This is a genomic window from Pseudomonas iridis (genome assembly GCF_017980685.1).
GTDB classification, from domain to species: Bacteria; Pseudomonadota; Gammaproteobacteria; order Pseudomonadales; family Pseudomonadaceae; genus Aquipseudomonas; species Aquipseudomonas iridis.
In genome coordinates, this window is the sequence record NZ_JACXXO010000001.1 from 172431 (window position 1) to 230101 (window position 57671).

Here is a 57671-nt window from a genome sequence, read left to right on the forward strand (position 1 = left end):
CAGATGCCCGACCACCTGAGTGCCCTGATCTTCAACCATCCGCCACAACAGGTCGTGAGGCGCCAACTCAGTGAACGTCGAATCGAAACCGCCGAGCGCCACAAAGGCATTACGCTGGAACGCCAGGGCGCGACCGACATAAGGATAGGTGCGCATCAAGTCGAGGTTGAAGTCGGGCTTAAATGCCGGCTCTACCGACTCACCCGCCCGCAAACTGCCTTCATCGCTGTATAGACATTGCAAATCGCTGTTGAAGGCGATTCGCTCGGCCATCATCAGCAAGGCAGGAGGCACCAGACGGTCGCCGGCACGCAGCAGATAAAACCAGTCGGCTCCCTGCAACTGTGGCAGCAATTCATTGATCTGTTGCAGGCGATCGTCCTGCAGCGGCAAATGGAACACACGTCCGTCCAGTACCGGCTCAGCGCAACTGGAAGACAACACCAGTGTCAGCTCGGGCGCATAGACCTGCGCGGCGAGACTCTCCAGCGTACGTTCCAGCGCTGCAGAACTGCCCTGATCATCAAGCACAATGGGTACGATTCGCGGCGTGGACGGCCAGCCTGCCAGCGTGTCCGGCAACAGTCTGCGCTGAACGTCAGTGAGCGCGCGGCACGCCAGCCATTGCGTATAGAGTTCGGAAAAACTCTGACTGCTACCACCAACCGCCCATATCTGAGCGCTCTGTTTGGTACCGAGCGTACGGCTCAGCGGCAGTTCTTCCCAGACCCGTGGCGACTCGTCTGCCTTGGGTATCGGCACATAACGCACCCAACCCTTGGCAGGCGCAGATTCTCCGCTGCGCGCCTTGAGCATTTGCATCAGCCATTGCCGCTCGATTTCGAGCGCGTCTTTCATGGCTTGCTGGCCGCTCAGACGATCGGGATACAGGCGTTCGACACTCAAAACATGGTTGGACATGACCACGTTGCCACGCCGCATCAGACACACAAACAGCGCAAAATCGAGGCTCGCCACAAAGCAGTGCTCCGGCTGCGTCAGCGCCGGCAACAACTCCAGAACATCGGTGCGACGAAACATGGCACTGCTGAAACCACCAAGGATGTTCGACGGGAACGCCTCGAAGATTGCCAGCAAGTCGTCACCCTTGAACAAACCACTGATTGGTGACAGCGGCGTGTTTTCCAGACGTGAAGGCAGCACCATGTCGTCGGCGTCCCAGAGCAGACGCTGGGCCAGCACCAGATTGACCTCGTCACGTTCGGCCAGCACGCGAGCCTGATACTCGATACAGCTGGCAAACAGATGATCGTCGTCACACAAGAACTTGATGAACTCGCCCTGAGCCTGATCCAGGCAGGCTTTCAGATTGCCGATCATTCCCAACGTGTGCGGATTACGCACGTAACGCACAGTGACGCCGGACTGCTCGACAACCGACTTAACGATGTCTTCGATCTCACTGCCGCGACTGTCATCGCACACAATGATCTCAAGATTGCCATAGCCCTGACTGACGGCACTGCGCAACGCCCGCTCGAAAAAACGCGAATTGAAGGCAGGAATAACAAGGCTGACAAGGGGAAGTGAATTCACGGCGGACTCGCAAGCGGCGGGACCCCGCCCGGAACAGCGAGCCCTCTGAAACCGCGAAAAAAGACATTGGAAACTAAAGAGCCGAGCTAGCGGGCGCTTGCGCGCCCGTTACCGTCAGATCTTGTTGAACAAACCCAACTGACTGATCTTGCTGAACGCCAGTTGCGCGGCCTGCAACATGGTCTGTTGCAAGGTCAGGCGGGTCATGACTTCAGCCGGATCCGAATCACGGATCGAGCCCTGGGTCGTGGTGTTCGCTGTGCTCAGGCTGTCGTTGGTGGCGGATTGCATATCCAGCGACTGGCCACGGGCACCGATGGAAGTAACAGCGGTGCCGATCTGATTGGTGGCGGCGTCGATGTTGCCGATACCTGCTTCCATGGCGCCCTGCAGTTTCTGCTTGGCCACCGGGTCGCCATCGATTGGCGTATTCAGCGCGGTAATCATCTGACCCAGGGTGTCGAGCACGTTCTGAGTCTGGTGGTTGTTTGGCTGAATCGAGAATTGATCGCCAGCTGCCGGGGCGCTACCCAAAGCGAACGTCACACCGGCTGCCGTCGCGTTGCTACCGGCCACAGTGCCCGAAGACACAGGCTTGCTGTCAGCAGTTACCGGCGCCGCGTACAGGTCGAACGCAGTGGCGCTGGTGAACTTGAGGATCGCCCCGCCCTGCGGAAATGCCGCAGTGTAGGCCGCCTGGTCGGTGATGCTGGAACCGGTGATCACCGCCGTCGAGGAGTTACCCGGGCTACGCGACGTGGTGAACGTGTCCGGTGTCACCGCCAGTTGAAAACTATGCCCGGCAATGACCGCATCCGGGTTGGTGTCACCGGCCTTCAGGTTGATGTTCAGCTTCATGTCGACACCGCGGAAACTGAAGCTCTGGTTGCTGCCGCTGGTGTTGCTGATCACGCCGTTCTTGCTGGCGTCAGCAGTTACGTCGTTACCCAGGGCGTCGGTGATCTTCATCTGCGTGCTGCTGACGAATTCGACGGTGTACGGCTGACCGCTGGCGAACTTCGAGTTATAGGTGGCAGCGGTGCCAACGGTACCGTTGGACAACACGACGCGACCGTCATCCACCGCGGGGGCAGTCAGGCTGGTGTTGGTGCGACCGGTGTTGATGGTCTGCTGGAATGCATCCCAACCGGTGGTATTGGTGCCGACCGTCAGGCCATCGCCGATGCCCAGATTGATGGTGGTCTGGTCACCGTTGTAGCTGTAGGTGCCGTCGGTGTTTTGCGAATACGGCGCGGTGTCGGTTTTCGAACCGGAGAACAGGTAGTTGCCGTCGGCATCCTTGGAGTTCATCAGGCCCAATACCTGTTTCTGGATCTCGCCCAGTTCCGAGGCGTAAGCCTGGCGATCCTTGTCGGTGATCGTGCCGTTGTTGGCGGCCAGGGACAGTTCCTTGGCGCGGCTCAACGCCGTGGTGATGGCATCCAGCGTGGATTCCTGCACGGTCAACGCACTCTTGGTGCTGCTGATATTGGTGGTGTACTGCTCCAGCATCGCGGCCTGCTGACCCAGTTGCAGCAGGCGACCGGCACCGACCGGATCATCAGCGGCGGTGTTGATGCGTTGCAGGCTGCTCGCCTCGCTGGCGCTGGCCAGCGCCTTGTTGAAGTTACGCTGATAGTCCGCAGCTTGCGTTCCGTAATACTGGGCGGTGGAAATGCGCATGAATTACGACTCCTTAAAGGCTGTTGATCAGCGTGGCGAAAGTTTCCTGCGCAGCTTTGATGATCTGCGAAGACGCTGTGTAGTACTGCTGGTATTTGACCAGGTTGCCGGTTTCTTCATCCAGGTTGACCCCGGACAGCGAGTCACGCGCACCGGCAGCCTGCGTCAGGATCGCCGTGGTGGCTTCCACGTCTGACTTGCCTTGTGCGGTCTTGGTACCGACGTTGGTCACAAGTTTGTTGTAGGCGTCGGTCAGGCTGATGCCCTTGCTCGCCGAACCGGTGTCGACGGTCTGTTTGGTTTGCAGGCCAACCAGCGCCTGGGCATTGCGGTTATCCGAAGAGGCCGCGCCGGTCATGTTCATGGTGAAGGTTTCGCCAGCCTTCGGCGTGCCGCCGACGGTGGTCTGCACGGTGAACGTCTTCTGCACGTTAGGCGTGACCGAGGTGTCCATGATCTTGGCGCCGTTGGCATCGACCATGCCCACTTTCAGGTCCAGGGTGTTCGCCTGCCCCGGAACGATCGTACCGGAGCTGATGAGCCCGCCCTTGGCGTCGACCATGGTGTACGGCTGGCTGCCGCCGCTCGCCTCGCCGAACACCAGTTTGACCGGCGTCGAATATTTCAGCGCAGTCTGCATTTCGGCCTGGGCGGCCGGGTTGTAGATGTTGATCTTGTCGGTGAGCGTCGGCTGGGTAAAAGTGCCCAGACCGTTGGCGCTGGCCACACCAGTCAACGGGCCCGCTGCAGCAATTTTCTTCGGATCGGTCAGTACGGTCTGGATGCTCGCTGCCGCATTGCGCGTCGGCGTCACTTTGAAGCTGTCGCCCGCGCTCAACGCGCCGCCCTTGAGGGCCAGACTGAAGCCGTCGATCACCGGCGGTGGCGTCGTGTTGGTGCTGAACGTCCCCATGTCGGTGCCGTCGGAGCGCTTGACGCTGTAATCGGTGGCGCTGGTGAACGTCACCTGGTAATCGCTGGTGGTCAGCTTGCCGGTGTCCTTGATGGTGACATCAAGGTTGCCCGAGCCCGCGCTGTTGCCCGACTGCGCAATGCTGCGCTGGCTGATCAGCGCGGCACTGTTGATATTGTTGAAAATCGCCGCGCCGAAGTCACCGTTCTTGTCGATGCCCTGGGCTTGCTGGCTGTTGATCTGATCGGCGATGACCAGCGCTACACGCCCCAGCTCGTTGAGCGACGGGTCGAGCACTTCTTTGCGATAAGTCAGCAAACCGCCGATTTCGCCACCGTTGATCACCGAAGTGATGTCGATGGTGCTCGAACCGCGATCCATCTGGATGCCCATGCGTGTCGGGTCATCCTTGCTCGGCACGGTGCTGAGGGAGTTGGTGGTGTTGCCGATGACCAGCGGCTGGCCGCTGCCGACATACACATCGAAACTGGTGCCACGCTCGACGACTTGCGCGCCGGTCAGTTCGGACAACTGACGCACGGCCTCATTACGGCTGTCGAGCAAATCGTTCGGCGCACCGCCGCTGGTGGAGATCTCACCGATCTTCTGGTTGAGCGCGGCGATCGAGTTGGCCAGTTTGTTCACCTGGGCGGTCATGTCGCTCAGGCTGCCGTTGATCGTGGTGTTCTGGTCGTTCAATTGCTTGGCGATGGAGTTGAAGCGACCGGTCAGCGCCTGTGCGCCGGTCAGCACCGATTGACGGGAAGTGTCATCGGTGGCCGAAGTCGATACGCCCTGCATCGAGGTGAAGAATTTCTGCAACACACCGGTCAGGCCGGTGTTGACGTCGGACAGCGTGCCGTCCAGCGGTTTGGCTTGCGCCAGAAACGACGCCGATTCGCTGTTGAGCGAAGTCGCGGTGTGCAACTGGGTTTCCAGGTACGAGTTGTAGACCCGGCGCACGTCGGCCAGGGTGGTGCCTGTGCCGATGAAAACGCTGCCGTACTGCTGCGAGGATTTGGTGCCCTGCACGGTTTGCTGGCGCGAATAACCGGCGGTGTCGACGTTGGCAATGTTGTTGCCTGTCGTAGCCAAAGAGGACTGGCTAGCCGACAGCCCCGACATCCCGATATTGAGCAAACTCATGGTTCAGACCTTATACCTTGTGCCTTATAAAGGCGTGGTGGAAACGCCCGCCGCAGCGTAGTTTTCAAAACTGTTCATCTGCTTGGCTATCTGCGAAATCTTGCTCGCGTAGTTCGGATCGGTTGCGTAACCGGCCTTCTGCAACTCGCGTACAAACTGTTCTGGGTTATCGGCCGACTTCAGCACTTCTTGATAACGATTATTGGACTGCAGCAAAGTCACCAGATCGTGGAAGCTGTCCTTGTACGAGGCATAGGAACGGAACTGGGCCGTCTCCTTGACCATCGCGCCATTGCGGAACTCGCTGGTGATTGCCCGGGCCGAATCGCCCTGCCAGTTGCTGCTCGCCTTGATACCGAACAGGTTGTGGCTGCTGCTGCCATCCTGCGCGCGCATGACCGATTTGCCCCAACCGGTTTCCAGCGCGGCTTGCGCCACCAGGTAACGCGGATCGACGCCGATACGGTCGGCGGCTTCCTTGGCCATCGGCAGCATGGTGTTGACGAATTCGTCGGCAGAGCTGAAGGCTTTTTTCGCCGGTGCCAGCGGAATCTGCGCCACTGCACGGCCGTAAACCTGCATCTGGCCGCCTGAGGCTTTCTCGGCCTCGGCACGCGCCAGCCAGTCGCCGTTGTACAGCGGGCCTGTGCCCGTGATGGCAGCAGTCGTGGCGCGTTGCGGCAATTGAGTTGTCGCGGCAGGCGTTGCCGACGGCACCAGCCCTGCGAGCAAACGATCAGCCAGTTTCGGCGGCAAGGCCAGACGGCGCTGGTTGATCAGTGCCATATCATTGCTGTGCGCGAGCTGGGTGTTCGGCGCATGCACCGCACGCGAGGCCCACAGCGGACGCTCGCCATTGAGGCGTGACAACGGGCCAGTACCGACGGTGCCGGCCGCAATCGGCGTGGCGACATTAGCGGCAGCGGCTTTCGCGGCTTCCTGCTTGGCAGCGGAGGCAGCTTCAGCTTCGCCCGGCGCCATCGGTTTGTTCTTCGACATCTGGCGCATCAGCACGTCGGCCAGGCCAATACCACCGCCCTCGCGGGACATGGAAACGGCCAGTTGCTGGTCGTACATTTCCTGATACTGCTTGGCCGCCGGCGTGTTCAGCGGATTGTCTTCGCCCAACGCATTAGTGGCAGAGCGCATCGACTTGAGCATTTCACCGAGGAACAGCGATTCGAATTCCTGCGCAACTTTGCGCATGTTCGCATCGCTGTCCTTGTCGCCGACCTTGAGCTGATTCAGACGATTGAGATCGGAGTAGGAACCCGAATCGCTGCTGCCGACCAGACCGCTTTTGCGCATATCCATAGTGGCCGTCCTCAGATCACGATCAGGTCGGCTTGCAACGCGCCGGCCTGTTTCAGTGCTTCAAGAATCGCCATCAGGTCGCCCGGCGCCGCGCCGACTTGGTTCACCGCACGAACGATCTCGTCGAGGGTGGTGCCCGGGCCGAATTTGAACATCGGTTTGGCTTCCTGTTCGGCATTCACTCGCGAACGCGGCACAACAGCGGTCTGGCCGTTGGACAACGGACCTGGCTGGCTGACGATCGGGTCTTCGGTAATGGTCACGGTCAGGCTGCCGTGAGTCACGGCGGCCGGCGAAACCTTCACGTTCTGGCCGATGACGATGGTGCCGGTGCGCGAGTTGATGATGACTTTGGCGACGGCCTGCCCCGGATCGACTTCGAGGTTTTCCAGGATCGACAGATAGTCGACACGCTGGCTCGGATCGAGCGGCGCGGTCACGCGAATCGAACCGCCGTCGATGGCTTGTGCGACGCCAGGGCCGAGCATGTCGTTGATCTTGTCGACGATGCGTTTGGCGGTGGTGAAGTCGGAACGGTTGAGGTTCAGCGTCAGGCTGTTGCCCTGGTTGAAACCGCTCGGCACCGAACGCTCAACCGACGCACCGCCAGGGATGCGACCGGCCGACGGAACGTTGACGGTAATCTTCGAACCGTCACGACCTTCAGCATCGAAACCACCGACAACAAGGTTGCCCTGAGCAATGGCGTAGACGTTGCCGTCGATACCCTTGAGCGGGGTCAGCAACAGTGTGCCGCCGCGCAGGCTCTTGGAGTTACCGATCGACGAAACGGTGATGTCGACCTGCTGGCCCGGCTTGGCGAACGCTGGCAGATCGGCACTGATCGACACCGCCGCGACGTTCTTCAACTGCACGTTGCCCGATCCCGGCGGTACCTTGATACCGAACTGCGAGAGCATGTTGTTGAAGGTCTGCAGGGTGAACGGCGTCTGCGTTGTCTGGTCACCGGTGCCGTTAAGCCCGACCACCAGGCCATAGCCGATCAACTGGTTGGAACGCACGCCTGAAATACTGGCGATGTCTTTCAACCGTTCGGCTTGTGCATTGAACGCCACCGGCAACAACAGCGCGGCCAGCATAAGGCTTTTCAAATTCAACGTAGCCACCTAGAAAGGGAACAGCGGGCTGAGGAAGAAACGGTCGAACCAGCCTGGCTGACTCGCATCGGCAAACGCGCCGGTACCCGAATAGGTGATGCGTGCATCGGCGACGCGAGTCGACGACACGGTGTTGTCGGTGGCGATGTCATCGGCGCGAACCATGCCGGCGATGCGCACCAGCTCGTCGCCGGTATTCAGCGTCAGCCACTTCTCGCCGCGCACGGCAATGATGCCGTTAGGCAAGACGTCGGCGACGGTTACGGTGATCGAACCGGTCAGGCTGTTGCTCTGTCCCGACTTGGCATCACCCTTGGTCGAGCGGTCGGCGCTGTAACCGGCGTTCAGGCTCAGGTCGCCGCCACCAATCGGGTTGTTGGTGGTCAGGCTGGAACCGAACAACGAGGTCAAACCGATCGAGTTGTCGCTGTTCTTGTCCATCTGCGAGTTGGCGTTCTTGCTCGCCTGGGTGCGCTCGTTCAGGGTGATGGTGATGATGTCACCGACCCGGAACGCCTTGCGGTCGCTGTACAGGTTCTGCTCGAAACCGGCCTGATAGATCGAGCCATTGTTGGCAGCCGCCGGCAACGGCGTGCGCGGCAACACCGGAGCGTAATAAGGGTCATTGGGCCTGGGCGTCGGAGCGACGCAGCCCGCGAGCGAGACGACCCCACTCAATGCCAGAACAGATACAAAGCGATTCATGACCCTACCTCACGGTGTTGCAGGCGACCTCATGGCCGCCTCATAGACTTGATTACAGATTCTGCGTTACGAACGAGAGCATCTGGTCGGCGGTGGAGATCACCTTGGAGTTCATCTCGTAAGCGCGCTGAGTGGTGATCATGTTGACCATCTCTTCAACGGTGCTGACGTTGGATGTTTCCAGGGTGTTCTGCAGCGTGGTGCCGAAACCGGCCAGGCCCGGAGTACCGACTTGCGGCGCACCGGAAGCGGCGGTTTCCAGGAACAGGTTGTTGCCCACGGCTTGCAGACCGGCCGGGTTGATGAAGTCAGCGGTCTGCAGGTTGCCGATCACTTGCGAGGCAGCGTTGCCCGGCAGCGTGACGGAAACGGTGCCGTCATTGCCGACGGTGAAGGTTTGCGCGTCGTTCGGGATAACGATTGCAGGCTCCAGAGCGAAACCACTGGCGTTGACGATCTGGCCATTGGAGTCGAGGTGGAACGTACCGTCACGGGTGTAGGACGTGGTGCCGTCCGGCTGCAGAATCTGGAAGAAACCGCGACCGTTGATGGCCATATCCAGCGGCTGCTCGGTGGTTTGCAGGCTGCCGGCGGTGAAGTTTTTCTGGGTGCCGACGATGCGCACACCGGTACCCACTTGCAGACCCGATGGCAGCTCGCTGTCCTGAGTCGACTGGGCGCCTGGCTGGCGTTTGATCTGGTACAGCAAGTCCTGGAACTCGGCGCGGTCACGTTTGAAACCCGTGGTCGAGACGTTCGCCAGGTTGTTGGAAATGGTGGTCAGGTTGGTGTCCTGAGCGGACAGACCCGTTTTGGCAACCCATAGAGCCGGAAGCATTCGATTCTCCTCGTGCGCCTGTTTTACGGCGCGACGTTCTGATAATTAGCTGATCTGCAAGACCCGAGCCATGGCCTGGTCGTCGTCTTTGGCGGTGTTCATCATCTTGATGTGCAACTCGAACTGCTTGGCCAGGGCCAGCACCGAGGTCATCTCTTCGACGGCATTGACGTTGCTCGACTCAAGGAAACCCGACACCAGTTTGACGTTGGCATCGGCCTGCGCCGGCTGGCCGTCCTTGGTGTAGATCGAGCCGTCGAGGCCTTTATTCATGTTCTTGATGTCCGGGTTGACCAGTTTGATCCGGTCGACTTCGGCCATCACACGCGGGCCTTCGCCCATCGCACGAATACTGATGGTGCCGTCTTCACCGACTTCGATCTGCTGCTCGGGTGGAACGGCGATCGGACCGCCATTGCCCATCACCGGCATGCCGTTGCCGGCGCGCAATACACCGAGGGCATCGACATTGAGGCTGCCGGTGCGCACGTAGCTTTCGCCGCCGCTCGGGTTCTGCACGGCGATCCAGCCGTTGCCGGTCACGGCGACGTCCAGGTCACGTCCGGTCTGCACCAGCGACCCAGGAGTGAAGTCGGTGGCGGGCCGCTCGCTCATGGCAAACGCACGCGCCGGAAAGCTGTCACCGAACACCGGCATCGAACGCGCCTGCTCCAGGTCGCGCTGAAAACCGTTGGTGGAAATGTTCGCCAGGTTGTTGGCATGAGCCCTTTGCGCCAGCGCGTTTTGGCTCGCGCCGGTCATTGCTACATAAAGGTACTTGTCCACGCTCTTTCCTCTGCATGCCGGACGTTTGCCGCCCACTGCTGTACTGCTGAGCCATAAGCAATTTGCAGACCAACTTTTTTCTGGCAGCGCGAAGCCCGGCAAACAAAGGACTTGAGGGGGGGTGCGGGGAAAGGGGAAATGTACCGAAGTCGAAAAACCGGCGGTGTTGTGCCGGTAGGTGGCAAAGGCTGACGCCGAAGTTGTCAGTACTGCTCGCGAAGAGGCCATCAAAGCCAATGGAGTTTTTGACTATGACTCAGACTTGCCAACCTCATACTCTCGCAATTTATTGGCAATGGTCGTGTGCGAAACGCCCAGTCGCTTGCCCAACTGCCGACTGCTCGGGTGCTCCGAATACAATCGCTCCAACACGGCTTTCTCGAAGCGCCCGACGATCTCGTCCAGCCCGCCCTCCAGCGAAAAATCGCCAAGCGGCTGACGCACGCCGTAATCCGGCAGACGAATATGTTCGGCTTTAACCATACCGCCGTCACACAGCGAAACGGCCTGGAACAACACGTTTTCCAACTGCCGCACGTTGCCCGGCCAGTGGTAATGGCTGAGCCGATCCATCGCCGCCGGCGCCAGTTTCGGCAGCGAACAGCCAATCTGCCGACTGGCCTGATCGAGGAAGTGCTCCACCAGCGGCGTCAAACCGTCGAGGCATTCGCGTAGCGGTGGAATGTGCAACGACAGCACGTTCAAGCGGTGATACAGATCCTGGCGAAACTCGCCCCCCGCGCACAACTCGGACAGGTCCACCTGCGTCGCGCAAATCACCCGTACATCCAGATAAACCTCTTCATCACTGCCAACGCGACGGAAGCAGCCGTCCTGCAGAAAGCGCAGCAGTTTGACCTGCAAGCGCGGACTCATTTCACCCACGCCATCGAGAAACAACGTCCCCCCCGCCGTCAATTCCAGCAGACCAAGCTTGCCTTCGGCCCGCGCACCTTCGAAAGCGCCGGGGCCATAACCGAACAGCTCGGTCTCGGCCATCGACTCCGGCAGACCCGCGCAGTTGAGCGCCATCAGCGGCGACTGCCCGCGCGGACTGGCGAGGTGACAGGCGCGCGCCAGCAACTCCTTGCCCGTGCCGGTTTCGCCTTCTATCAATAGAGGTGCATCGAGTGGCGCCATCCGCCGTGCTTCACGCACCACTGCGGCCATGACTTTGGAGCTCTGAAAAATGCTGTCGAACCCGCGCAGCTCCTGCTTGCGCACGTTGTAGATGCGCTCGCCGACGCGGTCGGCGCGGTGCAGGGTCAACACCGCACCGGCCATGGCTTCGCTGTCGTCGTGTTCCGATTGCAGCGGGGCGATATCGGCCAGAAACACATCGCCCTTGACCTTGACCCGCATGCCGTTGATTCGCGATTTATTCGCCCGCACCAGTTCCGGCAAATCGAAATCTTCGGCATAGCGCGACAGTGGAATCCCCGGTACTTCATCGACCCGCACGCCGAGCAACTGTGCCGCCGCGCGGTTGGCGGCGACGATCGAGCCTCCCATGTCGATCGACAGCACCGGAAACTCCAGCGCACCGAGCAATGCGTTCAATTCCATGTGCCGGCGCTCGCTCGGCATCAGCCCTACCCGCTTGACGCCGAACACCCCGGCAATCGCTTCGAATTTCGGCCGCAGCGCCTGGAACTGGATATTGATCAGGTTCGGGCAATGCAGATAGATCGCGTTGCCATGCTCACCGCCGACCTCGCCGCGCGCGACGTTGATCCCGTACGCCACCAGCAAATTGAGGATGTCGCGCAGGATGCCGATGCGGTTCTGGCAGTGGACTTTGATACGCATATAAATGACCCGACAGACCAGTAAAAAGGTTGAACACAGACCCTGTGGGAGCGAGCCTGCTAGCGAAGGCGGCGTCACATTCAGCAGTGATGTGTCAGACAAACCGTATTCGCGAGCAGGCTCGCTCCCACAGGGGATACTTTCTGCCGAGGCACGCAGATAGTTGTCAAGATTATGTGACAGCTACCGACCTTTTCAAACCCGTGAATCACTGTAAACGCGAGATATTCGTCAAAGCGTAACGATTACTTTACGAATTAAAGAGAAATTTCCTACGCACAGGTGATTCAACCTGCTGCATATCAACGCGCTCTCAGGTAATTCTGAGTCCATCGCTGGACATAACAAGAACGAATTCCCCTAGCAGGAGAGCAGTATGAAGCAGACGCAATACGTGGCCCGCGAGCCCGATGCGCAAGGTTTTATCGACTACCCCGCCGAAGAACACGCGGTGTGGAACACGCTGATCACTCGCCAACTGAAAGTGCTCGAGGGTCGTGCGTGCCAGGAGTACCTGGACGGTATCGAAAAACTCGGTCTGCCCCACGACCGCATCCCGCAACTGGGCGAGATCAACAAAGTGCTCGGCGAGACCACCGGCTGGCAGGTCGCCCGTGTCCCGGCGCTGATCCCCTTCCAGACCTTCTTCGAATTGCTCGCCAGCAAACAATTTCCGGTGGCCACGTTCATTCGCACCCGCGAAGAGCTGGACTACCTGCAAGAGCCGGATATTTTCCACGAGATTTTTGGTCACTGCCCGTTGCTGACCAACCCGTGGTTCGCCGAATTCACTCACACCTACGGCAAACTAGGCCTGCAAGCCACCAAGGAAGAGCGCGTTTACCTCGCGCGTCTGTACTGGATGACCATCGAGTTCGGCCTGGTCGACACCCCGCAAGGCAAACGCATCTACGGCGGCGGCATCCTGTCTTCGCCCAAAGAAACTGTTTATTCGTTGTCGGACGAGCCCGAGCATCAGGTATTCGATCCGCTGGAAGCGATGCGCACGCCGTATCGCATCGACATCCTGCAACCGCTGTACTTTGTCCTGCCGAACCTCAAGCGCCTGTTCGATGTGGCTCATGAAGACATCATGGCCATGGTCAGACAAGGTATGCAGCTAGGTCTGCACGCGCCGAAATTTCCGCCAAAACCAAAAGCGGCGTGACCCGCCACTTTTGCTGACAAGTGAGTCTGTCAGTTGCCGCCACTTTGCTTTAGCGTGGCGGCATTGACGGCCAATATAAAAAAACACCTCCAGATTTCAGGAAGCCCACCATGTCTACTTTGAACCAAGCCCACTGCGAAGCCTGCCGCGCCGATGCGCCACAAGTCAGCGACGAAGAACTGCCGATCCTGATCAAGCAGATCCCTGACTGGAACATCGAAGTTCGCGATGGCGTGATGCAACTGGAAAAACTGTTCCTGTTCAAAAACTTCAAGCACGCGCTGGCCTTCACCAACGCCGTCGGCGAGATCTCCGAGGCCGAAGGTCACCACCCGGGCCTGCTGACCGAATGGGGCAAAGTCACCGTGACCTGGTGGAGCCACTCGATCAAAGGCCTGCACCGTAACGACTTCATCATGGCCGCGCGCACGGATGAAGTAGCCATGACCGCTGAAGGACGCAAGTAATGCACTTTGACGCCATCGGCCGGGTACCCGGCGACCCTATCCTCGGTTTGATGGAGGCGTATGCGCAGGACCCTAACCCGCGCAAATTCGACCTGGGCGTTGGCGTCTACAAGGACGCCCAGGGCCTGACGCCGATCCCTGAAGCGGTGAAAATCGCCGAGGCGCGGCTGGTCGAAAGCCAGGACACCAAGACCTACATCGGTGGCCACGGCAATCCGTTGTTCGGCAAGGTCATCAACGAGCTGGTGCTTGGCGCCGGTTCGAAACTGCTCGCCGAGCAGCGTGCAGGCGCCACTCAGACGCCGGGCGGCACTGGCGCCCTGCGTCTGGCTGCCGACTTCATCGCCCAATGCCTGCCGGGCAAAGGTGTATGGCTGAGCAATCCGACCTGGCCGATCCACGAAACCATTTTTGCGGCGGCCGGGGTCAAGGCCAGTCACTACCCTTATGTGGGCAGCGACAACCGTCTCGACGTCGAAGCGATGCTCGCGGTGCTCAATGAAGTGCCGAAGGGCGACGTGGTGTTGCTGCATGCGTGCTGCCACAACCCGACCGGTTTCGACCTCAGCCATGACGACTGGCAGCGTGTGCTGGACGTCGTGCGCAGCCGTGATTTGCTGCCGCTGATCGACTTCGCCTATCAGGGCTTTGGCGATGGCCTGGAGCAGGATGCGTGGTCAACCCGGTTATTCGCCGCTGAACTGCCTGAGCTGTTGATCACCAGTTCCTGCTCGAAAAACTTCGGCCTGTATCGCGACCGTACCGGTGCGCTGATCGTCTGCGCGAAAAGCGCCGACAAGCTCATCGATATCCGCAGCCAACTGGCCAACATCGCCCGTAATCTGTGGTCGACGCCGCCGGATCACGGTGCATCTGTGGTCGCGACGATCCTCGCTGATCCAGAGCTCAAAGCCCGTTGGGCTGACGAAGTGGAAGCCATGCGCTTGCGTATTGCGCAATTGCGCAGCGGCCTGGTCGAAGCGCTGGAGCCGCACGGGTTGCGCGAGCGTTTTGCACACATTGGCGTGCAGCGCGGGATGTTCTCCTACACCGGCCTGTCGCCGGAGCAAGTGAAACAACTGCGCGAGCATCACAGTGTGTACATGGTGAGTTCGGGTCGGGCCAACGTTGCCGGCATCGATGCGACGCGCCTGGCGCTGCTGGCCGACGCAATCGCCGACGTCTGCAAGTAACACCGCAATACCCTGTAGGAGCTGCCGCAGGCTGCGATCTTTTGATCTTTTTTAAAGCAAGATCAAAAGATCGCAGCCTGCGGTAGCTCCTGCATTTGTTTTTGCAGCAATCTTTTGCTTCCCGCCCTCCCCCTGCGGCCATTTGTCGCAATAAATTGAATTAAAAGTCTGATTGTCATTTTTCCTGCTGTATCCTGCGCAAGCTTTCTGAAAGCGCGGATCTACCAGATCTATCAACAGACTTAGCGAGGAGCGCAACCATGCACGAGATTCCTAATCTCCCCTTCCCAAGCCTGCACGAGCCTGAGCAGACGACCATGCAACAAGCCGGCGCCGCACAGGCCGAGCCTGAAGAAGCTGCTGAGAGCCGTCCGGCCGACAGCGACGAGTAAGCAACACCCGCCGTACAGACCGTGTGGAAAGCGCTAAGATGCGCTTTCCACACTGCCTGAACCGAGCCCGCCATGACCGACGAATTCTCCGAAAGCCAAGCTGCCGTCCTGATCGGCGCCACCGAGAAAATGATCGAGATCTGGAGCCGCCTCTCTCCCGAGAAACAAGCCGCCCTGCTCGCCCGTTTCGGCAGCGAAGAAAATGCCCTCGCTGCACTGGTCACCACGCAACTGGTTGCTCCCGCCAAACCCTGAAGTCGCCGCCAGGCAAATAGTTTTACTTTTCCCGCCCCAGATTTTTTCTCGCCGGTATCATGAGCAGCCTATCTATTGTGCTGCTCCCGTGGATCTTTACCCATGTCGTCCTCTATGTCCGAGCCCCAGCGCCCTATGAAGGTTACGCTGCAGGTTGTTTCCATCGTCCTCTTCACCTTTATCGGTTATCTGAACATCGGCATTCCGCTAGCAGTGCTGCCGGGCTATGTCCACAGTGATCTGGGTTTTGGCGCGGTCGTCGCCGGGCTGGTGATCAGTGTGCAATACCTCGCTACCCTGCTCAGCCGCCCATACGCCGGCAAGATCATCGACAACAAGGGCAGCAAACTGGCCGTCATGTATGGCCTGGCCGGTTGTGGCCTTAGCGGCGTGTTCATGCTGATTTCCGCGTGGACGCCGAACCTGCCGATGCTGAGCCTGATCAGCCTGTTGATCGGGCGTCTGGTATTGGGCAGCGCGGAAAGCCTGGTCGGCTCCGGCTCGATTGGCTGGGGCATCGGCCGCGTCGGCGCAGCGAACACCGCCAAAGTCATCTCGTGGAATGGCATCGCCAGTTACGGCGCACTGGCGATCGGCGCGCCGTTCGGGGTGTGGCTGGTCAGTCGACTGGGCTTGTGGAGCATGGGCGTGAGCATCATCTTGCTGGCCGTGCTGGGCCTGCTGCTGGCGTGGCCGAAAACCGCCGCCCCGGTGGTCGCCGGTGAGCGCTTGCCGTTCATGCATGTGCTTGGCCGGGTTTTCCCGCACGGCTGCGGACTGGCGCTGGGCTCGATTGGTTTCGGCACCATCGCCACCTTCATCACCCTGTATTACGCCACGCAGCATTGGGACAACGCGGTGTTGTGCCTGAGCCTGTTCGGCGCCAGTTTCATCGGCGCGCGGCTCTTGTTCGGCAACCTGATCAACCGCCTCGGCGGCTTTCGCGTGGCGATTGCCTGTTTGTCGGTAGAGACACTGGGGCTGTTGCTGCTGTGGCTGGCGCCGGATGCGCATTGGGCCTTGGCGGGCGCGGCACTGAGCGGTTTCGGCTTCTCGCTGGTGTTCCCGGCGCTGGGCGTAGAAGCGGTGAATCTGGTGCCTGCGTCCAGCCGGGGCGCGGCAGTCGGCGCCTACTCGCTGTTCATCGACCTGTCGCTGGGGATCACCGGGCCGTTGGCCGGGGCCATTGCTGCCGGATTCGGTTTCGCCTCGATCTTCCTGTTCGCCGCCCTCGCCGCGCTGAGTGGCCTGGCGCTGAGCGTGTACCTGTACAAGCACACGGCGAAATACCGCGAAGACTAGAAATCCACCTTGCCGCGCCCGGCCTTGATGCTGCCGCGCTTGGTTTTCGATTCGAGCCGACGCTTCTTTGAACCGAGGGTCGGCTTGGTCGGGCGACGTTTCTTCTCAACTTTGGTGGCGCTGACGATCAACTCCACCAGACGTTCCAGCGCATCGGCCCGGTTGGCTTCCTGCGTGCGGTATTGCTGGGCCTTGATGATCAACACGCCGTCGCTGGTGATGCGACTGTCGCGCAGCGCCAGCAACCGTTCCTTGTAGAACTGGGGCAAGGACGAGGCCGCAATGTCGAAGCGCAGGTGCATGGCACTGGAGACCTTGTTGACGTTCTGTCCACCGGCACCCTGGGCGCGAATGGCCGTCAATTCGATCTCGGCATCCGGCAGATGCACATTGTTGGAAATCACCAGCATGGAAAAGCGTCCGTATTCAGTACGCGCAGGATACCGCGAAAACCCTCTCGAACCTGACGAAGATCCACTGTGGGAGCGAGCCTGCTCGCGAATACGCAGTGTCAGTCGAAAATCGTTCAACTGACGCACCGCCTTCGCGAGCAGGCTCGCTCCCACAGGGAATTCGCAAAAGGCTCAGAAACAACAAACCCGGCACATTGGCCGGGTTTGTTGTTTGTGCAGCTTGCTTACTTGGCGGCAGAACTCGCCGCGTGCAGCGCCTGCTGCGCGCCACGCTTGTTCTTGATCACGTAGCAGACCCACATGAACACGACCCACACCGGAATCGCGTACACCGAGATCTGAATGCCCGGGATCAACAGCATCACGCCGAGAATGAACGCGACGAACGCCAGGCAAACGTAGTTGCCGTACGGATACCACAGAGCCTTGAACAACGGCGTCTGCTTGGTTTTGTTCATGTGCTGACGGAACTTGAAGTGCGAGAAGCTGATCATTGCCCAGTTGATCACCAGGGTCGCCACAACCAGCGACATCAACAGTTCCAGCGCATGCTGCGGGATCAGGTAATTGAGCAGCACCGCCACCAGCGTTACCGCCGCGGAGGCCAGAATCGAACGCACCGGCACGCCGCGCTTGTCGATTTTCGCCAGCGCTTTCGGCGCATCACCCTGCTCGGCCATGCCCAGGAGCATGCGGCTGTTGCAGTAGGTGCCGCTGTTGTATACCGACAGCGCAGCGGTCAGCACCACGAAGTTGAGAATGTGCGCGGCAGTGTTGCTGCCGAGCATCGAGAACACCTGCACGAACGGGCTGCCGCTGTAGGAATCGCCAGACGCGTTGAGGGTTGCCAGCAGGCTGTCCCATGGGGTCAGCGACAGCAGGATCACCAGGGCGCCGATGTAGAAAATCAGGATCCGGTAGATCACCTGATTGATCGCTTTCGGGATCACGGTTTTTGGCTTGTCGGCCTCGGCTGCGGTGAAACCGAGCATTTCCAGGCCACCGAACGAGAACATGATGATCGCCATGGCCATCACCAGACCGCTGACGCCGTTGGGGAAGAAACCACCGTGGGACCACAGGTTGCTGACCGAGGCTTGCGGGCCACCGTTGCCGCTGACCAGCAGGTAGCTGCCGAGGGCAATCATGCCGACAATCGCCACGACCTTGATGATCGCGAACCAGAATTCGGCTTCACCGAAGACTTTGACGTTGGCCAGGTTGATCAGGTTGATCAGCACGAAGAACCCGGCAGCAGACACCCAGGTCGGGATCTCCGGTGCCCAGTAGTGGATGTACTTGCCGACCGCAGTCAGCTCCGACATGCCCACCAGAATGTACAGAATCCAGCAGTTCCAGCCCGACAGGAAACCGGCAAAGCCGCCCCAGTACTTGTGCGCGAAATGGCTGAAGGAACCGGCCACCGGCTCTTCGACGATCATCTCGCCCAACTGGCGCATGATCATGAAGGCGATGAAGCCGCAGATGGCGTAGCCGAGGATCATCGACGGGCCGGCGGATTTCAGGACCCCGGCCGAGCCGAGGAACAATCCTGTACCGATCGCGCCACCGAGGGCGATCAGTTGAATATGTCGATTTTTCAGGCCGCGTTTCAGCTCGCCTGATTGCGAGGGTTGTCCACTCATGAAAAAGGTCTCACGCAAGGTTTGATGATGTTCAGTAGACGTTGCTGCAAGGTTGCGATTTCAAGCAGCCCCGATCAAACCCCAGCGCAGGCACCAGGAGTTCAGCTTTTTTACAACGGTCATGCGTCACCTGTTTGTTTTTATCTGTGACGAAATCGAACCCGATACGCTTGTGGCGCGGCGGAGTGAACAAGGCGTATAGCCTTGAGATTCATGCGATTACGCAGAGGGTCACAGTTAAAACGCGGCGCATTGTACACCGCTAACCCCCTGCCGCCAGACCCCGCTGGATCAGCGTGTCGGTTGCCGGGATTGCGTGTGTCCGCCTCGAGACGCTCGAGCGGCTGCAAAAATTGAGTCAAGCCTTTGCGGGCCATCGACGGGAACGGCAGGAAAACCGTCCCACGGTGAGAAGTGGAAATCAGTCACGGCGTTCATTGCGCCTCCTTCTTGTTATGCACCTGCACGGCAGGTATGAGGCGCATCTCACCCTTCAAACGCCTCTGAAACAAGCGCGCCAGAGCCTTGCGCAGCTCCAGGCCGATGGGGCTTCGGCAGGTTTTCCTTACAGCGTTGACATCAGGCTCCTTTCACTGGGGTTTACCGCAGATTTCGTAAACATTTATTTACAGACCGTAACGAAGAGTTTCCATTTCAGAAATTTCTGTCAGACGTCTGCAAATTGACGGTAGCTAGCTTGCTAACGATCCGAACGCTTAGTTTTTTGTTTTTAAATAAGAAAACCGCCGCCAAAAACAGAATAAAAAATCTATTTAAAAATTAAATGAATGATTTTTTGCATTGTAAAAATCCCTGAACTAGGTTCTTCACGTCTCGCCGGCCAACTCGACCGGCCAGTCACAACCGTGAAAGTCATCTAGGAGATCGACCATGCAAGCATTCGAAAAAGACTTGGATAGCGAACTGCAACTGGACGAATGGTTTGAAGCACCGACCCACGAGGCCGCCGTAGAAATGATGCAAGCCGACGCGGTCGTTCCGTTCGGCACGGCGATGTGGCCTCTGTAAAGACATCACCGGGCAGGCACGATCGGGCCGGTCGTGCCTGCCGCTTTCTTCACGGTCAGTCAGGGAGGACTCATGGATAAGCCCCGCGCGATCTCGCATTTCCTTTACTACCTCGAACATCATCCAGCCCTCGCCGGTCTCGACTCGGCGCAGGTATTGCTCGGCCACACCGCCGATTACGAAGCCCTGACCGGCGCAATCGCCGAACAGGCCGGCGATCATCCGCGTTTCAACTTCAGCGCCCGGCGCCTGGATCTGGAAAGCACCGCAGCGCTGACCTTGGCGATAACCGACAGCGATCTGTACATTTTCTTCTACGACTCTTCCACCCTGCCTAACCCAAGCCCCGACGGCCCGGAGTTTGTCCGCGCGCTACAAGCGGTCATGGCGCAAAACTGGAAGAAGTCACTGCTGTTCAAGGATTACGGCGATTATTTCTACGACACGTTCAGCGTCACGCCGCAGCGGATTGCCGGCCTGAACAGCCACCTGATTCAGCGCATGTCCCAGGCCACGACGCTGAGTTTCAAGGATGACATCGGCTCATGGTTTGAAACGCCGATGAGCAGCATCAAGAAGTGGACCGACATCAATGGTGTCGGCAACTTCGACCTGACCCCCGGTGAAATCGCCACCCACAGCGAAGAAATCAACGGCCACGTGAAGTTCAAGGGCACCTTCCTCAGCACCATTCCGTTTGCGCGCAAGTACGGCGTGCTGGAGTCGCCGCTGGAGTTGTGGATCGAAAACTCGACCATCAGCCGCATCGCCACGGATGTGCCGGGCCTGGAGCATGACTTCAACAAATACCTGGATGCGAATCCGTCGAACCGGCGGATCGAGGAACTGGGGATTGGCACCAACGAAGGCGTGAAAGACCTCTATGCGCGCAACGCCGGGTTCGAGGAACGCCATTGTGGCTTGCATCTGGGGCTGGGTGGCGGGGCCAAGGGCAGCCATCACCTGGATCTGATCTTCTCTGGAGGGGTGTTGGCGCTGGATGACAAGCCGGTGTTTGATGGGCGGTTTGTGTTCTGATTCTGGAAATCATGGGGCTGCATTGGCCTCATCGCTGGCAAGCCAGCTCCCACAGGGATCTGCGGTGTTCACAGGATTTATGCAACGCAACAAAAACCTGTGGGAGCTGGCTTGCCAGCGATGAGTCCCTCAAAAGCACTACCCCACTTTCACCAGACGAAAAAAAACGCCAACCCTGCGGTTGGCGTTTCTGCTTTAGCTTGAAGCTTGCCGCTAGAAGCTCACCGCTGCCTTATTCCGGTTTCTTGCGACCGAAACCCGGACGCTGGCCGGAACCTGCCGGTGCGCCGCGACGCTTGCCCGATGGCTTGTCTTCGGCCAGTTTGATCCCCGGACGCTTTGGTGCAGGTTTGGCCGGACGCTTGTTGGTGGTGTCCGCTGGACGATCCGCCACTGGCGTGCCACGACCGGCAGGTGCACCCCGCTCGCCACGCTCGGTGCGACCGTTGGCCGGACGAGGAGCGCGCTCGCCGTCACGGACAACCGGCTTGCGACCCGGTCGCTCGCCTTCGATGTGCGGCTCGCGCGATGGACGCGGGCCGGTCGGAGCACCAGCGGCAGGACGCAGCGTACGCACGCGCTCGGTCTTGCCCATCGGGCGCGACGATTTGCGCTGCAGACGCTCAAGCTTGTCTTTGCTCTTGGCGTTCAGTTGCGGCATCGCCACCGGTGTCAGACCCACTTCAGCACTCAGAATGTCGACTTCGTACTGGCTCATTTCGCGCCAGCGGCCCATCGGCAGATCCGAGTTGAGGAACACCGGGCCGAAACGCACGCGCTTCAGACGGCTGACCACCAGGCCCTGGGATTCCCACAGACGACGAACCTCACGGTTACGACCTTCCATCACCACGCAGTGATACCAGTGGTTGAAGCCTTCGCCGCCCGGTGCCTGCTTGATGTCGGTGAACCTGGCAGGACCGTCTTCCAGCACCACGCCCGCCTTCAGGCGCTCGATCATTTCGTCATCGACTTCACCGCGTACACGCACGGCGTACTCGCGGTCCATTTCGTACGACGGGTGCATCAGACGGTTGGCCAGTTCACCATCGGTGGTGAACATCAGCAGACCGGTGGTGTTGATGTCGAGACGACCGATGTTGATCCAGCGCCCTTCTTTCGGACGCGGCAGCTTGTCGAACACGGTCGGACGGCCTTCCGGGTCGTCACGGGTGCAGATCTCGCCATCGGGTTTGTTGTACATGATCACGCGGCGCACCGATTCGGCAGCCTCTTCACGCTTGATCACTTTGCCATCAATGGTGATAGCGTCGAGAATGTCGACGCGCAGACCGAGGGTGGCGTCTTTGCCATTGACCTTGATCCGGCCCTGGGTGATCCAGGCTTCCACGTCACGGCGCGAGCCGACGCCGATACGGGCGAGGACTTTCTGCAGTTTTTCGCCTGCTGGGCCGATTTCCTGGTCGTCTTTCTGATTGATGTCACTCATCTGGGCACCTCCCGGTGTGGTCTGTTCAGCCGTCCTGAGCTGGGCGTCTGAAGCATTGGAATCTGGGTTCTTCACCGAAGGGATCGGCGAAGGGTCGCGAATCATACGCGGATGTGCGGCATCGCGCATCAGAGACTAGTCGATCAGGCCAAGGTTATTTCTTTTTCCGCCGACCGGCGCCACCGAGTTTGATCAGGCGCAACGCCGCTTCGGCCAGTACAGTGCGCTTGTCGTCCTTGTCGAGTTTCTTCCAGGCCTTGATTTCGCGCTTGCTGCGCCCGCAACCGAGGCAGATGTCGTCGGTGAATTTGCAGAGGCTGATGCAGGGGTCTTTTGTAGAACTCATCAGATACTCCAGATGTACAGCGCTCCATGTGGGAGCGAGCCTGCTCGCGAAAGGGTCCTGTCAGTCGACATCATCGTTGCCTGATACACCGCATTCGCGAGCAGGCTCGCTCCCACAGGGGGCAACAGTGTTCTTGAGGAAGGATCAGTCCTCGAACTCGCGGCGTTCGGCTTCGATGGCTTCGGCCAGGGCGCGGGCTTCGGCTTCTTCTTCGCTCAACTCCGGTTCGGGTTCTGGCGCGGGTGGCTCCAGAGCCGCCACGGCAGCGAGCAGTTTTTCCCGAGCTTCGGCTACGCCCAGAATGTCCTCTTCAGGTTCGGCTTGCGGCTCTTCGTCGAGTTCAACTTCGTTCACCGGCTCGACAGTTTCGATCTCGGTCGACGGTGCTTCGGCATCGGCATCGGCGCCATCGCGCAACAAATCGTCGAAGTCGGTCTTGATCCCCTCCTCCATGGTGTCCAGTTCCAGCAACAGCGTATGGAAACTGGTTTCTTCTTTCTCTTCCTCCGGCTCGGCGCTGGCGTCGGCCAGTTCCTGCAAGCCTTGCGGCACCGGGGCGTCGTCGAAATCGAGTATCGGGTCGGCTTCCATCTCGCGCAGTTCGGCCAGCGGTGGCAGGTCTTCCAGATTCTTCAGGTTGAAGTGATCGAGAAACCCCTTGGTAGTGGCGAACATCGCCGGTTTGCCGGGCACATCGCGGTAGCCGACGACGCGGATCCACTCGCGTTCGAGCAGGGTTTTGACGATGTTGCTGTTGACCGCTACGCCCCGTACGTCTTCGATCTCGCCACGGGTGATCGGCTGGCGATAGGCGATCAGCGCGATGGTTTCCAGCAGGGCCCGGGAATAACGCTGCGGCCGCTCTTCCCACAGGCGCCCGACCCACGGCGAAAACTTCTCGCGGATCTGCAAGCGATAGCCGGACGAGACCTCTTTGAGCTCGAACGCCCGGCCCTCGCAGGACTTGCCCAGCAGGGTCAGGGCTTTCTTGAAGACTGCCGGTTCAGGCCGTTCGCCTTCTTCGAACAGTTCAAAAAGGCGCTCAAGGGATTGCGGCTTTCCCGAGGCCAACAGAAAGGCTTCAAGCAGGGGCGCCAGCTCGCGGGGTTCAGTCAGGTTCATGTTTCGACTCGTTATTCGGCTCGGGCTCGCACGTGGATCGCGGCGAACGGCTCATTCTGCACCAGCTCGACCAAGGATTCCTTGACCAGTTCAAGGATCGCCATAAAGGTCACCACTACACCCAGGCGACCTTCTTCGGCGGTAAACAGCTCGACGAACGGCACAAAACCGCCGCCCTTGAGCCGCTCCAGCACATCGCTCATGCGTTCGCGGGTGGACAGCGCTTCGCGGCTGACCTGATGGCTTTCAAACATGTCGCCACGGCGCAGCACTTCGGCCATGCACATCAAAATCTCTTCCAGCGCCACGTCGGGCAACAACTTGCGCGCCCGGGCTTCAGGGGCGTCGAGCTTGGGCACGACCACATCACGGCCAACCCGGCTCAAGCCGTCGATGCCTTCGGCAGCAGCCTTGAAACGCTCGTACTCCTGCAGGCGACGGATCAGTTCGGCGCGCGGGTCGTCCTCTTCCGCCTCGACGGTTTCGGCCCGTGGCAGAAGCATGCGCGATTTGATCTCGGCGAGCATCGCAGCCATCACCAGATACTCGGCGGCCAGCTCCAGACGCACCGACTGCATCAACTCGACGTAGCCCATGTACTGGCGAGTGATTTCCGCCACAGGGATGTCGAGGATGTTGATGTTCTGTTTGCGGATCAGGTACAGCAGCAGGTCGAGCGGGCCTTCGAAGGCCTCAAGAAAGACTTCCAGCGCATCCGGCGGAATGTACAGGTCCAGCGGCATTTCCATGACCGCCTGGCCATAGACCATGGCGAACGGCAGTTCCTGCTGGGCGCCGGCCTGAGGATCGGCAACGGTTTCCACTGCGGACATTCAGGCCTCGACCATGAACGGGGTCGGATCGCCGCAACCGACGCGGACTACTTCAGGATCGTCGCCCGTCAGGTCAATCACGGTGGAGGCCTTGATGCCGCCAAAACCGCCGTCGATGATCAGGTCCACTTGATGCTCAAGCAATTGACGCATTTCGTATGGATCCGTCATTGGATCCTCATCACCGGGCATGATCAGCGTCACGCTCATCAGCGGCTCGCCAAGTTCGGCCAGCAGCGCCAGCGCAATCGGATGGCTGGGAACGCGCAAACCGATGGTGCGCTTCTTGGGGTGCAGCAACAGGCGCGGCACTTCACGGGTGGCGTTGAGAATGAAGGTGTACGGCCCCGGCAAATGCGCCTTGAGAATACGGAAGGTGCCGGTATCGATCTTGGCGTAGTTGCCCAGTTGCGACAGGTCGCTGCAGATCAGCGCGAAGTTGTGCTTTTCGTCGAGCTGACGCAAGCGTCGAACGCGCTCGATAGCGGTCTTGTCGCCGATTTGGCAACCGATGGCGTAGGAAGAGTCGGTGGGATAAATCACGACCCCGCCCTTGCGGATGATCTCGACCGCCTGTTTGATCAGGCGCGCTTGCGGGTTTTCCGGATGTATCTGGAAAAATTGACTCACGTTCTCTACCTGTTCAGACGGCGGCAATAACTGTGTCATGTTTGAACCGACACCACAGGGGTGGAAGGTCCTCGGGAACCGGCCGGTACTGGCCGATCTCGGACCAACCTCCAGGGCCATGAAAATCACTGCCGGCGCTGACCAGCAGACCGAACTCACGGGCAAGGATTGCCAGGCTGCCCACCTGTTCCGCGGGCTGATGGCCATTGACCACTTCAATCGCGTGCCCGCCCGCTTGAATATAGTCGGCAATCAGCTTTCGGCGTTTGCTGCGGGTGAAATCGTAATGCCACGGATGCGCCAGGCTGACCCAGGCACCCGCAGCGCGCAACGTGCCAACGGTGTCTTCGAGCGTCGGCCAGTGTTGTTTGACGTCGCCCAGCTTGCCGGCGCCAAGCCATTTGCGGAAGGCTTCGGCGCGATCCTTTACAAAACCTTCACGGACCATCCAGTCGGCGAAATGTGGACGGGCCGGGGCGTTGCCGCTGTCGCCCAGTTCCTGCTGGATCTGCCTCGCGCCATCGAGGGCACCGGGCATGCCCTTGAGGGCGAGCTTGCGGCTTATTTCTTCCGACCGCAGCCAACGCCCATCGTGCAATCTGGCGATCGCCTCGACCAACGGTGCGGCATTGACGTCGAAACCGTAACCCAACACATGAATGGTCGCCCCTCCCCAGGTGCAGGACAACTCGACACCGTTGACCAGTTGCATCCCCAGTTCGGTCGCGGCAGTGCGCGCTTCGGCGAGGCCTTCGAGGGTGTCGTGGTCGGTCAGGGCCAGGACTCGCACGCCGTTCTCGAACGCACGCGCAACCAGAACCGCAGGCGCCAGGGCGCCATCGGAGGCCGTGCTATGGCAGTGCAAATCAACATTCACGGAGAGTTGTAACCTCAAATCAGCGAGCGCTATCGCGCGCCCATATGTTTGTTATTATGCCGCCACATCCAGCTTCTGGCTCTCACTGTGAAACAATTCATCGATTTCATCCCGCTTTTGCTGTTCTTCATCGTTTACAAACTTGATCCACGGGTCGTCGACATCGCTGGCCATGAAGTGACTGTAGGCGGTATTTACAGCGCCACCGCGATGCTGATCATCAGCTCCCTGGTGGTGTATGGCGCGCTTTTCATCCAACAGCGCAAGCTGGAAAAGAGCCAATGGCTGACCCTGATCGCCTGCCTCGTGTTCGGCAGCCTGACACTGGCGTTCCACAGCGAGACCTTCCTGAAATGGAAAGCCCCGGTGGTCAACTGGCTGTTCGCCGTCGCCTTCATCGGCAGCCACTTCATCGGTGACCGCCTGCTGATCAAACGCATCATGGGCCACGCGCTGACCCTGCCGGATCCGGTGTGGACCCGTCTGAACATCGCCTGGATCGCCTTTTTCCTGTTCTGCGGGGCCGCCAACCTGTTCGTCGCCTTCACCTTCCAGAGCATCTGGGTGGACTTCAAGGTGTTCGGCAGTCTGGGCATGACCGTGCTATTCCTGGTCGCGCAAGGCGTTTACCTGTCCCGTCACCTGCATGACGCCGATACCACAACACCAAAAACCGAGGACTGACATGCTCTACGCAATCATTGCCACCGACGTCGCCAATTCACTGGAAGCTCGCCTGGCTGCGCGCCCTGCGCATCTGGAACGCCTGCAAGCGCTCAAGGGCGAAGGTCGTATCGTATTGGCCGGCCCGCACCCGGCCGTCGACAGCAATGATCCGGGCGCAGCGGGTTTCACCGGCAGCCTGATCGTTGCCGAATTCGACTCCCTGAGCGCCGCGCAAGCCTGGGCAGATGCCGATCCCTACATCGCGGCAGGCGTTTATGCCAACGTGATCGTGAAGCCGTTCAAGCAAGTCCTGCCTTAAAAAGTCCGGTAATGAGGAGATTCATCTCCTCATTACCCGCGACACGCCTGTAACACTGAACCTTGTCTGTTCATCACACTCTCAATCGCTCATTATTCTCGTTTGCCTGCCGACAACCTGCCCAATATCCATTTGGAAACAGGTGTCGCGATGCGCAAGGGTCCGTTGTGTCTGATGTTGGTCACGTTATCGATCATGGCGCCTGCCCATGGTGATGAAACCACCGAAGGCGGCAGCTCCACGCCATTGTCATTAAGTGCCGGCAGCCAGATCACCGAGTTGCAACAGCGCCTCAAAGTGAGCGAGCAGCAGCGGGAAGAACTGAGCAAACAACTGCAAAATGCCGACAACCAACGTGAAAGCGCTCAGCTCGCCCGGTTGCGCCAAGAGAACCAGCGCCTCAAGCTGCAACTCAAGGAAGCCCAGGCCAGCCCGCTGCCGCGCTTGTTGACCGATCAGCAGCAGTGGTTCGTCACGGGTGCCGGAGTAGCGCTATTGGCGCTGCTCTGCGGTATCTTTGCCAGTGGGGCAAGCCGAAAACGTCGGCAATGGTTAAATTGAGTGAGTCATGAGCGAGCTGTTAATTATTGATGATGACCAGGAGCTGTGTGAGCTCCTGAGCAGTTGGCTAAGCCAGGAAGGCTTCCAGGTACGTGCCTGCCACGATGGCCAGAGCGCCCGCAAGGCCTTGGCCGAAACCGCCCCGGCGGCGGTGGTGCTGGACGTGATGCTGCCCGATGGCAGCGGTCTGGAATTGCTCAAGCAATTGCGCAACGATCACGCCGATCTGCCGGTGTTGATGCTCTCGGCCCGTGGCGAACCACTGGACCGGATCCTCGGCCTGGAACTGGGCGCTGACGACTACCTGGCCAAACCGTGTGATCCCCGTGAGCTGACCGCGCGCCTGCGCGCCGTACTGCGCCGCAGCCACCCGGCGGCCGTGTCGACGCAGCTTGAGCTGGGCGACCTGAGTTTCAGCCCGGTGCGCGGCGTGGTCAGCATCGACGAGAGAGAACTGACCCTCACCGTTTCCGAAAGCCGTCTGCTCGAAGCCCTGCTCAAGCAGCCCGGCGAGCCGCTGGACAAACAGGAACTGGCGCAACTGGCCCTCGGCCGCAAGCTGACCCTGTACGACCGCAGCCTCGACATGCACGTGAGCAACCTGCGCAAAAAAATCGGCCCGCACCCCGACGGCCGCCCGCGCATCGTTGCCCTGCGCAGCCGCGGTTACTTCTACTGCCTGTAACCCTGCACGGCCTCCTGCATTGCGATGACGAAGGCTGCGATCTTTTGATCTTGCTTTAAAAACAAAATCAAAAGATCGCAGCCTTCGGCAGCTCCTACATGGGGTCGCGGATCGATTTGCGTGATTGTTTGTCAGGTCGATGACAAATCGTGTTTACCCAAGCTTTACATAGCGCTGACCGCCGCTGACCTTGATCTGCGTAATCTGAACTCATCCGGAACGTACCGGGAACGAGACAAGGAGATACACCATGCGCAAGACTCTTATCGCTCTGATGTTCGCTGCCGCTCTGCCAACCGTCGCCATGGCCATGCCGCAAGACGGCGGCCCGATGGGTGGCCCGCTCGACGGCCCACGCCACGGCGGTCAGATGCACGGCATGCACGGCAAAGGCCCGTACAGCCAACTCGACCTGTCACGCGAACAACGCGAGCAGATCCGCAAGATCATGGGCGAGCAGATGCACGAGCGTAAGCAAGTGGTCGACAAGTACCTGGAAAAACTCTCGCCGGCTGACCAGAAAGCCATGAAGGATGAGGTGGCAGCCAACCACAAGAAAGCCGAGGCCGATGTTCGCGCCGTGCTGAAACCGGATCAACAGAAGAAATTCGACGAGATCCAGAAGAAAAAAGCCGAGCGTCGCGCCGAATGGGCTGAGTTCAAGGCGTGGAAAGCGCAACAGCCGCAAAAAGCGCAATAATGTTTTAACCACAGGCCCGACGGCTAACACCGTCGGGCCTGTTCACATCTGCCCTCTGCAGGAGGTGCGGCACGCTGCGATCTTTTGATTCTGCTTTTGAAAAACAAGATCAAAAGATCGCAGCCTGCCTTAGCTCCTGCAGGGGTTACGCGTTTGATTGAGGATTTTCTGTGCGGTCATTGTTCTGGCGTATTCTCGCAAGCTTCTGGCTGGCCATCGCTCTGGTTGCAGGGCTGTCCATTCTCTTGGGGCACATGCTCAATCAGGACGCGTGGATCCTCAGTCGCCATCCGGGCCTCAACACCCTCGCGGCTGAGTGGACGCAGAGCTACGAAGCACAAGGCGAAGAAGCCGCTCAGCAGATCCTTCAACAACGCAAGCGCCAGTACCACATCGACGTTCAAGTGCTGAACGAAAGCGGAGACCCGGTCGTGCGCGGTACCTTCCCCCGTCGTGCCGCAGCCTTCGAAGCCCGCCAGAACAACGATGACCGACGCCTGCCGTGGCGGCGCCTGACCGATGAGTTCACCAGTGAAAAAACCGGTGACACCTACCTGTTCATCTACCGCATCCCACATCCCGAACTCGACTCCTGGCACCGCGAAAGCCTGCTCTGGCCATTGAGTGCGCTGGGCATTGCGCTGGTGGTACTGACCCTGTTCAGCTTGCTGGTGACTTTCTCCATCACCCGTCCGCTCAGCCGTTTGCGCGGTGCGGTACATGACCTGGGGCAGGCGACTTATCAGCAGAACAGCCTGGCCAAACTGGCCAACCGCCGCGATGAGTTCGGCGTGCTCGCCAACGACTTCAACCGCATGGGTGCGCGTCTGCAAAGCCTGATCGGCAGTCAGCGTCAGTTGTTGCGCGACGTATCCCATGAACTGCGTTCACCGCTGGCGCGGCTGCGAATTGCCCTGGCGCTGGCAGAGCGCGCCAACCCTGAAGAACGCGAAAAACTCTGGCCACGACTGACCCGCGAATGCGATCGCCTGGAAGCGCTGATCAGTGAAATTCTGGTGCTGGCGCGGGTCGATGCCGACAACGCCAGCGCTGAAGACGTGGATGTGAATACGCTGCTGAGCGCCCTGCAAAAAGATGCGCAGTTGGCGTCGCCGGAACAGACCGTACGATTGGATATCGAGCCGCAGCTGAGTCTGAAGGGCTGGCCGACCATGATCGAGCGCGCCGTGGACAATCTGCTACGCAATGCGCAGCGCTTCAATCCCCAGGGTCAGGCGATTGAAATGCAGGCCTCGCGGCAGGGTGAGCGGATAGTCATCAGTGTTCGCGATCATGGCCCGGGGGTTCAGGCCGAACACCTGAGTCAGTTGGGCGAGCCGTTTTATCGGGCGCCGGGGCAGACAGCGGCGGGCCATGGTCTGGGCCTGGCGATTGCCCGACGTGCGGCGGAGCGGCATGGTGGAAGTTTGATGCTGGCGAATCATCCTGACGGCGGGTTTGTTGCCAGTCTGGAATTGCCGCTGGTGCCGGGGGCAGTCGTCCAACTCTAAGAGCCACCCTCATCGGAACGCCGCCCAGCCCTCTCCCGGAGGGAGAGGGGGCCGACCGAGTTATCTGGCGCTATACATCGACCTGAAATACCGAGTCGATTATGGATTCAGCAAAGATCGCTCACGTCGGCGTATCTCGTGAGCATCCCCCAATCAGTCCCCTCTCCCTCCAGGAGAGGGTTAGGGTGAGGGGCTTTTGATCTTCAGGCCTTACCAGGCCAAGCGCTGACAAACTCCGCCAGATCGACCTTCTCCGCCACTCGCGGCTCTTTCTGCGGTGTGCCGAGGTACAGGAACGCAATCACCTCCTCGCCCTCCTCCAGCCCCAAGCCTTTCGCGACATGCTGCGAATAAGCCAGATCCCCGGTACGCCAAACCGCACCAATCCCCTGCGCATACGCCGCCAGCAAAATCCCGTGGGCGGCACACCCGGCGGCCAGCAACTGCTCGGCCTTCGGGTACTTGACGTGTTCCTGCAGTTTCGCGATCACCACAACCACCAGCGGTGCACGCAGCGGGCCATTGCGCGCCTTGTCGATCATGGCTTCAGTGATTTCGCCTTCCTGCTTCTGCGCAGCTTCAGCCAACAGTTCGCCCATCTGCTCGCGCGCAGCGCCTTCGACGGTCAAAAAACGATACGGCTGCAAGTGCCCGTGATCCGGCGCGCGCAACGCGGCGGCAAACAGGGCTTCGCGCTGCTGCGCCGTAGGGGCCGGTTCGACCAGTCGTGGAACGGAAACACGGTTGAGCAAAGCGTCGAGAGCCTGCATCGGCCACCTCCTGAAAAAAATATGCGGCTATTCTAGCGGTATCTGCCAAAAGGATGCCGGTTTACATGCCCTGCCCCACGGGTAGAATGGCGCCCTTCCCCTATCAGCCCGAGCAGACTTCATGGCGTTGCCGACCTTACGGATCATTGGTTTCATCATCGGCATCTTCCTGATCACTCTGGCAATTGCCATGGTCGTGCCGATGGCCACCCTGGTGATTTTCGACCGCACCGGCGATCTGCCGTCGTTCCTCTGGGCGAGTATGATCACCTTCGTTGCCGGCCTCGCACTGGTGATTCCGGGCCGCCCGGAACACATTCACCTGCGCCCGCGTGACATGTACCTGCTGACCGTCAGCAGTTGGCTGGTGGTGTGTATTTTCGCCGCGCTGCCGTTCCTGCTGACTCAGCACATCAGCTACACCGACTCGTTTTTTGAAAGCATGTCCGGCATTACCGCGACCGGCGCGACCGTGCTTAACGGCCTCGACAGCATGTCCCCCGGGATTCTGATGTGGCGTTCACTGCTGCACTGGATTGGCGGCATCGGCTTTATCGGCATGGCGGTGGCGATTCTGCCGCTGCTGCGAATTGGTGGCATGCGCCTGTTCCAGACCGAATCGTCGGATCGCTCGGAAAAGGTCATGCCCCGCTCACATATGGTGGCGCGGCTGATCGTGGGGGCGTATGTCGGCATCACCATCCTCGGCAGCCTGGCGTTCTGGTGGGCCGGGATGAGCCTGTTCGACGCGATCAATCATGCGATGTCGGCTATTTCCACGGGCGGATTCTCGACCTCCGACCAGTCCCTGGCCAAGTGGACGCAACCGGCGGTGCACTGGGTGGCGATCGTCATCATGATTCTCGGCAGCCTGCCGTTCACCCTGTACGTGGCGACGATGCGCGGTAATCGCCGCGCGTTGATCAAGGATCAGCAGGTGCAGGGCATGCTGGCGATGTTGCTGGTGACCTGGCTGGTGCTCGGCACCTGGTACTGGTGGACGACCCAACTGCATTGGCTGGATGCGCTGCGCCATGTGGCGCTGAACGTGACGTCAGTGCTGACCACCACCGGTTTTGCCCTAGGCGACTACAGCCTGTGGGGCAACTTCTCGTTGATGTTGTTCTTCTATCTGGGTTTTGTCGGCGGCTGCTCCGGGTCGACGGCAGGCGGGATCAAGATCTTCCGCTTCCAGGTGGCCTACATCCTGCTCAAGGCCAACCTTAATCAGCTGATTCACCCCCGTGCAGTGATCAAGCAGAAGTACAACGGTCACCGGCTCGACGAAGAGATCGTGCGTTCGATTCTGACGTTTTCGTTTTTCTTCGCCATCACCATCTGCGTGATCGCCCTGCTCCTGTCGCTGCTGGGCGTGGACTGGATGACCGCGCTGACCGGCGCCGCCAGCACCGTGTCCGGCGTCGGCCCGGGCCTTGGCGAGACCATCGGCCCAGCGGGCAACTTCGCCACCCTGCCGGATGCCGCGAAGTGGATCCTTTCGTTCGGCATGCTGCTCGGCCGACTGGAAATCATTACGGTGTTTGTACTGTGTATACCGGCCTTTTGGCGTCACTGACGGCGTTGAGCGCCTTGGCCAACCGCGCCCGGTAATCACCGGGCGTGCTGTCGAACCAGCGGCGGAAGGCACGAAAAAAGTTGCTCGGATCGGCAAAACCCAACAGATAGGCGATTTCCAGCAGGGTCATGCTCGGCTGCGCCAGGTACTGTTCGGCCAGTTCGCGGCGAGTGTCATCGAGCAACTGCTGAAAACTCGTGCCCTCCTCCTGCAGCCTGCGTTGCAACGTGCGTTGCGAGAGGTGCAGAGTCTGCGCCACCGCATCGCGCTTGGGCTCGCCCTGAGGCAATAACCGACAAAGCACCTGTCGCGCCTTGTGGGTCACACGGCTTTCGGAAAACCGCGCCAGGTACTCTCCCGCAAAGCGATCGTGCAACAGCGCCATGGCCTCGTTGGCGGTGGGCAGCGGCGCCTCCATGTCAGCGCGTTCGAAGATCAGCGCATCGTAAGGCGCGCTGAACACCAGCGGCGCATGGAAAGCGTGTTTGTAGGGTTGCAGATCAGCCGGCTCATCGCCCTGCAGCAACACTTTGACCGGATGCAGCGTGCGCCCGCTCAGCCAGCCGCACAGGGCGAGCGCACAGGCCAGCGACGCTTCGGCGCTTTGCCGGGTGGGCGGCAGGTGATCGCCGTGCACCGTCAGAATCAGCGCGTAACCTTCATCCAGCAGACGAAAACTCAGGTCAGCGCTTTCGGCAATGATTCGTTGATAGCGCACCAGCCGTTGAAAGCCTTCGACCAGGGTATTACTGGACATCAGCGCGTAACCGGCGACATGAAACGAGGCCGGGCGCACCACTTTGCCCATGTTCAGACCGATGGCCGGATTGCCGGACACCTCCACCGCCCGTTGCCAGAGCCGGGTCATGGAGTCTTGCGGGAAACGCGCATCCGGATCATCCAGAGCCGAGTAATCCAGCCCCAGTTGCTTGAACAGAACCCGGCAATCCAGGCCGTCCATCTCCAATGCTTTGACAATCCCCATCGCCCAGCTTGCAGAAGTCGTTCGTTCGCTCATGGCGTTTTTCTTTTGCATGGCGGGTCGCCTGTTGCGGCCCGATTTGCGAAGGATACTAAAGTGGCGCCAATTGTCACTGGCCCACCCCCATGATCACTCTAGACTCAAATAGGCTACCCGCAGCACAACTCGTCGCCAGAACAATAACCACAGAGATCGCAGTCGTGGAAAACATCAAGCATTTCAAAAGCTTCGCCGAGTTCTATCCGTATTACCTCAGCGAGCACAACAACAGCACCTGCCGTCGCCTGCATTTCATTGGCACGACCTTGGTTATTTTCATTCTCGCGCTGACCATCGCCAAAGGCGCCTGGCTGCTGTTATTGGCCCTGCCGCTGGCGGGCTACAGCTTCGCGTGGGCCGGACATTTCTTCTTTGAAAAGAACCGGCCGGCGACATTCCAGCATCCGCTCTACAGCCTGCTTGGCGACTTCGTCATGTACCGCGACATGATTCTGGGTCGCGTGGCGTTCTGAAAACAAGCAACTACGAGGATTGCCGATGACCGTCAGTGCCCGCTTCACTCATATGCAGAATGGCACCCAGGAAGACTGGGCGATCATCGCCGCAGACTTCAGCGCCTATGCCAAGCAGTTGCCATCACGCATCATCACCCACCTGAAATTGCTCGAAGGCGATTTCGGCGGATTCCCCGTGGATCGCCTGACCCACTCGCTGCAAACCGCCACCCGCGCCTTTCGCGATGGCCGTGACGAGGAATATGTGGTGTGCGCCCTGCTGCACGACATTGGCGATACGTTGGGCTCGTACAACCATCCGGACATTGCGGCGGCGATTCTCAAGCCGTTCGTCAGTGCCGAAAACCTGTGGATGGTCGAGAAACACGGGGTGTTTCAGGGTTACTACTTCTTTCATCATCTGGGGATGGATCGGCATCTGCGCGAGCAGTTCAAGGAGCACCCGCAGTTTCAGGCAACCGCCGAGTTTTGCGCCAGATACGATGCAGCGGCGTTTGACCCGGAGTACGACACGCTGCCGTTGAGCTTCTTTGAGCCGATGATGGAGCGCTTGTTTGCCCAGCCGAAGAATTCGATCTACAAAGCGGCGATGGAAGAACACACCCCGGCTTGAGAACACCACAACTAAAAATGTGGGAGCGAGCCTGCTCGCGAATGCGGAGTGTCAGGCAGTAAAGCTTTGCCTGATGTATTGCATTCGCGAGCTGGCTCGCTCCCACAGGGTTCTCTTTCGCTCAGGCGGGTTCGGCAACCTTGGCAGCCTTGAGTTCGGCCTCACGCGCCTGCGCATCCGCCAGGCGATACAACTCGATCGTGCCGTCCCAATGCTCGATCAGCGCCGTGCACGACTCCACCCAATCGCCGCAGTTAAGGTAATCCACGTCGCCGACCTTGCGGATTTCGGCATGGTGAATGTGCCCGCACACCACACCGTGCAATTCGCGCTTCACACATTCATGGGCGATGGCTTCTTCGAAGTCACTGATGAAGCTTACCGCCGTCTTCACCTTGTGCTTGAGGTACGCCGACAACGACCAGTAACCGTAGCCATATCGCGCGCGCCAGTGGTTGAGCCAGCGGTTGAGCGTCAGGGTAAATTCGTAGGCCGAGTCGCCGAGAAAGGCCAGCCAGCGGTGATAGCGGGTGATCACATCAAACTGGTCACCGTGTATCACCAGCAAATGGCGCCCGTCAGCCGTGACGTGCACGGCCTCGTCGACCAACTGGATATTGCCCAGAATCAGCTTCGAGTAACGCCGCAGGAATTCATCGTGGTTGCCGGTGACGTAGATCACTTCGGTGCCGCGCTTGCTCATGGTCAGCAAGCGGCGGATCACGTTGGTGTGTGCCTGCGGCCAATACATGCCACCGCGCAGTTTCCAGCCGTCGATAATGTCACCGACCAGGTAAATCCTGTCGGTGTGGTAGCCCTTGAGAAATTGCGACAAATGCTCGGCCTGGCAATCCCGCGTGCCCAAGTGCACGTCGGAAATCCACAAGGTTCGCACCCGTTGTTTGCGGCTGGGTTTGGCGAGCTCGGCGCTGGTCATGGGCAACCCTCTGGATGTTTTCGCCAGCTTGCGCGCGCCCGGTTAATCGTCCATGACAGCCGCGAGTCAGTCCTGTGACAACGCACTCGGGAGGCGCCGGTGTAGACTTTCGGTCACTTCGGAGACGACCTGCCATGCGACCGATCCTCACCCTGCGTCATTACTCTCACGACCTGATCGTCCACAGCCACGACCACGCGCAACTGGTGTTCGGCTTGTCCGGCGCGCTGGATTTCGAGGTCGAGGGCTGTGGCAGTCAGGTGCGTCAGCAGAGTTTCGTGGTCATTCCAGCCGACGCCCACCACGCCTGCGGCAGTCCGCAAGGCAGTCGTTGTCTGGTCATGGACATCCCTGACGAGCAATGGCTGCTCGATTCACTGGGCGAGCACGCCGAAGCCAGCCGCCGCCTACTCGACAAGACCGCCCGGTTGTCGCTGGATTCAGGACAAAGCCAGTTGGTCAGTTGGCTGGCGAACAGCCCGGTTGGCGATCCGCTGATTGCGCAGCAAGGCGCGGTATTGCTGCTGGCCAGCCTGAATCATGCGCAACCTGTCGAACTCACCGCCCGGCGCTTGCCTTACGCGGCGCTGGATGCGCACATCGAGCAGCATGCTGCTTATCCGCTGCAAGTCGCTGATCTGGCGCGAATCGCAGGATTATCCAGTGCACGCCTGCACGCGCGCTGCATGGCTGAATGCGGGCAGACGCCGATGGACTACATCCGCAGTCGGCGCCTGCACAAGGCTGTGACCCTGCTGCGTGAGACCGTTCTGCCGATTGGCGAAATCGCCAGTCGGGTCGGCTACAGCTCGCAAAGTGCATTTGCGGCAGCGGTGCTGCGCGAGTTTGGCGCCTCGCCGGGTCAATTGCGGCGCGAGGCTGGCGACAAAGGACAATAGTTTGCCGACAGATTTATGGGCTGCGACACGTTTCAATAGGTCTGTGAATCTGAGTTTGAATTAAGGACTGCAATGACTCCGCGTACCGCCCTCGGCGCCCTGCATATTGGCGCTCTGATGTTTGGCCTGACCGGCGTGTTCGGCAAACTCGCCGCCGCGTCCCCTGCCGTGATTGTCTTTGGACGTGCCGCTTTCGCCGTCATCGCGCTGGCATTTTTTGCCCGATTCGCCAGCCAGCACGGTTGGCAAAAACTCCAGGCCGTGGATTGGCGGCGTCTGCTGCTCAGCGGTGTATTGCTGGCCGGGCACTGGGTGAGTTTTTTCATTTCGGTGAAGGTCGCGGGTGTAGCCATCGCGACGCTTGGCTTTGCCAGTTTTCCGGCGTTCACGGTGATTCTCGAAGGGCTGATCTTTCGCGAGCGCATCCGTGCCAATGAAATTCTGCTGGTGGTGCTGGTGAGTATCGGTCTGGTGCTGGTGACCCCGGCGTTCGATCTTGGCAGCGGTGCAACCATAGGTTTGCTTTGGTCGGTGTTGTCCGGGCTGCTGTTTTCCCTGTTGTCGCTGACCAACCGCGCCAGCTCCGGGCGAATCCCGGCGGTGCAGGCAGCGCTCTGTCAAAACGTCGTGGTGGCTTTGTGTCTGTTGCCGGTGGCGGCGCCGCAACTGAGCGAAGTGCGCGCGTTGGACTGGTTGTGGATCGCCCTGCTCGGCGTGTTCTGCACCGGCGTCGCCCACAGTCTGTTCGTTGCCAGTCTGGCAGTGATCAAGGCGCGCACCGCTGCTGTGGTGTTCGCCATGGAACCGGTTTACGGCATCACGATCGCCTGGTTGCTGTTCGATGAGAACCCGACGTTACGCATGCTGCTCGGCGGTGCGCTGATCATCGTCGCCATCGTGGTGTCGGCGCGAATGTCAGGCAGTGCCGACAAAAAAACCGTCGCCGCCGAAGCCGCGTCTCACTGAGTGCGGTCGTTGTGGCCGAGGTCGCGATCAGGATCGATCTGGTCGCGTACCCGCTGCTTCAACACCTTGGCCTCCGGGAAACCGCCATCAGCCTTGCGCTCCCAGATCTGCACGCCATCACAAGTGATGTGAAACACCCCGCCCGTGCCCGGCACCAGCGCCACTTTGCCGAGGTCGTCGCCGAAGGTGCTGAGCAGTTCCTGCGCCAGCCACGCCGCGCGCAGCAGCCACTGGCATTGGGTGCAATAAGTGATGACAACTTCTGCTTTTGCGACAGTCATGTTCAATGAAACTCCGGAGACAGAGGGCGCCGCTATAATACCCGGCTTTATCGCTTGCCCCGAGACTCACAATGCGCCGTCTGCTGTTCTGCCTGCTGCTTGGTTTTCTTCCTTTGTTCGTGCTTGCCAGCGAAGCGCCGCGACCGAAAGTCGGCCTTGTGCTGTCCGGTGGGGCCGCTCGTGGTCTGGCGCACATCGGCGTACTCAAGGCGCTGGAAGAGCAAGGCGTCAAGATCGATGCGATTGCCGGCACCAGCATGGGTGCGGTGGTTGGCGGCTTGTATGCCTCGGGCTACAAGATCGACGAACTGGAAAAGCTCGCCCTGGAAATCGACTGGCAGCAGGCGCTGTCCGACGCGCCGCCCCGGGAAGACGTGCCGTTCCGGCGCAAACAGGATGACCGCGACTTTCTGGTGAAGCAAAAACTCAGCTTTCGCGACGACGGCAGTCTCGGCCTGCCACTGGGCGTGATTCAGGGGCAGAATCTGGCGCTGTTGCTCGAAAGCTTGTTGGCGCACACCAGCGACACCCGGGATTTCGACAAGTTACCGATCCCCTTCCGCGCCGTGGCCACCGACATCGCCAATGGCGAAAAAGTGGTATTCCGCAAGGGCCATCTGCCCCAGGTGATTCGCGCCAGCATGTCGATTCCGGCGGTGTTCGCGCCGGTCGAACTCGACGGCCGCCTGTTGGTGGACGGCGGCATGACCGACAACATTCCGCTGGATGTCGCGCGGCAAATGGGCGTCGACATCGCCATCGTGGTCGACATCGGTACGCCGCTGCGCGGTCGCAAGCAACTGAACACTGTGGTCGATGTGCTCAACCAGTCGATCACCCTGATGACCCGGCGCAACTCTGAAGAACAACTGGCCGCGCTGAAAGCCACTGACGTGTTGATCCAACCGTCGCTGGCAAGCTTCGGCGTGACTGATTTCGGCCGCGCCCAGGAAATGATCGATGCGGGTTATCGCGCAACCCGAATCCTTGATGCGCGCCTCGCCAGTCTCAAGCCTGCCGAGTCCCAGGACGCCGAACTCAACGCCGCCCGAGCGCCGGGTCAACGTACGCCGATCATCACCGCGATCAAGGTCGAGAACGATTCGAAAGTCGACGACGACGTGATCCGCTACTACATTCGCCAACACATCGGCGAACCGCTGGATCTGGGTCGATTGCATTCGGACATGGGCACCTTGTACGGCCTCGACTACTTCGAACAGGTGCAGTACCGCGTGGCGCACAAGGGGCAGGATCACACCCTGGTAATCAGTGCCCGCGGCAAACGCAGTGGCACCGATTACCTGAGGGTCGGCCTGAACCTGTCAGACGACATGCGCGGCAGCAGTGCTTTCAACCTCGGTGCCAGTTACCGCAAAAACGGCATCAATCGTCTCGGCGCGGAATGGTTGACGCGTGTGCAGATTGGCGACACACAAGAGCTGTACAGCGAGTTCTATCAGCCGCTGGACGTTGGCTCACGCTACTTCATCGCGCCATCGGTGGTGTTCGAGGCGCAAAACGTCGATGCGGTGCTCGACAATGATCCGGTCGCCCAGTACCGCGTCGAGCGTTACGGCATGGCCTTGAATGTCGGCCGGCAAATCGGCAACAACGGCGAAGTGCGCTTCGGCGTCGGTGAGGCCTGGGGCAAGGCCGATGTGCGCATTGGCGATCAGGACCTGCCCAGCGAGAATTTCAACGAAGGCTTCTATTCGCTGAAGTATTCCTACGACTCACTGGACAACGTCTACTACCCCCACGAGGGCAAAGACGTCAGCCTGACAATCCTGCAATTCGAACCGAGCCTGGGCTCGGATACGCGTTATCGACAGTGGGAGTTCAAATTCGACAAAGCCATGAGCCGCGGACCGGACACATTGATTCTGGGCGGGCGCTATGGCCGTACCCTCGACGACACCAGTGTGGTGACATCCAGCTTCCTGCTCGGTGGCGCGCGCCAGCTGTCGGGCTTTCGCGAGGATTCGATCTCCGGGCAGAACGTCAGTCTGATGCGGGCGGTGTATTACCGCCGGCTGACACCGCGCTCGTATCTGCCGCTGGACTTCCCGCTGTACGCCGGCGGATCGCTGGAGCGTGGGCGAGCGTGGAACAACGACAACGAATTCGACAGTGGTTACATCAATGCGGCGAGTGTGTTTATTGGCTTCGATACGCCGCTGGGGCCGTTGAATTTCAGTTATGGGCTCAATGATGCGAACGAGCAGGCGGTGTATTTGAATCTGGGGCAGACGTTCTGATCAAGGTTCAGGATTGAGGGTGCCTGGCCGGCCGCCATCGCGGGCAAGCCCGCTCCCACAGGTTGAGCGTCGTTCACTGCATTTTTGTTCGGCATCGATACTTGTGGGAGCGGGCTTGCCCGCGATGGCGTCATCAAGATCGCCGCAACAGTGACTGAAGCTCTCGAATTATCGGATCCCGGCCAAAAGGGTTCTGGCGGTTTGCTTCAAAGGCTCGTCCCCGTCCTTGAGCAACTCATTGAGCAGCGCAATCGCGCTGTCGATGTCGCCGTCATCGATGCAGGTCTGCGCCTGTTCGAGCTTCTCCGCCCCCGCCTCGTCTGGCGCTGACATCTGTAAATCCAATGGTTCCAGTGCCAGCGAGGGCAGCGGATCGGAAAACGCTTCAAGAAAGTCATCGTCCAGCGGCTGCGCCTCAGGCTCCGGGATCCATTCAAGCTCCGCGTCTTCACTGGTCGCGGTCTCTGGCAGGTCAAAGTCCTGCGGCAACACTTTCAGGCTGGAAGCGAAGCTGGAGTCGTCTGTTGCTGACTGAGCCAGTGCCGGGCGGCTGTCCTCCAGATCCCAATTGGAGTTCACCGACAACTCATCCAGATTCAACTCGAAATTGTCCTCAGGCAACGCAGGCCCGGCGACTACGACGGGAGCAATGCCAATGGCCGATGGCGTGACTGCCGCCAACGGCGCAGTGCCCAACAGCTTCGGATGCCGAGCGCGGATATCCAGCAAGGCTTGTGCAGCAACACCCTGTTCACGCAAATGACTTTCCTGCTGTTCAAACGCTGCGCTATCGCCCTGACGCCCTAGCACTTCGAGTAGCTGCAAACCAAGATCGGTGCGCTCCGGCTCTTTGTGCAGCGCGTCGCGCAACAGTCCGGCGGCTTCGCCGAGGCGCCCATAGGCCAGGTAAATCCCCACGGCTTCCAGCACATCACCCGCCGTCGGCTCTTCACGAGGATCGGCCGAGGCGTGAGCCATGACCGGTTCAGTCACCCCCTGTGAGGAACCGGCGTCATCCCCATCGGGCTCGTTGCTCAACGGTAATAACGGCAAAGGTGCATCGCCCTGCTGCTGTTGCTGGCGTCGACGGAGCACGAGCAACCCGGCCAATGTCACCAGCAACAGCAAGCCACCGAGTAATGGCCAGTTCAAACCGTCCTCTGCGGGCTCGATTGGCGCAGCGGCAGCTGTCGGTGTTGGTGTCGGTGTTGGTGCCGGTGTCACTACTGGCGCTGGCGGTGCCTTTTGCTGCTCGATCAAGCGTGCTTGCAGATCACTGACCTGTTTCCTGCCGTCGGCAATCTGCACATCCTGCGCCTGCAGTTTGGCGTTCAGCTCATCAAGGGACTTTTGCAACTGCTGGTTCTGCAACACGCTGGCTGCCAGTTGTTCGGCCAGTGCATCGTTGGCCTGCGCTGTTGTGGATGAAGGCGCGGCCGGCATGGCGCGTTTGCCCTGGGCCGCCAGTGGTGGCGCGGTCACGGGCTCGACAGTGGGAAATGCTGAGGATTGCGCGCGCGGGTCCGGCTCATCGGTAGCCGGCACGATACCCGGTGATCCCGGCGGATCGATCAGCACCGTGTATTCGCGCAGCAAGCGGCCATTGGGCTGATTGAGCTGCACCAGGAAATTCAGAAAGGGTTCGTTGACCGGTTTGCTGGAGGTCACCCGAATCATCTGGCGATTGCCATGCAGGATCGGCGTGAACTTGAGGTCGTTGAGGAAAAACACCCGCTCGACCCCGGCACGGCCGAACTCTTCTGCCGTGGCCAGGCTCACTGACAGATCGTTCTGCGTCAGTGTCCCGACATCGATCAGCGCAATATCGGCCTTGAACGGCTGATTGAGGGCTGAATGAATCGTGATCTCGCCAAGCCCCAAAGCCATCGACAAGGTCGAATAGCCGAGTGCGCCAGCGACCAATAATCCCTTGGCGTAAACGCGCAGTACCGTGTGCCAACTTGCGAGCATGAGCATCCCTTAAATAAGCAAAACCGACTTCTTATGCGTTCGCACATCCGGTACGAACACGATATTGCCTAGTAGTTCTTATAGTCTGCTCAGTGCGATCTCTCAAAAAACGGGTGCGCGGTTATGCCTCAAGATTTTTCCAGGTTGGCCAGAATGTGACCGTGAACACGCATGCACACCTTTAAATCCGCCTCGTCGACACCGTCGAACAATTCGTGGCGCAGTTGGGTAGCAATGGTTTCGATTTGTTCGATCAACGGCAGGGCCGGTGCACACAGGACAATTTTTTTCGCCCGGCGGTCTTCAACCACCGACTGGCGTTGCACCAGCCCTTGGCTTTCCAGACTATCGAGCAAGCGCGCGAGGGTGGGGCCTTCGACGCCAACGCTTTGCGCCAGCTCTCGCTGTGTCGGCGCTTCCTCGAAACGCGCCAGATGCAGCAGCACCAGCCAGCGCGCCTGGGACAGGCCAAGGCCGGCCAGACGCCGGTCCAGCTCGGCACGCCAGCCGCGGGACATCTGGGCCAGTTGCATGCCAAAGCGGTGTTGATCGGTTAACGGCATAAAACACTCATGGTTAGACGGATGTAATAGAGAAAAACTAATTATTAGTCAGCTAAGCATGAGCTGCAGCTATAGGCAAGTGTCGGCCTGTACTGAATCGTTACATCTTGAAAAGCCCCTCACCCTGACCCTCTCCCAAAGGGAGAGGGGACTGATTGGGGGATGCTGGAGAAATCCATCGATCTGAAAGGTCTTTACCGAATCCATTATCGACTCAGGCCTTCAGGTCGATGTAACCCGCAAGACACCTCGGTAGGCCCCCTCTCCCTCTGGGAGAGGGCTGGGCGGGCGGCGTTCCGATGAGGAGCTCTGAGGGACTAGGGCCCGAATTACATTTCAAACTCGGATTGCAGCGCAGCCCGCACGCAATAAAGGACGCCTTCAGGAACGCGACCTGCGAACAGTTCGGCGATTTCGGCGACCGGCGGCAATTCACCCTCGCCATCAAGAAACGCGTCCTGCACCTCGCCCATCAGCTCTTCAGGCAAGTCCAGGGCCTGCTCCAGTGAGAGTTGTTGCTTGCCGATCGCCTCGGCGAGCATGGTGTAGACGTTCTTTTCCGAGCACTGCAACTGCCCGGCAATCTGCATCGGGGTCATGCCCGCGCGGGCCAGGGTGATGAGCTCGTGACGCACATCGGCCACCACCTTCGGCGCCTCGACCTCGCCGCCGAGCACTTCGAGGAAAGCATCGCCGTAGCGCTCCAGCTTGCGCGCACCGACGCCGCTGACCCGGGCCATTTCCGCCAACGAAGTTGGCTGGCTGCGCAGCATTTCCAGAAGTGTCGAATCCGGGAAGATGACATACGGCGGCACGCCGTGTTCTTCGGCCAGTTTGCGTCGCAACGCACGCAGGGCTTCCCACTGCTCGCGCTCTTCGCCGCGCACCAATTGGCTGGCCTGGCTCTTGCTGCCGCTCTTGGCGGTGACCTGTGGTTTGAGGTCGCGGCGCAGTTCCAGTGTCACTTCGCCCTTGAGCAGTGGCCGGCAGGTATCGTTCAAACGCAAGCCGCCATAACCTTCGTGGTCGACATCGGCCAGTCCACGCGCAACCAATTGACGGAACAGCGAGCGCCATTCACTTTCGCTCAGTGCCTTGCCAACGCCGAACACCGACAGATGCTGATGACCGAAACTGCGAACCTTTTCGTTGTCCTTGCCCAGCAGCACATCGACCAGATGGCCGACGCCGTAACGCTGACCGGTGCGAAAGATTGCCGACAACCCCTGACGCGCAGGCTCGGTGGCGTCCCAGGTCTGCACACCGTCGACGCAGTTGTCGCAATGGCCGCAAGGTTCGGCCATCTGCTCATCGAAATACGCCAGCAGCGTCTGACGACGGCAACGAGTCTCTTCGCAGAGCGACAGCATCGCGTCGAGCTTGTGTTGCTCCAGACGCTTGTGACGCTCGTCGCCTTCAGAGTTTTGCAGCATCTGCTTTAGCATCACCACGTCTTGCAGACCGTAGGCCATCCACGCATCCGCCGGCAGACCGTCACGACCACCGCGTCCGGTTTCTTGGTAATACGCTTCGAGTGATTTCGGCAGATCGAGGTGGGCAACAAAACGCACGTTGGGCTTGTCGATGCCCATGCCGAACGCCACGGTGGCGACCATGATCAGGCCTTCCTCGTTGAGGAAACGCTTTTGGTTGAAGGCGCGTAGCTCGTTGGGCAGACCGGCGTGATACGGCAGCGCCGGGAAGCCTTGATCGCTCAGGAATGCCGCGACTTCTTCAACCTTCTTGCGCGACAGGCAATAGACAATGCCGGCATCGCTGCGCCGCTCGGCAAGAAACGCCAGCAACTGCTTGCGCGGCTGCTCCTTGGGCACGATGCGGTAGAAAATGTTCGGTCGGTCGAAGCTCGACAGGAAGCGCTCGGCGTTCTGCAGATGCAGGCGTTCGACGATTTCTTCGCGGGTACGCTTGTCGGCGGTGGCCGTCAGCGCGATGCGCGGCACAGTCGGGAACAACTCGGCCAGTTGCCCGAGTTGCAGATACTCGCGACGGAAGTCATGACCCCACTGCGACACACAGTGCGCTTCGTCGATGGCGAACAGCGCAATGTCGAGACTTTGCAGGAAGGACAACATGCGTGGCTGCACCAGACGCTCGGGCGCCAGATAGAGCATCTTCACTTCACCGCGCTTGATCCGCGTTGCCAGATCACGCTGCTGTTCGGCACTCAACGTGGAGTTCAGCGCGGCGGCCGCCACGCCCAGCTCTTCGAGAGTGGCAACCTGGTCATCCATCAGTGCGATCAACGGCGATACCACCACTGCCAGGCCATCGCGTAACAGCGCCGGAACCTGGAAGCACAGGGACTTGCCGCCACCGGTAGGCATCAATACCAGCGCGTCACCGCCACTGGCCACGCGCTCAATGATTGCACCCTGGCGGCCACGGAAACTGTCGTAGCCGAAGATGTCCTTGAGGACGCGTTGTGCCTGTTCGAGCATAAAAACTCCAAAAATCTACCGATACATCCCTGCTCAGGCTGGTTCAGAACAGCCAGGGCCGTTTAAACAAAACGTAAGAACGCATTGCACGACAACCGCAATGCGGGCAGGGATCGCAAAACGCGGCAGTATACCCGAGGCCTCCCCTGCACAGGGTGCCGCTGATAAGACACTGATAAACCTGCCACACATAAATCCCCTGTGGGAGCGAGCCTGCTCGCGAATACGGTGGGTCAGCCGATATAAAAGTGCCTGATACGCCGCATTCGCGAGCAGGCTCGCTCCCACAGGGTCAAGATACAGCCGGACAATCGCGGCAAATCTGCCACGCGGCTGGCTTGAGCGCGCAAGAAGGCCTAGAATTCCCGCATTATTGATTCCCCAAGGTAGCAACGTAATGTCCTTCGCTGAGCAACTGACCCGCCTGCAAGTCTTCCTCGACGCCGACGAGCTGCACGACGAGGCGCTGGATTACGTGGCCGCCCACGGTTACCTGACCGCGCTGTCGATCTGCTCCGAAGAAGTGTCAGAGCGTGAATGGATCGACGCCCTGTTCGCCGAAGAGCCGCATTACAGCGACGAAGCACAGCGTGCCGAGATCGAAGCCACCCTGATCGGCCTCAAGGCGCACATCGCCCGTCAACTGGCGTCCGATGAAGAATTCGAACTGCCGTGCGAGCTGGATCTGGGCGAAGACCCGGACGATTCGGAATTGCGCGGCTGGTGCATTGGCTTCATGGAAGGCGTGTTCCTGCGTGAAGCTGCCTGGTTCGAAACCGCCGAAGAAGAAGTCAGCGAAATGCTCCTGCCGATCATGGTCGGTTCGGGTCTGTTCGACGAACAACCCGAGTTCGAAGACATCGCTCAAGACGCCAATCTGATGGACGACATGATTGTGCAGATCCCGGAAGCCCTGACTGCGCTGTACCTGCTGTGCCAGGCGCCCGACGAAAAACCGGCGATCCTCAAGCCACGTCACCACTAAGACCCGGCCTATGGACAACCCCATAGGCAACCGCCCCCTGATGTTGCGCTACTTCCTGCTGGCCATCGGCTGGCTCAGCGTGGCATTGGGGGTGATCGGTATCTTCCTGCCCGTCCTGCCCACCACCCCTTTCCTTCTGCTCGCCGCCGCCTGCTTCGCGCGCAGTTCTCCGCGTTTCTATCAATGGCTGGTCGAGCATCCACGGCTCGGGCCATGGATCCGCGATTACCTTGATGGCAACGGCATTCCGCTCAAGGGCAAGGTCTACGCGATCGGGCTGATGTGGGCGAGCATTCTGCTCTCCTGCTATCTGGTGCCACTGCCGTGGGCGCAGGGGTTCATGTTGACCAGCGCGGTATTGGTGACGGTTTACATTTTGCGGCAGAAAACCCTGCACAAGCCTTGAGTCGTCGGTAAATGCTTGGCTAAAAACAGCGTCCCGTTGATACCGTTCATCTGAAAGCCTTGTGCACCTGTCAGATCTGACAGGTGCGCATTCTGCCGTTTAGCCGTTCAATCACTCCGTCATCTTCCTCAGCGGAGTCCTCGCCATGTCCAGCCCCATCGAACCTATGCTCCTTGAGGAACTCGGCATCCCCGGTCGCAGCAAAGACCCGGTGTCGACGGATCCCGATGTCTGGGGCATCAACATCGCCGCCGCGCTGGGCAACTTTCCGTTTCACGGCCTGCTCTGCGAGGCGGGGCCTTGGGGCAACATGGCGGAAGGCGACGAGTTGACGGTCGCTTGGGGCACCGGGCAGAACGTCTGGGTGGAAACCGTCAACAAGGAAGAAGTCAACACGCGACTGCGCATGTTCGTGCCTCCCCGGCACATGGTCGATGGCCAGTTTACGGTGTCCTATTCCGTCAAGCAGCTGGGCGCCAGCAAGCCTGAACCGTCCGAAGTCACGCAGGTGGTGGTCAAGCTGTCGCGCCCTGCCGGCCATGATGACAACGGTGACGGCGGGCATTCCAGGCTGATCATGATCATTCCCCAGGAGATTGTTGACGGCGGCATCGACAAGGAAAACGTGGCCGATGGCGTGGAGATCAGCATTGGCAAGGCCGATGGCACACCACCCTATCCCTACGCCGCAGCGGGCGATATTTGTCGCTTGAGTTGGGGCGGGATCTTCGTGCTCAGTGAGCCGTTGACCCAGGAACAGGCGGAAGGCAAGGCCCCGATCACCATCACCATCACGGAAGCGATCATTCGCGAGGCCGGCGATGCAGAGTCTCCCGGCGTGGCCGTGGTGTTCGAGGTGTACGACAAGGTCTTCAACCGTTCCGAGGACTGGAGCCCCGAGCAGCGTATAGAGGTGGCGGTGGATGCGACCCGGCTGATCGCGCCGTTGCTCAAGGAAACGCTGAACAACGTGCTGGACGTCGACAAACTGGGCGACGCCGATGGCACCGTGCAAGTTGTTGCCATGGATACGAGCAAGTTCAAAGTCGGAGACAAGGTATTCATCAGGATCAAGGGCACCCCCGTCGAAGGACCGCCGATTGATTGGGAACCGTCAGCAGGCGTGGAGTTGAAAAGTGTGCCGAGCGTTATGGAAACCAAGGCCCCCAACGCCGTGCTGCGCCAGTTGGCCAAGTCCCCGATCACCTTGTCTTTCCGCCTGGAAAAAGCCGACGGCTCCGCCGATCTGAAATCCAAAAACCAATTCATCCGCGTCATTGGCGAAGTCCAGCGGTTGGCCGCGCCGGAAGTGCTGGACGAGGACTCCGGAGCGCTGGACCCGACACTGCCCCAAATCCGTCTCGAGATCCCCTTCGACATATCCTTTGTCGAAGGCCAGGTCCTTCAGCCGGCCATGCTCGGTACCACGCCCGGCCTCAAACCGTACCTGCCTGAGCTGCCAGCGCGCCCCATCACCCACAACGACATCGTCGCGGCCAAACCACTGTTGTACAACATCGACGGCAAACACCTGGCCCCGGTCGACGGTGGCACGGCGGAGTTCTACTACCAACTACTGATTCCGAGCGCAGTGCTCACCACGCTGGACCCGTTCGAAGCCACCCGCGCCATTCGCGAGTCGATCCACACCGACATCCTGCGCATCGGCGAACCACGCCAGGAACTGCCGAAACCGGTCGTGGCCGGCGTGGTGGACGGCGTCCTGCCCGCCGACACCGCCGGCACCACCGCGACGATGATCTACAAAGAAACGGTCTCCGGCGATGATATTTTCATATCATGGTTCGGCTCGATCACCGGCGAATATTCCGACTCGATCAAGCTGAACGAATTTACCGCCGGCAAGGAAGTGCCGTTCACCATCCCGGCTGCGATGATCAAGGGCAATGAAGGCGGCACGGTCGAGGTCAAGAACGAGATCAAACGCGCGGCGGGCGGGACGAGTTATTCGGATACGTTGACGTTCAGTGTCGGCGTGGCGCTGGAAAATCCATTGCCTTTGCCGCAAATGCCACTCGCCAACGGTACGGGCGCGAGTGTGACGCTGGCACCTCTGGACGCTCAGAGCGGAGCCAAGGTCATCGTGGCCTACACGGGCATGAACGATAAACAAAACATCAAACTGACCATGACGGGCACGCCCGGCGCAGGCTCGCCGGAAATCCCCGCCAAACAAGGCGTCGCCAGTGGCAGCATCGAGTTTCTGATTCCTGCCGAAGCCATTGCGGCCAACATCGGCAATGCGACCAAAACCTTCACACTCAAATACGAAGTCAAGGCAGGCCAGACCATTCCATCCTTGCCCCTGACCGTCAACGTCACGCCATTGCCTGCGGCGCAAATGGACAAAATCAGCATCAAGCAAGCCGATGGTACGGAGCTGGATCTGTCGAAGGTGCCCACTGGCGCCACCATCGTCGCTGGCGCTTGGCCGTATATGGCCGTCAATCATCGGGTCAAACTGGAAATCAAAGGAACGAAAACCGACGGCGAAGAACTCAATCACGTGCTATGGATGTGGCCGTCATCGTTCGTCAACCAGAACTGGGCCACGACCGGTTCCTATGAACACCCACTGGCTTACAACCTCCTCAAGGACCTGGCCAATGACAGCACGCTGGAACTGCATTTTAAGGCCGCGTTGACCTTGAGCCGTGTGGAGGAAGAGGCGATTTTAGCGCCGGTGAAGGCATACACGATCAAGGCGACATTGGATTTGCAGCCACCGGCTCTTGTGGCTCCGGCCGAAGACCCGATTGATGTCTTGGCCTACCCGGAGGGTGTGGCGGTGCGCATTGAATTCCTTGATGCACGGAGCGACGACCGGGCACGGCTAGAGGAAGTCAATCCGCCAGTAGGTTCGCCGCAGTTTCCGTTGGTGGAGTTCAACAGCGATAAACAGGTGGATACGGTGTTGAGCCCCGCATTTCTCGCCGCGCGGCATGGAAAGGAGATCGAGCTGCTCTGGAATTTGCACCGCAACGGTGGGCAGGCTGGCAAGTCGCCCATCACACGAATGAGTGTGCTGAAGATTGCGGATGGGGATCCACGGTTGCCGACACCGAACATTGACGGCAATACGAGTTCAGAGCTGAATGTTCAAGGACTCGCAACGGATGCGCGGATTCTCGCGGCGAAATGGCCGGTGTTCGAGCCCGGGCAACCGATCTGGGTCAAGTGTGCAGGCTTTGACAAGAATGGTGACCCCGTCAGCATAGATGTCAGGTCGGGAGAGCCTAATGATTCAATGGATGGCTTGTCGGTGGAGGCGCCGGTTGAGTGGTTGAAAGAACTCAAACACGGGACTGAGCTGAAGATAACGTGCGCGGTTATCCTGGATGGGTCTGCTGTCAAAGCTAACGCGGTGACCTTTCCGCTACGTTCCTACGGCATAAAAGACATTTCACCTGTATATGAAAACTTTGATGGCACGCCTAATCAATGGATAAAAGTTCACCAAAGCATCGAACTCCCGACCATGACCATTACCTTTCTTTCAGGTGGCGGATATATAGGGATTTATTCCTCTATGTCCCGCCCGGAAATCCCCGGCAAACGTAGCAGGCAATTACTGCATCTTGGCTATCCCGATGGCTCATTATTAAAGTCACATAGATGCAAAATTGATCTCAAATCAGAATATTCAACAGTCAGTTTTTGGCAAAGCTGGACAAAAACCAATGACATTACGGCTTTTTTTTACAATACAGCGGGTCAACTGTTGGGAGAAAGACTATTTACTCAATCGCTTGAAGACGCCCATCTTGTAGAATTCACTTCAAACGGAATAAGCAGGATTGAAATAGAATGCAGATCAAACGATTGGATCGCGCTCGATCACTTTTCACTCATCGCCTGATCTGCGCAATGACAGGGTTTCCAGTAATTTGTAATTTGGCGACGGCTTTATCTAACCAGTGATTTAAACAGCAGGGCTTGATCGGGATTTTTCTGCTGACCGGGATGGCCCTTTCGCGAGCAAGCTCGCTCCCACAGGGAAACGCATTCCAAATGTGGGAGCGAGCTTGCTCGCGAAGGGGCCATAAAATCCGGCGCGATTCTTTGATTTAAACGAAGGTGTTTAAAAGACACTTGCAGACACGCCTTCCAGGCTACAAATTCTTGCGCCATTGCCTACAGCTAAGCCAGAATCCGCCGGCTTGTGCGCCTTGGGCCGGATCTCTATCGTGGATCGGTCGCTGACGAATCAGCGATCGGGTTTAGCGACTCGAACTCAAGTCAAAGGTGCATCAGCGTTCCAGGCTTCGTTGCGGATCTGTATGTTCGCGATTTCGTCATGGTGGCTGTATGCGGGAGACCTTCGGGTCTGCCGGGTGCCTTTGACCGGTTCGCTAACCTGCGTACAGCCGCCACCCTCCTGTTTAGCGACCGGTTGTAGCGGCTCCACTTCAAAGGAGCTTCACCATGATCAAACCAACACCCAACCCACCCGAAACCGACCCCACCTCCCCCTACGAATCCCTCAATTCAAAAAAACTCCACGACGCCGCCGACCGCGCCCTCGATCACTACCTCTGCCCACCCGGCTCCACCCCACCCCCACGCAAAACCCGCCGGATGTACGCCGTTACCGCAGACTTCAAAAATGAAGAACTGCTGGCCGACGCCAGTGAAACACTGGCCTCCGCCAGAACCATCGCCCATGACTTCGCCCACCTCATCCCCGCATCGCAGCGCAGGACGCTGCTGGGGATCGCGCAACTGATCATGCTCGGCGAACTGGCGGTGAATCGGGTGATGGATAATCTGCAGTTGCCGCAGTAGCTAGGATCTGTGACAAGCCTTGAATGAGGTGCTGTAGCTGCCGACGCCTTCGCCGGATCGCTGCCCGGAGCAAGCCCGCTCCCACAGAAATCGGTGTCGATCACAAGGCTGTGTTTACACCGGCGAACCTGTGGGAGCGAGCCTGCTCGCGAAGGCGTCTTCAAAGACTCCCCATCGCTCAAGCAAGCGATACAAACAACCGCTCGTCGGATACCCCTGCGCACCTGTCAGATCTGACAGGTGCGCAAATTCATCGACACAGGTTCAATCACTCCATCACCCAACTGGAGTGCCTTCCCGTGTTCGTCAACTACCTCAAGCCGGCATCCCCCCTGATTCCCACTGAGTGAGACTGCACCGGTCGTCATCAAAAAACGCCTGAATTCTCTTTAAGAGGACTTGCCTGATGCCTTCTCACAAGCGTTTCCGCTTCCCTCCCCTGACGGAAGGCAACAGCCCACTGGCGGTGCTGCGTCCCCTGCTGATTCCGGGGATGGTCGAGCCGGTGCAAGATGGCGATGGCGGGATCAGCATCAAGGTCGCCACCGATGACCCCGACGGCGTGCTGTGCGTCATCAATCCTTATCTGAGCCCCATGTGCGAGGGCGACAAACTCGAGATTTATTACAACGACACGAGAGTGCTCGAGCGATTCGTGGAGGCCGACGAAGTCAACCAGCGGGTGTTCTTTTATCTGCCCACGCCCGTCAAGTCGGGGTGGCTTGAAAACTGCCACTATGTGCTCACACGCAAAGGCGAGACCGAAGCCGATCCGCCCTCGGTGGCCTCGCGGATAGGGGTCAAGCTTTGCAAGCCGGGAAATCGTGACAAGGAACCGCATTTGCCCGACGGCCATTCAGAACTGAACATCGTGCAACTGCCGCCCGAGCTGGTCGATCAGGGCGTGATAGACGCCGAATGGGCCAAAAAAGGGGTACCGGCCACCATCCCTCATTATGTGTTTTGCACACCCAACGACAAGGTCCGTTTACAGCTGGGCGATTACCTGCTTCCTGCGCACCGCATCACGCCGGAGCAAGCCGAAGGCCAGCAGCCGATCGAAATCCTGATTGATCAGGACGCCATTCTCGGCGCCGGCGACGGTCTCAGACGGGAAATCAAATACGACATCAATGACGAAGTCTGGAACTGGGCCGACCGCCACTCCAAACGCACCTACATTGACGTTGACGCGGGCGGCTGGCGACTGGAGGCACCGATCATCAGGGAAGCCCTCAACGGCGTCATTACCATCAGGGATTTGAAAAAGCAGCCGGTGACGATTCAGATCCATGTCAGCAGCCAATACTTCGCTTTGGGCGACCGCGTGAAAATGACCTTCATCGGTACGCCGCCGAATAACGCGGAACCGCTCATCTGCAGCGAAACCCGCGACATCGATAACGTCCCTTCAGTGCTGGGAATCGAAGTGCCCTATGAGTTGATCAGGGCCATCGCCCAAGGGCGCGCCGATGCGTCTTTTATTCTCTACAAAAAGGACGGGGGCGACCCGATCTCTTCCAGGCGCGCTCTTGCCAGGGTAGAAGGCGACGTCAACATGCTCCCCGAGCCGAGCATCCGCGAACTGCTCGGCGACACCCTCGAACCGGACGAGCTCTACGCCACGGTCGACGTGCGCTACGCGATGAAAAATGGCGACCTGATCTGCCTGTTATGGTCTGGCATCAAGGCCAATGGCGATGCCTATCTGCATGAAGTCCCGCATATCGTCAGCGACAACGAAGCCAGGGAAGGCCTGGTCACGTTCTACGTCGATTCCCAGCACATCAGTGTGCTTGATAACGGCACGCTCGACCTTTCTTACGTGGTCGCGAACGATGCACCTGGCCTCCTCGACGTCAGAGAGTCCGAGCGGTTGCTGGCCAAGGTCGAGAAGGTCCGCGCGACATTGCCCCGTCCCGAGGTCGAGGAAGCCGATCCGCCGGGGGATGTGCTTGATCCGTCGAAGGTGTTCGACAGCGCTCATGTGCTGATCGGCGCGGAGGCGAACACTGTCAGCGGTGATGTATTGACGTATAGCTGGCGCAGCCTCAATCCCTTCGGCAGTACCAGCGACTGGGTGCCCATCACCACGGTGAGTGAAGGCAAGCCTGTGCGCTTTCGGGTGCTTGCAGAGTTCGTCACGGCGAATATCGGACAGCGTGTGAAAGTGCGGTTTTGGGTGCTGCGAGCCGCAACCGGACGGTATGAACATTCGGCCACGCTTGAATTGCTGATAGGAGAACTGATCGGTGAGCTACCGCCGCCCGAGGTGATACAGGCACCCGACAAGACGCTCAACCCAATGGATGGGTTGAACGGCGTGGACATCACCGCCAGCTACTCCAGCATGAACCCTGACCAGGACATGATCCGTTTGAAGTGGTCAGGAACGCCCGGCGCGGGCACCTCTGATGATCTGGAGCTGCCGGGCAGTCCCACTGGCACCGTTCCATTCCATTTACCACCTCCGGTGATTGGCGCCAATATTGCGAAAAGAGTGCTCGTGACATACGAAGTAACGCGCTACACCTATACAACGCCTTCGCAAACACTCGACTTGTATGTTTCAGGCTTCCAGGACCCTGAAAACGAACTGCCCCACCCGCAAGTACCTCAAGCACAGAACAAAGTCCTGGATCTGATGACATTCAGCGGCGATGCCAAAGCTGTTCTCGCTATCTGGCCATTCATTGCGCCCAAACAACGCATCTCGCTCTACCTCATCGGACAAACCACTACTGGTGCTACTTACACCATCAAAATTATTCCGGGTGCGGAAATAACCCCACCGCAAGTGACCAATGGCCTCAACGAAACCTTGCTCAGAAGCGAACTGATGAAACTGGGCCACTCCACGCCCGCCACCTTGATCTGCAAAGTCGCATTCGATGGCAGTGAAAAAGAGGACACTGCCTGCTTGTTCCCACAGCTACACCTGACCATCAGAACCCGCTACGACTACGTGCAGCCGGTCATCACCGCTGTGACGGACTCGCGGGGCGATGTCGAAGAAGGTGACAAAACCCGCGACAAAAAAGTCACCGTGACCGGCACGGCCACACGCAGCGAAACGGTCGAGCTGTTCGATGGGTCAACGACATCGATGGGCACGGCACTGGTGGCCGCCGACGGCACCTGGCGGCGTGAGATCGGCCCGTTGACCGAGAAGTCTTACAGCATCACCGCCAAGGCCCTTTATGACGCTGACCCGGTCTCAAGTCCTCCCAGAACCTTTACCGTCAAGTTCGCCCAAACGCCGGAAATTCTTTCCGTCAGCGACTCGCGATCGCCCATCCCGCCGGGCGGCACGACTTACGACAACAGTGTGCTGGTGGCCGGCAGCGCGACGCCAAACCTGCAGATCAAATTGCTGGAGAACAAACAGCCGGTCATTACCCTTGACGTCGACGATAAGGGTATCTGGAACCACCGCCTCAACGATCTGAAAGCTCGCTCCTACAGCCTCACTGCCGAGGCGTTGTACGAGATTGACCCTGCGACCAGTCCACCTCGGGATTTCGTCGTGGCGCAAGCGGTCACGCCGACGATCTCCCGTGTGAGTGACCTGCGCGGTGAGGTCGTCGCCAATGGTACGACCTACTACCGGACCGTCACCCTGACGGGCAAGGCCAGTCCAAACGAAAAGATCACCCTGCTCAATGCCGGTGCGGCCGTCCATACGGTGAATGTCAACGCCAGCGGTGATTGGCAATATGTTTTCAGCAACCTGAACCTGACCACTTACCGCCTGACCGCGCGAGGCGATTACGGCAGCAACCCGGTGTCCAGCCCTCCCCGGGTCTTTATTGTTGCAGCCTTTATTTCACCGAGGATTACCACGGTCACCGACTCGCGGGGCGATGTCGAAGAAGGTGACAAAACCCGCGACAAAAAAGTCACCGTGACCGGCACGGCCACACGCAGCGAAACGGTCGAGCTGTTCGATGGGTCAACGACATCGATGGGCACGGCACTGGTGGCCGCCGACGGCACCTGGCGGCGTGAGATCGGCCCGTTGACCGAGAAGTCTTACAGCATCACCGCCAAGGCCCTTTATGACGCTGACCCGGTCTCAAGTCCTCCCAGAACCTTTACCGTCAAGTTCGCCCAAACGCCGGAAATTCTTTCCGTCAGCGACTCGCGATCGCCCATCCCGCCGGGCGGCACGACTTACGACAACAGTGTGCTGGTGGCCGGCAGCGCGACGCCAAACCTGCAGGTCAAACTGCTGGAGAACAAACAGCCGGTCATTACCCTTGACGTCGACGATAAGGGTGTCTGGAACCACCGCCTCAACGATCTGAAAGTTCGCTCCTACAGCCTCACTGCCGAGGCGCTGTACGAGATTGACCCTGCAACCAGTCCACCGCGGAATTTCGTCGTGGCGCAAGCGGTCACGCCGACGATCTCCCGTGTGAGTGACCTGCGCGGTGAGGTCGCCGCCAATGGTACGACCTACTACCGGACCGTCACCCTGACGGGCAAGGCCAGTCCAAACGAAAAGATCACCCTGCTCAATGCCGGTGCGGCCGTCCATACGGTGAACGTCAACGCCAGCGGTGATTGGCAATATGTTTTCAGCAACCTGAACCTGACCACTTACCGCCTGACCGCGCGAGGCGATTACGGCAGCAACCCGGTGTCCAGCCCTCCCCGGGTCTTTATTGTTGCAGCCTTTATTTCACCGACGATTACCACGGTCACCGACTCGGTCAGCACGGTGGAGCAGAATGGAACGACCTATGACAGCGTCGTGACTGTCAAAGGCGAAGCCACCCCGCGCGAGCAGATCCAGATGTACGACAATGGCGCCCCCGTCGGTACGCCGGTCAGCGTCAATGCCGATAAACAATGGACAACGTCTGTCACCGGTCTGGCCATCCGCTCCCACAGTCTCACGGCCAAGGCCATGTATGACGTGGTTCCGATAGAGAGCCCGGCGAGAAACTTCAACGTCGCCGCCCACATCGCGCCGACGCTGACGTCTGTGCATGACGGCATCAGTGAAATCGGTAACGGCGGAACAACCAAAAGGACCTCGGTCACCTTGCGTGGCAACGTTACGCCCAACCGTGAAGTGCAGGTCTACGACTACAACAATCCAAAGCACACCGTGAGAGCGGTAGGCAACGCATGGAGTACCACACTGGCGGTGGGTGTGGGTGGTCATTCCTTAAAAGTAAAAGCTGTCAGCACCGGCCAGGAGTCTCAGCCGCCTCGTACCTTCACGGTACTCCCGGTGATACCGCCGCTGAACTTCAATACCAACTCCCAAACCTTGAGCGGCAGGATTTACCTCATTCCGGGGAGCGCAGTATTGCCAGCCTTCGGCCCAGGCACTTCGGTGCAGCACCAGGCGAGTGGTGGCCAACCTCCTTACGTTTATAGCTCTAGTAATGGAAACGTCGCATTCGTAGATTCGGCAAGTGGGTTCGTCACTGCGCGAGGTAACGGCAGTACAACGATTTCGGTAAGGGATGCGGCGGGCCAAGTGAAAAGCTATTTGGTGTCGGTAACAGGGGTGACGCAATGTTACGGATTAAGCGCAAACTGGTTGGCCAGGGTACGTGATGATGCACACAGTCGAGGCTTGAGGTTGCCTTCAATGGTCGAGTTACGGGCAATAAGCAGTTCTTTTGGAAATCGTTGGCCATTGGGTAATTCATTCTATTGGTCTGGTGAGTCGATACTTTATTGGCCCAACCCCAACCCGTTCTATCACTGTAGAAATCTGGTTACAGGGGAAGAAAAAGCGATTATAAATTTCACTGTGGTGCCCGGAGTGGGCATCACTCCTTGAACACTGACGAGGGTGAACGCCTGATCGAGGAGTATCAGCGGTTCCCCCCCCCCCCTCAGTTAGCACTCGTGTCGCTGACCCTATCTGGCTTGAACAGGCATTTGAATCACCCGCTACTCTTCAATCTTGAGGTTTGGCGAGCGAAGAGGTCAGACGAGCTTCGATAAGCAAAGTAGCTAAACGAAAAGACCGCCGCCCCGATTCAACGGAGCAGCGGTTTTTTTATGTCTGAAGGCATGGCTTCGGTATCAGGCAAAACCCGTTACCAGAGACAAGGCCGCTGTTCATCGACAGAACAGCGGCCGTTAAGGTATCTCGCTGATTACGAGACACCCTCCCCGTACCAGCAGTAGTTAAAAGCTGTACCTCACCCCCACATTCACCCCATACGGCTGCTCAATATGCT

At 59.3% G+C, this 57671-nt stretch carries 50 protein-coding genes (2 of these 50 cut by a window edge); 25 read left to right on the forward strand and 25 right to left on the reverse strand.

Annotated elements, in window-relative coordinates:
- The 9 genes from IEQ42_RS00825 to IEQ42_RS00865 all read right to left on the reverse strand — a co-directional run.
- Nucleotides 1–1557 carry the start of a glycosyltransferase gene (locus IEQ42_RS00825; RefSeq protein ID WP_210702258.1) on the reverse strand. It extends 2046 nt beyond the left edge of the window, so only the first 1557 of its 3603 coding nucleotides appear in the window; it begins with the start codon at nucleotides 1555–1557; its stop codon lies off the left edge, out of view.
- 114 nt (nucleotides 1558–1671) lie between these two features.
- Nucleotides 1672–3240 (reverse strand): flagellar hook-associated protein 3, encoded by a 1569-nt coding sequence (locus tag IEQ42_RS00830; RefSeq protein ID WP_210702259.1) that lies wholly within the window; start codon nucleotides 3238–3240, stop codon nucleotides 1672–1674.
- Nucleotides 3241–3253: 13 nt separating this feature from the next.
- Nucleotides 3254–5299 carry a flagellar hook-associated protein FlgK gene (flgK, locus tag IEQ42_RS00835; protein ID WP_210702260.1) on the reverse strand — a complete coding sequence of 682 codons (2046 nt, stop codon included), beginning with the start codon at nucleotides 5297–5299 and terminating at the stop codon, nucleotides 3254–3256.
- Nucleotides 5300–5323: 24 nt separating this feature from the next.
- Complete coding sequence (gene flgJ, locus IEQ42_RS00840) at nucleotides 5324–6613, reverse strand: flagellar assembly peptidoglycan hydrolase FlgJ (RefSeq protein WP_210702261.1); 1290 nt, start codon at nucleotides 6611–6613, stop codon at nucleotides 5324–5326.
- A gap of 11 nt (nucleotides 6614–6624) precedes the next feature.
- The gene (locus IEQ42_RS00845; protein ID WP_210702736.1) at nucleotides 6625–7713 is read right to left on the reverse strand and encodes a flagellar basal body P-ring protein FlgI; all 1089 of its coding nucleotides are present in this window, start codon (nucleotides 7711–7713) and stop codon (nucleotides 6625–6627) included.
- A gap of 27 nt (nucleotides 7714–7740) precedes the next feature.
- On the reverse strand, nucleotides 7741–8436 hold the full coding sequence (gene flgH / locus IEQ42_RS00850) for a flagellar basal body L-ring protein FlgH (protein ID WP_210702262.1): 696 nt from the start codon (nucleotides 8434–8436) through the stop codon (nucleotides 7741–7743).
- Between the two features lie 52 nt (nucleotides 8437–8488).
- The gene (flgG, locus tag IEQ42_RS00855; protein WP_042558187.1) at nucleotides 8489–9274 is read right to left on the reverse strand and encodes a flagellar basal-body rod protein FlgG; all 786 of its coding nucleotides are present in this window, start codon (nucleotides 9272–9274) and stop codon (nucleotides 8489–8491) included.
- A 45-nt stretch (nucleotides 9275–9319) separates the two neighbouring features.
- Complete coding sequence (locus tag IEQ42_RS00860; RefSeq protein WP_150594284.1) at nucleotides 9320–10060, reverse strand: flagellar basal body rod protein FlgF; 741 nt, start codon at nucleotides 10058–10060, stop codon at nucleotides 9320–9322.
- A 249-nt stretch (nucleotides 10061–10309) separates the two neighbouring features.
- Nucleotides 10310–11869 carry a sigma-54-dependent transcriptional regulator gene (locus IEQ42_RS00865; protein ID WP_210702263.1) on the reverse strand — a complete coding sequence of 520 codons (1560 nt, stop codon included), beginning with the start codon at nucleotides 11867–11869 and terminating at the stop codon, nucleotides 10310–10312.
- A gap of 376 nt (nucleotides 11870–12245) precedes the next feature.
- Here IEQ42_RS00865 and phhA point away from each other — a divergent pair, with 376 nt between their 5' ends.
- The 6 genes from phhA to IEQ42_RS00890 all read left to right on the forward strand — a co-directional run bounded on the left by phhA (nucleotide 12246) and on the right by IEQ42_RS00890 (nucleotide 16646).
- Entirely contained in the window at nucleotides 12246–13037 is a 792-nt protein-coding gene (phhA, locus tag IEQ42_RS00870; RefSeq protein WP_210702264.1) for a phenylalanine 4-monooxygenase, read from the forward strand.
- A gap of 110 nt (nucleotides 13038–13147) precedes the next feature.
- On the forward strand, nucleotides 13148–13504 hold the full coding sequence (locus tag IEQ42_RS00875) for a 4a-hydroxytetrahydrobiopterin dehydratase (protein ID WP_210702265.1): 357 nt from the start codon (nucleotides 13148–13150) through the stop codon (nucleotides 13502–13504).
- Nucleotides 13504–14697 (forward strand): amino acid aminotransferase, encoded by a 1194-nt coding sequence (locus IEQ42_RS00880; protein WP_210702266.1) that lies wholly within the window; start codon nucleotides 13504–13506, stop codon nucleotides 14695–14697. The genes IEQ42_RS00875 and IEQ42_RS00880 overlap by 1 nt, the downstream gene beginning before the upstream one ends.
- Nucleotides 14698–14957: 260 nt before the next feature.
- Nucleotides 14958–15089: a hypothetical protein gene (locus IEQ42_RS27460; protein ID WP_269756003.1), complete on the forward strand. Its 132-nt coding sequence runs from the start codon at nucleotides 14958–14960 to the stop codon at nucleotides 15087–15089.
- A 72-nt stretch (nucleotides 15090–15161) separates the two neighbouring features.
- On the forward strand, nucleotides 15162–15344 hold the full coding sequence (locus IEQ42_RS00885) for a hypothetical protein (RefSeq protein ID WP_042558181.1): 183 nt from the start codon (nucleotides 15162–15164) through the stop codon (nucleotides 15342–15344).
- 114 nt (nucleotides 15345–15458) lie between these two features.
- Complete coding sequence (locus tag IEQ42_RS00890) at nucleotides 15459–16646, forward strand: MFS transporter (RefSeq protein ID WP_196304137.1); 1188 nt, start codon at nucleotides 15459–15461, stop codon at nucleotides 16644–16646.
- On the opposite strand, the gene arfB is transcribed toward IEQ42_RS00890, so the two are convergent.
- Both arfB and IEQ42_RS00900 read right to left on the reverse strand, forming a co-directional pair.
- Nucleotides 16643–17056: an alternative ribosome rescue aminoacyl-tRNA hydrolase ArfB gene (arfB, locus tag IEQ42_RS00895; protein ID WP_210702267.1), complete on the reverse strand. Its 414-nt coding sequence runs from the start codon at nucleotides 17054–17056 to the stop codon at nucleotides 16643–16645. The two genes, IEQ42_RS00890 and arfB, sit on opposite strands and share 4 nt — an antisense overlap.
- A 227-nt stretch (nucleotides 17057–17283) precedes the next feature.
- On the reverse strand, nucleotides 17284–18705 hold the full coding sequence (locus IEQ42_RS00900; protein WP_115147837.1) for an amino acid permease: 1422 nt from the start codon (nucleotides 18703–18705) through the stop codon (nucleotides 17284–17286).
- A gap of 891 nt (nucleotides 18706–19596) precedes the next feature.
- On the opposite strand from IEQ42_RS00900, the gene IEQ42_RS00905 reads away from it, so the two are divergent.
- Together IEQ42_RS00905 and IEQ42_RS00910 are read left to right on the forward strand one after the other, a co-directional pair.
- The gene (locus IEQ42_RS00905; RefSeq protein ID WP_191624048.1) at nucleotides 19597–19734 is read left to right on the forward strand and encodes a hypothetical protein; all 138 of its coding nucleotides are present in this window, start codon (nucleotides 19597–19599) and stop codon (nucleotides 19732–19734) included.
- Between the two features lie 72 nt (nucleotides 19735–19806).
- On the forward strand, nucleotides 19807–20772 hold the full coding sequence (locus IEQ42_RS00910; RefSeq protein WP_210702268.1) for a M29 family metallopeptidase: 966 nt from the start codon (nucleotides 19807–19809) through the stop codon (nucleotides 20770–20772).
- Between the two features lie 232 nt (nucleotides 20773–21004).
- Here the strand turns inward: IEQ42_RS00910 and rluB are convergent, their stop codons facing one another.
- The 6 genes from rluB to IEQ42_RS00940 all read right to left on the reverse strand — a co-directional run bounded on the left by rluB (nucleotide 21005) and on the right by IEQ42_RS00940 (nucleotide 26030).
- Complete coding sequence (gene rluB / locus IEQ42_RS00915; RefSeq protein ID WP_210702269.1) at nucleotides 21005–22222, reverse strand: 23S rRNA pseudouridine(2605) synthase RluB; 1218 nt, start codon at nucleotides 22220–22222, stop codon at nucleotides 21005–21007.
- 154 nt (nucleotides 22223–22376) lie between these two features.
- The gene (locus IEQ42_RS00920; protein ID WP_007919669.1) at nucleotides 22377–22568 is read right to left on the reverse strand and encodes a DUF1289 domain-containing protein; all 192 of its coding nucleotides are present in this window, start codon (nucleotides 22566–22568) and stop codon (nucleotides 22377–22379) included.
- A gap of 144 nt (nucleotides 22569–22712) precedes the next feature.
- Nucleotides 22713–23690: an SMC-Scp complex subunit ScpB gene (gene scpB, locus IEQ42_RS00925; protein WP_210702270.1), complete on the reverse strand. Its 978-nt coding sequence runs from the start codon at nucleotides 23688–23690 to the stop codon at nucleotides 22713–22715.
- Nucleotides 23691–23701: 11 nt separating this feature from the next.
- Nucleotides 23702–24400: a segregation and condensation protein A gene (locus tag IEQ42_RS00930; RefSeq protein WP_181818527.1), complete on the reverse strand. Its 699-nt coding sequence runs from the start codon at nucleotides 24398–24400 to the stop codon at nucleotides 23702–23704.
- A 123-nt stretch (nucleotides 24401–24523) separates the two neighbouring features.
- Nucleotides 24524–25153 (reverse strand): L-threonylcarbamoyladenylate synthase, encoded by a 630-nt coding sequence (locus IEQ42_RS00935; protein ID WP_115147863.1) that lies wholly within the window; start codon nucleotides 25151–25153, stop codon nucleotides 24524–24526.
- Between the two features lie 13 nt (nucleotides 25154–25166).
- The gene (locus IEQ42_RS00940; protein ID WP_042558170.1) at nucleotides 25167–26030 is read right to left on the reverse strand and encodes a PHP domain-containing protein; all 864 of its coding nucleotides are present in this window, start codon (nucleotides 26028–26030) and stop codon (nucleotides 25167–25169) included.
- An 87-nt stretch (nucleotides 26031–26117) separates the two neighbouring features.
- Here IEQ42_RS00940 and IEQ42_RS00945 point away from each other — a divergent pair, with 87 nt between their 5' ends.
- The 6 genes from IEQ42_RS00945 to IEQ42_RS00970 all read left to right on the forward strand — a co-directional run bounded on the left by IEQ42_RS00945 (nucleotide 26118) and on the right by IEQ42_RS00970 (nucleotide 30472).
- Nucleotides 26118–26714, forward strand: a complete 597-nt coding sequence (locus IEQ42_RS00945) for a septation protein A (protein ID WP_042558169.1) — start codon at nucleotides 26118–26120, stop codon at nucleotides 26712–26714.
- 1 nt (nucleotide 26715) lies between these two features.
- Nucleotides 26716–27015: a YciI family protein gene (locus IEQ42_RS00950; protein ID WP_016987935.1), complete on the forward strand. Its 300-nt coding sequence runs from the start codon at nucleotides 26716–26718 to the stop codon at nucleotides 27013–27015.
- A 150-nt stretch (nucleotides 27016–27165) separates the two neighbouring features.
- Nucleotides 27166–27576 carry an SH3 domain-containing protein gene (locus IEQ42_RS00955; protein ID WP_210702271.1) on the forward strand — a complete coding sequence of 137 codons (411 nt, stop codon included), beginning with the start codon at nucleotides 27166–27168 and terminating at the stop codon, nucleotides 27574–27576.
- A gap of 7 nt (nucleotides 27577–27583) precedes the next feature.
- The gene (locus IEQ42_RS00960; RefSeq protein ID WP_047300242.1) at nucleotides 27584–28261 is read left to right on the forward strand and encodes a response regulator transcription factor; all 678 of its coding nucleotides are present in this window, start codon (nucleotides 27584–27586) and stop codon (nucleotides 28259–28261) included.
- 250 nt (nucleotides 28262–28511) lie between these two features.
- The gene (locus IEQ42_RS00965; protein WP_047300241.1) at nucleotides 28512–28961 is read left to right on the forward strand and encodes a Spy/CpxP family protein refolding chaperone; all 450 of its coding nucleotides are present in this window, start codon (nucleotides 28512–28514) and stop codon (nucleotides 28959–28961) included.
- Between the two features lie 170 nt (nucleotides 28962–29131).
- The gene (locus tag IEQ42_RS00970) at nucleotides 29132–30472 is read left to right on the forward strand and encodes a sensor histidine kinase (RefSeq protein WP_210702272.1); all 1341 of its coding nucleotides are present in this window, start codon (nucleotides 29132–29134) and stop codon (nucleotides 30470–30472) included.
- Between the two features lie 203 nt (nucleotides 30473–30675).
- Here IEQ42_RS00970 and IEQ42_RS00975 read toward each other — a convergent pair whose 3' ends face one another.
- Nucleotides 30676–31242 carry a nitroreductase family protein gene (locus tag IEQ42_RS00975; protein WP_210702273.1) on the reverse strand — a complete coding sequence of 189 codons (567 nt, stop codon included), beginning with the start codon at nucleotides 31240–31242 and terminating at the stop codon, nucleotides 30676–30678.
- A gap of 121 nt (nucleotides 31243–31363) precedes the next feature.
- Between IEQ42_RS00975 and IEQ42_RS00980 the strand changes: the two genes are divergently transcribed.
- Nucleotides 31364–32818 (forward strand): TrkH family potassium uptake protein, encoded by a 1455-nt coding sequence (locus IEQ42_RS00980; protein WP_042558162.1) that lies wholly within the window; start codon nucleotides 31364–31366, stop codon nucleotides 32816–32818.
- On the opposite strand, the gene IEQ42_RS00985 is transcribed toward IEQ42_RS00980, so the two are convergent.
- The gene (locus IEQ42_RS00985; RefSeq protein ID WP_210702274.1) at nucleotides 32775–33836 is read right to left on the reverse strand and encodes an AraC family transcriptional regulator; all 1062 of its coding nucleotides are present in this window, start codon (nucleotides 33834–33836) and stop codon (nucleotides 32775–32777) included. The two genes, IEQ42_RS00980 and IEQ42_RS00985, sit on opposite strands and share 44 nt — an antisense overlap.
- A 164-nt stretch (nucleotides 33837–34000) precedes the next feature.
- Here IEQ42_RS00985 and IEQ42_RS00990 point away from each other — a divergent pair, with 164 nt between their 5' ends.
- Both IEQ42_RS00990 and IEQ42_RS00995 read left to right on the forward strand, forming a co-directional pair.
- Nucleotides 34001–34312 (forward strand): Mpo1-like protein, encoded by a 312-nt coding sequence (locus tag IEQ42_RS00990; protein ID WP_047300239.1) that lies wholly within the window; start codon nucleotides 34001–34003, stop codon nucleotides 34310–34312.
- A gap of 25 nt (nucleotides 34313–34337) precedes the next feature.
- Nucleotides 34338–34928, forward strand: a complete 591-nt coding sequence (locus IEQ42_RS00995) for an HD domain-containing protein (protein WP_210702275.1) — start codon at nucleotides 34338–34340, stop codon at nucleotides 34926–34928.
- A gap of 121 nt (nucleotides 34929–35049) precedes the next feature.
- On the opposite strand, the gene IEQ42_RS01000 is transcribed toward IEQ42_RS00995, so the two are convergent.
- A complete protein-coding gene (locus IEQ42_RS01000) occupies nucleotides 35050–35865 on the reverse strand; it encodes a UDP-2,3-diacylglucosamine diphosphatase (protein ID WP_047300237.1) in 816 nt (271 codons plus the stop codon).
- Nucleotides 35866–35999: 134 nt separating this feature from the next.
- Here IEQ42_RS01000 and IEQ42_RS01005 point away from each other — a divergent pair, with 134 nt between their 5' ends.
- Entirely contained in the window at nucleotides 36000–36764 is a 765-nt protein-coding gene (locus tag IEQ42_RS01005) for an AraC family transcriptional regulator (protein ID WP_210702276.1), read from the forward strand.
- A gap of 72 nt (nucleotides 36765–36836) precedes the next feature.
- The gene (locus tag IEQ42_RS01010; protein WP_210702277.1) at nucleotides 36837–37730 is read left to right on the forward strand and encodes a DMT family transporter; all 894 of its coding nucleotides are present in this window, start codon (nucleotides 36837–36839) and stop codon (nucleotides 37728–37730) included.
- Here the strand turns inward: IEQ42_RS01010 and IEQ42_RS01015 are convergent.
- Nucleotides 37724–38011, reverse strand: a complete 288-nt coding sequence (locus tag IEQ42_RS01015; RefSeq protein WP_210702278.1) for an Rdx family protein — start codon at nucleotides 38009–38011, stop codon at nucleotides 37724–37726. The two genes, IEQ42_RS01010 and IEQ42_RS01015, sit on opposite strands and share 7 nt — an antisense overlap.
- A 71-nt stretch (nucleotides 38012–38082) precedes the next feature.
- Here IEQ42_RS01015 and IEQ42_RS01020 point away from each other — a divergent pair, with 71 nt between their 5' ends.
- Entirely contained in the window at nucleotides 38083–40272 is a 2190-nt protein-coding gene (locus IEQ42_RS01020) for a patatin-like phospholipase family protein (RefSeq protein ID WP_210702279.1), read from the forward strand.
- Nucleotides 40273–40440: 168 nt separating this feature from the next.
- Here IEQ42_RS01020 and IEQ42_RS01025 read toward each other — a convergent pair whose 3' ends face one another.
- The 3 genes from IEQ42_RS01025 to recQ all read right to left on the reverse strand — a co-directional run bounded on the left by IEQ42_RS01025 (nucleotide 40441) and on the right by recQ (nucleotide 45265).
- Nucleotides 40441–42243, reverse strand: a complete 1803-nt coding sequence (locus IEQ42_RS01025; protein WP_210702280.1) for a motility hub landmark protein FimV — start codon at nucleotides 42241–42243, stop codon at nucleotides 40441–40443.
- Between the two features lie 128 nt (nucleotides 42244–42371).
- Complete coding sequence (locus IEQ42_RS01030) at nucleotides 42372–42806, reverse strand: MarR family transcriptional regulator (protein ID WP_042558154.1); 435 nt, start codon at nucleotides 42804–42806, stop codon at nucleotides 42372–42374.
- Between the two features lie 329 nt (nucleotides 42807–43135).
- Nucleotides 43136–45265: a DNA helicase RecQ gene (gene recQ, locus IEQ42_RS01035; RefSeq protein ID WP_150594308.1), complete on the reverse strand. Its 2130-nt coding sequence runs from the start codon at nucleotides 45263–45265 to the stop codon at nucleotides 43136–43138.
- Nucleotides 45266–45662: 397 nt separating this feature from the next.
- Between recQ and IEQ42_RS01040 the strand changes: the two genes are divergently transcribed.
- The 5 genes from IEQ42_RS01040 (at nucleotide 45663) to IEQ42_RS27240 (ending at nucleotide 57265) form a co-directional block, all read left to right on the forward strand.
- On the forward strand, nucleotides 45663–46250 hold the full coding sequence (locus IEQ42_RS01040) for a UPF0149 family protein (RefSeq protein WP_042558152.1): 588 nt from the start codon (nucleotides 45663–45665) through the stop codon (nucleotides 46248–46250).
- Nucleotides 46251–46260: 10 nt separating this feature from the next.
- Entirely contained in the window at nucleotides 46261–46656 is a 396-nt protein-coding gene (locus IEQ42_RS01045; RefSeq protein WP_210702281.1) for a YbaN family protein, read from the forward strand.
- Between the two features lie 145 nt (nucleotides 46657–46801).
- Nucleotides 46802–50536 (forward strand): hypothetical protein, encoded by a 3735-nt coding sequence (locus IEQ42_RS01050; RefSeq protein ID WP_210702282.1) that lies wholly within the window; start codon nucleotides 46802–46804, stop codon nucleotides 50534–50536.
- Between the two features lie 566 nt (nucleotides 50537–51102).
- Nucleotides 51103–51462 carry a DUF6124 family protein gene (locus IEQ42_RS01055; protein WP_210702283.1) on the forward strand — a complete coding sequence of 120 codons (360 nt, stop codon included), beginning with the start codon at nucleotides 51103–51105 and terminating at the stop codon, nucleotides 51460–51462.
- Between the two features lie 406 nt (nucleotides 51463–51868).
- On the forward strand, nucleotides 51869–57265 hold the full coding sequence (locus IEQ42_RS27240) for an Ig-like domain-containing protein (protein ID WP_228731916.1): 5397 nt from the start codon (nucleotides 51869–51871) through the stop codon (nucleotides 57263–57265).
- A 353-nt stretch (nucleotides 57266–57618) separates the two neighbouring features.
- Here the strand turns inward: IEQ42_RS27240 and IEQ42_RS01070 are convergent, their stop codons facing one another.
- A protein-coding gene (locus tag IEQ42_RS01070) for an autotransporter outer membrane beta-barrel domain-containing protein (protein ID WP_228731917.1) crosses the window boundary here: on the reverse strand, nucleotides 57619–57671 show its end. Its footprint extends 2083 nt past the window's final position; only the last 53 of its 2136 coding nucleotides appear in the window; its start codon lies off the right edge, out of view; it ends in the stop codon at nucleotides 57619–57621.

Bases quoted from the DNA above. Each gene is read 5' to 3' on its own strand.
- IEQ42_RS00830 (WP_210702259.1), bottom strand. From the start codon at position 3,240: ATGCGCATTTCCACCGCCCAGTATTACGGAACGCAAGCTGCGGACTAT.
- flgK (WP_210702260.1), bottom strand. From the start codon at position 5,299: ATGAGTTTGCTCAATATCGGGATGTCGGGGCTGTCGGCTAGCCAGTCC.
- flgJ (WP_210702261.1), bottom strand. From the start codon at position 6,613: ATGGATATGCGCAAAAGCGGTCTGGTCGGCAGCAGCGATTCGGGTTCC.
- IEQ42_RS00845 (WP_210702736.1), bottom strand. From the start codon at position 7,713: ATGCTGGCCGCGCTGTTGTTGCCGGTGGCGTTCAATGCACAAGCCGAA.
- flgH (WP_210702262.1), bottom strand. From the start codon at position 8,436: ATGAATCGCTTTGTATCTGTTCTGGCATTGAGTGGGGTCGTCTCGCTC.
- flgG (WP_042558187.1), bottom strand. From the start codon at position 9,274: ATGCTTCCGGCTCTATGGGTTGCCAAAACGGGTCTGTCCGCTCAGGAC.
- IEQ42_RS00865 (WP_210702263.1), bottom strand. From the start codon at position 11,869: ATGCGTATCAAAGTCCACTGCCAGAACCGCATCGGCATCCTGCGCGAC.
- phhA (WP_210702264.1), top strand. From the start codon at position 12,246: ATGAAGCAGACGCAATACGTGGCCCGCGAGCCCGATGCGCAAGGTTTT.
- IEQ42_RS00875 (WP_210702265.1), top strand. From the start codon at position 13,148: ATGTCTACTTTGAACCAAGCCCACTGCGAAGCCTGCCGCGCCGATGCG.
- IEQ42_RS00880 (WP_210702266.1), top strand. From the start codon at position 13,504: ATGCACTTTGACGCCATCGGCCGGGTACCCGGCGACCCTATCCTCGGT.
- IEQ42_RS27460 (WP_269756003.1), top strand. From the start codon at position 14,958: ATGCACGAGATTCCTAATCTCCCCTTCCCAAGCCTGCACGAGCCTGAG.
- IEQ42_RS00885 (WP_042558181.1), top strand. From the start codon at position 15,162: ATGACCGACGAATTCTCCGAAAGCCAAGCTGCCGTCCTGATCGGCGCC.
- IEQ42_RS00890 (WP_196304137.1), top strand. From the start codon at position 15,459: ATGTCCGAGCCCCAGCGCCCTATGAAGGTTACGCTGCAGGTTGTTTCC.
- arfB (WP_210702267.1), bottom strand. From the start codon at position 17,056: ATGCTGGTGATTTCCAACAATGTGCATCTGCCGGATGCCGAGATCGAA.
- IEQ42_RS00900 (WP_115147837.1), bottom strand. From the start codon at position 18,705: ATGAGTGGACAACCCTCGCAATCAGGCGAGCTGAAACGCGGCCTGAAA.
- IEQ42_RS00905 (WP_191624048.1), top strand. From the start codon at position 19,597: ATGCAAGCATTCGAAAAAGACTTGGATAGCGAACTGCAACTGGACGAA.
- IEQ42_RS00910 (WP_210702268.1), top strand. From the start codon at position 19,807: ATGGATAAGCCCCGCGCGATCTCGCATTTCCTTTACTACCTCGAACAT.
- rluB (WP_210702269.1), bottom strand. From the start codon at position 22,222: ATGAGTGACATCAATCAGAAAGACGACCAGGAAATCGGCCCAGCAGGC.
- IEQ42_RS00920 (WP_007919669.1), bottom strand. From the start codon at position 22,568: ATGAGTTCTACAAAAGACCCCTGCATCAGCCTCTGCAAATTCACCGAC.
- scpB (WP_210702270.1), bottom strand. From the start codon at position 23,690: ATGAACCTGACTGAACCCCGCGAGCTGGCGCCCCTGCTTGAAGCCTTT.
- IEQ42_RS00950 (WP_016987935.1), top strand. From the start codon at position 26,716: ATGCTCTACGCAATCATTGCCACCGACGTCGCCAATTCACTGGAAGCT.
- IEQ42_RS00955 (WP_210702271.1), top strand. From the start codon at position 27,166: ATGCGCAAGGGTCCGTTGTGTCTGATGTTGGTCACGTTATCGATCATG.
- IEQ42_RS00960 (WP_047300242.1), top strand. From the start codon at position 27,584: ATGAGCGAGCTGTTAATTATTGATGATGACCAGGAGCTGTGTGAGCTC.
- IEQ42_RS00965 (WP_047300241.1), top strand. From the start codon at position 28,512: ATGCGCAAGACTCTTATCGCTCTGATGTTCGCTGCCGCTCTGCCAACC.
- IEQ42_RS00975 (WP_210702273.1), bottom strand. From the start codon at position 31,242: ATGCAGGCTCTCGACGCTTTGCTCAACCGTGTTTCCGTTCCACGACTG.
- IEQ42_RS00980 (WP_042558162.1), top strand. From the start codon at position 31,364: ATGGCGTTGCCGACCTTACGGATCATTGGTTTCATCATCGGCATCTTC.
- IEQ42_RS00985 (WP_210702274.1), bottom strand. From the start codon at position 33,836: ATGAGCGAACGAACGACTTCTGCAAGCTGGGCGATGGGGATTGTCAAA.
- IEQ42_RS00995 (WP_210702275.1), top strand. From the start codon at position 34,338: ATGACCGTCAGTGCCCGCTTCACTCATATGCAGAATGGCACCCAGGAA.
- IEQ42_RS01000 (WP_047300237.1), bottom strand. From the start codon at position 35,865: ATGACCAGCGCCGAGCTCGCCAAACCCAGCCGCAAACAACGGGTGCGA.
- IEQ42_RS01005 (WP_210702276.1), top strand. From the start codon at position 36,000: ATGCGACCGATCCTCACCCTGCGTCATTACTCTCACGACCTGATCGTC.
- IEQ42_RS01010 (WP_210702277.1), top strand. From the start codon at position 36,837: ATGACTCCGCGTACCGCCCTCGGCGCCCTGCATATTGGCGCTCTGATG.
- IEQ42_RS01015 (WP_210702278.1), bottom strand. From the start codon at position 38,011: ATGACTGTCGCAAAAGCAGAAGTTGTCATCACTTATTGCACCCAATGC.
- IEQ42_RS01020 (WP_210702279.1), top strand. From the start codon at position 38,083: ATGCGCCGTCTGCTGTTCTGCCTGCTGCTTGGTTTTCTTCCTTTGTTC.
- IEQ42_RS01025 (WP_210702280.1), bottom strand. From the start codon at position 42,243: ATGCTCGCAAGTTGGCACACGGTACTGCGCGTTTACGCCAAGGGATTA.
- IEQ42_RS01030 (WP_042558154.1), bottom strand. From the start codon at position 42,806: ATGCCGTTAACCGATCAACACCGCTTTGGCATGCAACTGGCCCAGATG.
- recQ (WP_150594308.1), bottom strand. From the start codon at position 45,265: ATGCTCGAACAGGCACAACGCGTCCTCAAGGACATCTTCGGCTACGAC.
- IEQ42_RS01040 (WP_042558152.1), top strand. From the start codon at position 45,663: ATGTCCTTCGCTGAGCAACTGACCCGCCTGCAAGTCTTCCTCGACGCC.
- IEQ42_RS01045 (WP_210702281.1), top strand. From the start codon at position 46,261: ATGGACAACCCCATAGGCAACCGCCCCCTGATGTTGCGCTACTTCCTG.
- IEQ42_RS01050 (WP_210702282.1), top strand. From the start codon at position 46,802: ATGTCCAGCCCCATCGAACCTATGCTCCTTGAGGAACTCGGCATCCCC.
- IEQ42_RS01055 (WP_210702283.1), top strand. From the start codon at position 51,103: ATGATCAAACCAACACCCAACCCACCCGAAACCGACCCCACCTCCCCC.
- IEQ42_RS27240 (WP_228731916.1), top strand. From the start codon at position 51,869: ATGCCTTCTCACAAGCGTTTCCGCTTCCCTCCCCTGACGGAAGGCAAC.